Source organism: Nocardioides sambongensis (assembly GCF_006494815.1).
Classification (GTDB): domain Bacteria; phylum Actinomycetota; class Actinomycetes; order Propionibacteriales; family Nocardioidaceae; genus Nocardioides; species Nocardioides sambongensis.
Genome location: NZ_CP041091.1, coordinates 2,233,063 through 2,288,723, shown reverse-complemented (window position 1 = coordinate 2,288,723; position 55,661 = coordinate 2,233,063). Strand labels below are relative to the sequence as shown.

Here is a 55,661-nt window from a genome sequence, read left to right as displayed (position 1 = left end):
GGGAGGCCAGGTCGACCAGGTACTCCCGGACGCCGGCCACGTGGACCGGCGCGGCCTCGCGCAGCCGCTGCCATCCCTGGTCGGTCAGGCGGGCCACCACGCCGCGGCGGTCCACGGTGGACTCGCAGCGCTCGACCAGCCCGTCCCGCTCCATCCGGGCCACGGTGTGGGTGAGGCGACTCCGGCTGTGCGCCAGGGAGTCGGCGAGCTTCGCCATCCGCATCTGGCCGTCGGACTCCGAGAGCCGGACCAGTACCTCGTACTCCACCAGGCCCATGCCGAAGTGGCGGCGCAGGTCGTCGTCGAGCCGGTCGCCGAGCAGGGTGTTGGCCAGGAGGAAGGCGCGCCAGGCGCGCTGCTGCTCCGCGTCGAGCCACGGCGGCTCCGCGGACCCGGCCGGTGCGTCACCCACGTCGGTCGTCACCGCGTCAGTCTAGGGAAGCCGGTTCACGGCGCATCAGCACCCGGCGATGACCGGCCAGGACGGAGTCGGTGTCGGCGACGTAGCGGAAGCCGGCCGCCTCGAAGTTCGCCCGCAGCCCGGGGTAGGCCATGGTCAGGTCGACCCTGGCGCCCCCGTTGTCGAGCGGGTAGGCCTCGACCGCCGGGGCGCCCTGGACACGGGCGAAGTCGACCGCGCCGGCGATCAGATGGTGGGAGATGCCCTTCTTGCGGTGACCGGGACGGACCCGGATGCACCACAGGGACCACACGGGGAGGTCGTCGACCTGCGGGATCGTCCGGCTGCGGGCGAAGGACGTCGCCGCGCGCGGTGCCACCGCTGCCCAGCCGACGGGCTCCTCCGCGTCGTAGGCGAGGACGCCGAGTGGGCCCTGCTCGAGCAGTTGTGCGACGTACTCACCCCGCTCGGGCCCGCGCAGGCTGTTGTTGAGCTTGGTGTCGATGCGATAGCTCAGGCACCAGCAGACGTTGGCGTCCGGACGCCGGGGACCGACCAGGGCGCGGACGTCGTCGAAGACGTCGGCGGGCCGCACCTCGATGCTCATGGGAACTCAAGGTACGGCCCGCCGCCGACACGTTCGGCCGGGATCAGCCGGACCGGGCCGGCCGGTCCCGGATCAGCTCAGGCGCTCCAGGATCAGGGCCATGCCCTGACCGCCACCCACGCACATGGTGATCAGGCCGGTGGTCTTGTCGTGCCACTCCAGGCTGTTCAGCATGGTGTTCTGCAGCCGGGCGCCGGTCATGCCGAACGGGTGACCGACGGCGATCGCGCCGCCGTTCACGTTGAGCTTCTCCATCGGGATGCCGAGGTCCTCGGCCGAGGGCAGCACCTGCGCGGCGAAGGCCTCGTTGATCTCGGCGAGGTCGATGTCGTCGATGGTCATCCCGGCGTAGCGCAGCGCGTTGCGGGTGGCCTCGACCGGCCCCAGACCCATGATCTCGGGGGAGAGGCCCGAGACGCCGGTGGAGACGATCCGGGCCAGCGGGGTCAGGCCCAGCTCGGCGGCCTTCGTGTCGGACATGATCACCACGGCCGCGGCGCCGTCGTTGAGCGGGCAGCAGTTCGCGGCGGTGACCACGCCGTCGGGCCGGAAGACCGGCTTCAGGTCCTTGACGGCGTCGTAGGTGACCCCGGCGCGCGGGCCGTCGTCGGCGGAGACGACGGTGCCGTCGGCGGTGGTGACCGGGGTGATCTCGCGGGCCCAGAAGCCGTCCGCGATCGCCTTCTCGGCCAGGTTCTGCGAGCGGACGCCGAACCGGTCGAGATCCTCACGCTTCAGGCCGCGCATCCGCGCCACGTTCTCCGCGGTCTGGCCCATCGCGATGTAGATGTCGGGGAGCAGGCCGTCCTCACGCGGGTCGTGCCAGTCCTGGCCGCCCTTCGCATACTCCTCGGTGCGCCCCTGGGCGTCGGCGAAGAGCGGGTTCCTGGTGTTCGGGATGTGGTCGGAGGTGCCGAACTGGAACCGCGAGACGGTCTCCACGCCGGCGGCGATGAACGCGTCGCCCTCGCCCGCCTTGATCGCGTGGAACGCCATCCGGGTCGACTGCACCGAGGAGGCGCAGTAGCGGGTGACGGTGGTGCCGGGGATCTCGTGGCCCATCAGCGTGGTGACCACGCGGGCCATGTTGTTGCCCATCTCTCCGCCGGGGAGGCCGCAACCGAGGATGAAGTCGTTGATGTCCGCAGGGTCCAGGCCGGGGACCTTCTCCAGCGCGGCGTTCGCGATGAACGCGGCGAGGTCGTCGGGGCGGAAGTCCTTGAGCGAGCCCTTGTTGGCGCGCCCGATCGGGGTGCGGGCGGCGGAAACGATGACTGCTTCGGGCATGCGGGCTACTCCGTTGCTGCTCGGGATGTGTCGATCCGGACCGTGCTGGTCGACACCTGGGTCGGCGCCCAGTGTCGCACTTGTGGAACGTGTTGCGGTGTGAGGTCTCGCTCACGGTTCGCGCCGACCGCGGGGCGCCCGCGTCTGACACCATGCTGACGTGCGCCATCGCTACGCCTGCCCACTCCGCTGGGGCGACATGGACCTCCTCGGACACGTCAACAACGTCCGCTACGTCGACTACCTGCAGGAGGCGCGCGGCTCCCTGCTCCAGGAGCTGCAGGCCGACCGCCGGGTCGGCCCCGGCGAGGACCTGGTCGAGGGCATCGTCGTGGTCCGGCACGAGGTCACCTACCTGCGACCGCTGCACTACGGGCGGGCGCCGGTGATGATCGAGGTCTGGGTGACCGGGATCCGCTCGGCGAGCTTCACGCTCGGCTACGAGGTCTACCAGGAGGACGCCGACGGCAACCGGACCATCTACCTGCGCGCGAGCACGGTGCTCGCGCCGTACCGGTTCGACACCGAGCGGCCGCGCCGCCTCGCCGACGAGGAGCGCGCCGGGCTGGAGAGGTTCCTGGAGGCGCCGGCGGCGGTGTCCCCGCGCCCCGTGCGGGTGAAGGTGCGACCCTCCCCGGAGCGGCACAGCCCGATGCACGTCCGGTTCTCCGACGTCGACGCCTACCGCCACGTCAACAACGTCGTCTACTTCGAGTACTTCCAGGAGGCGCGGATCCGGCTGATCTCCGATCTCGCGGCGTCGCTGGACGGTGCTCCGCCGATGCGCGTGGTGGTCGCCCAGACGGACGTCGACTACCACGAGGCGTTGACGCTGCGGCCCGAGCCGTACGACTGCTGGACCCGGATCGCCGCGGTGGGATCGACCTCGCTGACCCTGGAGTCGACCATCACCGCTCCCGGGGAGCCCGGCCGGGTGATGGCCCGCGCCCGGGTGGTGCTGGTCTTCTTCGACCCCGAGACCGAACGCTCCGCCGTGCCGCCCGACTCCTACCGCGCCGAGCTGATGGCGCAGGTCAGCGACGACTGAGCGAGCGCGCTCAGGCTCGGGTGAAGTCCGGCTCGCGGCCCTCGGCGAACGCGGCGAGCGCCTCCAGGTTGGCCGGACCGCCCATCAGCTCGGCGAAGGCGGCGTTCTCCCGCTCCCGGGCTGCGGCCACGGCCTCGCGGTGCGGCGCGGTGAGGGCCTGCTTCACCGCGATCAGTGAGACCACCGGGCGGGCGGCGAGCACCTCGGCGTGCCGGCGGGCCTCGGCGACCAGCTCGTCGTCCGGACAGACCCGCCAGACCAGTCCCATCGCGTGTGCCTCCTCCGCCGAGATCCACTCCGAGGACAGCAGCGCCCAGGCGGCGTTCTGGCGCCCCGCCAGCTGCGGGAAGAGGTACGACGACGCGGCCTCCGGCGCCACGCCCAGCGAGGTGAACGGGCACTTCAGCCGCGCCGACTCGGCCATGAAGGCGAGGTCGGCGTAGCCCAGGACGGTGGCTCCGATGCCCAGGCCGATCCCGTTCACGGCGATCACCAGCGGCTTCGGGAAGTCGACCAGCGCGTCGACCAACCCGACGAACCCGTGCTCGCCCCGCTGGAAGTCCGGGTCGGTCGCGAGCCGGTGCATCTCCAGCAGGTCCGTCCCGGCGGAGAAGGCGCGGCCGTTGCCGGTGAGCAGGACGACGGCGACAGCGTCGTCGGCCGCGGCCGCCAGCAGTGCCTCGGCGGTGGCGTCGTAGAGCGCCTCGTTGAAGGCGTTGAGGGCCTCCGGGCGGTCCAGGGTGAGGGTGCGGACCCGGTTGCTGTCGCTGACGGTGAGGACCATGGCGGCAGCCTAGCCAGCATCTAGAACGTGTTCTAGGCGCTGGGGCGAGGTGAGTGTGTGCCGGTCACCCCGGGGTGTTGATCATGAAGTTCGCGGCGTGCGTGACGTACGCCCAGAACTGTGCGTCCTGCTCGGGGTGAGGTCGGCCGCGTCGAGGCCGGCGCGGAAGTGGGTGAGCCAGCGGTCCCGGGCGTCGCTGTCGACGGCGAACGGTGCGTGACGCATCCGCAGCCGCGGGTGTCCGCGCTGCTCGGAGTAGGTGGTCGGGCCACCCCAGTACTGCACCAGGAAGAGCAGGAACCGCTCCTCGGCCGGCCCGAGGTCGGCCTCGGGGTACATCGGTCGGAGCACCTCGTCGCCGGCCACCCCCTGGTAGAACCGCGCCACGATGGTGCGGAAGGTCTCGAACCCACCGATCTCCTCGTAGAAGGTCGTCGGCTGCTCCTGCTCGGTCACCACGCCATCATCCCTCGCGGTCCTCGGAGCCCGCGCCCGAGGTCTGTGCGGCCGCCTCGTCCACCTCGTCCTGGTCGGCCTGGGCCTGCCTCTCGTCGCGGTGCCAGACCACGCGCTGGGCGAAGGGGATCTCGATGCCCTCGTAGTCGAAACGGGCCTTGATCCGCTGGCGCAGCGAGCGGGCGACGGCCCACTGCTGCAGCGGGGCGGTCTTCACCAGGACCCGGAGCGTCACGGCGTCGGCGGCGAGGTTCTCCACCCCGGTGACCTCCGGCTCCTCGATCACGATGCCGTTGAAGTCCTCGTCGGCCCAGACCTCGTGGGCGATCTCGCGCAGCACCTGCTGCACCCGGGCGAGGTCCTCGCCGTACCCGACGCCGACGTCGACGACGGCACGCGCCCAGTTCTGGGACTGGTTGCCCACGCGCATGATCTCGCCGTTGGGCACGTACCAGACGGTGCCGTCGAGCGCGCGCAGTCGCGTCATCCGGAGGGTGACCGCCTCGACCGTGCCGATCGCCTCCCCGAGGTCGACCACGTCGCCCACGCCGTACTGGTCCTCGATGAAGATGAACGTGCCGGAGACGAAGTCCTTGACCAGCGACTGTGCACCGAAGGAGAGCGCGAGGCCGATGATGCCGGCGCTGGCGATGATCGGTGCGATGTTCACGCCGATCTCGCTGAGGATCATGGTGGCGATGATGACGACGATCAGTCCGGTGATGATCGACTTGAAGACACCGGCCATGGTCGCCGCACGCTGCTTGCGCCGGGTGGCGTTGGCGACGTCGATCCGGTCGGGGAGCACCCCGCGCTCGGCGCGCTTGGCGAGCCGGTCGACCACCCGGTGCAGCGCCCAGCGCAGCACGAAGCCGAGCAGCAGCAGGCCGAGGATCGCGAGCGGCCTGCCGATCATCGCCCCGGACCACTTCGCCAGCTGCTCGTTGTCGGTCGCGCGCAGCATCAGGCTGCAGATCCAGTCGCCGTCCTCGCAGACGGAGGCGAGCGGGACGATGTCCAGGGTCTGCGGCACCAACGACATCTCGCCAGTGAAGCAGACGGGGGTCGCAGACTCACAAGTCGGGCGAGGTGGGGGCTCGGGGTCCGGTGCCGATAAGGTGGGCCCCGTGATCAGCACTGCCGTACGCCGCTGCGCGACCACCGCGCTCTCGTTCGCGACCCTGGTCGGGGTCAGCCTGCTGCTGGCCGGGCCGGCCTCTGCCGACACCCCGATGCCGAAGCCGGGTGGCTGGGAGGAGAAGCCCCCGGTGGACACCGTCGAGTGGCTGCTGCTCTTCGTCGGCATCCCGCTGCTGATGATGCTGGTGATCACCGCCCTGATCGTCGGTCCCGCGCTCGCGCGCGGCGAGACCCTCAACCCCGCCAAGCGGGAGCCGGACACGCAGTGGATCGGTGGGCCGCGCAAGTCCGCGGGGGAGCTGGCCGGCCCCGACGGTGAGGGCTCGAAGGCCGGCGGCGCCGGCGGCTCCTGGTAGTCGGGCGCGGAAGCGATCGGGGGACCACACCATGACGTTCCTGACTCCGACGGAGCAGACCGAGCTGGACATCGCGATCCGGGCCGCCGAGCAGGCGTGCCGTGCCGAGATCTCGATCTACATCGGCGACGTGGAGGGCGAGCCGCGGGACTTCGCGACCAGCCTGCACAACACGCTGGTGCTGCCCACGCGCAGCATCCTGGTCATGGTCGACCCGAAGCGACGGATCGTGGAGATCGTCACCGGCGGTCACGTCCGCCAGACGCTGACCGACGAGGAGTCCGCGGACGCGGTGGAGAAGATGACCGCGGAGTTCGCGGCCGGAGACCTCGCCGGCGGACTCACCCGGGGCGTGCGGCTCCTCGGAGAGCACGCCCTCGACTGAGCCCGCCGGAGCGGGGTCGGGGGCCGGGGCCGCGGGTCGGTCCCGCGATCGACCCCGACCGGGTACGACGTCAGGCGGCGTCGCGGAGCATCATCACGTTGGTCTTGCCACCGTGCACGAGCTCGCCGACGGGCTGGAAGCCCTGGTCGGCGTGGAAGGCCAGCGAGGTCTCGTTGCTGGAGTAGACCTCCAGGCCGACCGGCACGTCGAGCGGGAGCTCGTCGTACAGCTGGGTGCCCACGCCCTTGCGGCGGTGGTCGGGCGAGACGATGACGCGGTCGAGGTAGACGAACTCGTCGTACCTGTCCTGGAACCAGCGGAAGCGGCTGGAGTCGTAGGTGGCGCTCTGCGGGAGCGTCACCACGAAGCCCGCCACGTCTCCGGCGTCCTCGACGACGAGGGCCTGGTCCGACATCTTCAGCAGGAGGGCGAGCGCCTCGTGGTCGAGTGAGCCGACCGCGTGCAGCGCGCCCTGGTTGAGTTCGATCAGTTGGTCGTGGTCGTGCTGAGTGATTTCACGGATCATCGCTAGCGATATTACGTCAGCCCGCCCGGAGCCGGCCAACCGCATCTCGGCGATCGGGCACCCGGGCGGGCCGACGTCATCGTGCTCGCGACGTGCTCCGGGCGTCAGCCCTGGGCATCGCGGGCCTGGGCGGCCAGAGCCCGGACGAGGTCGGCGTGTCCCTCCCGGATGAACCGCTGCGCGCCGGTGTTGGTGCCCTCGGACTCGTTCTCCAGCCAGGCGGCGACCCGGTCCGCGACGGCCGGGGTGGCCAGGATCCGGGGGAAGATGTGCTCGGTCGCGAGCGCCGCCCGGTGGGCACCGATCCGCTCCCAGGTGAGCGGAGCGTCGGTCAGGTAGCGCTCGACGTACGGCTCGAGCACCGCCTCCTGGCCGCCCCGCATGAAGGAGAGCACGATCTCGCGGGCGGTCTCGTTGGCGGTGCCGGAGTCGATCATCGCCGCCTGCCAGGCGGCCTCCTTGGCCGCCGGGTCGGGCAGCGCCGCGCGTGCGGCGGCCGCCTTCTCCTTCGCGGTGTTGGTGTTGTCGCCGGCCAGCTCCGCCTCGATGCGCGACTCGTCGGCGCGACCCAGGCGCGCCAGGTTGTTGAGCAGGGCCCAGCGCAGGTCCTGGTCGACCACCAGGCCGTCGAAGGTCAGCGAGCCGTCCAGCAACCCCTCCAGGTCGGCCACGGCGGACTCGGACCGGGCGGCTGCCGCGTAGGCGCGCACGAAGGTCAGCTGGTGGTCGCTGGCCGGCGCCGCGTCGGCCAGCAGCGTCCGCAGCCCCTCCTCCCAGCGCGCCGTGACCGCCGGACGGTTCTCCGGGGCGGTGTACATCGCGGCCGCCTGGGCGGCGAACCCGGGGAAGGCGGTGACGCCCCAGGAGTCGGTCTCCGCGCCGACGTTGCCGAGCACCAGCTCGACGAAGGCGGTCGCGGTCATCTCCGCGTCGCGGGTCATGTCCCAGGCCGCGCTCCACACCAACGCGCGGGCGAGCGAGTCGTCGAGGGCGGAGAGGTGGTCGACCGCGGTGGCCAGCGAGCGCTCGTCGAGCCGCACCTTGGCGAACGTCAGGTCCCCGTCGTTGAGCAGCAACAGGTCGGGTTGCGCCTCGCCGACGAGCTGCGGCACCTCGGTCAGGTCGCCGTCGATGTCGATCTCGACCCGGTCCTCCCGGACCAGGCGGCCCTCCCGCAGGCGATAGCTGCCGATGCCGATCCGGTGCCGGCGCAGCGTCGGGTGGTCCTGGTGTGCGGACTGCCGCACCGCGAAGGAGGTGTAGCGGCCCTCGGCGTCGAGCTCGAAGACCGGGCGGATGGTGTTGACGCCGGCGGTCTGCAGCCACTCCGTGGCCCAGCCGGAGAGCTCCCGGCCCGAGGCCTTCTCCAGCGCCGCCAGGAGGTCGGTGAACTCGGTGTTGCTGTAGGCGTGGTCCTTGAAGTACTGCCCGAGCCCGGCCAGGAACGGCTCGATCCCGACCCAGGCGACCAGCTGCTTGAGAACCGCCGCGCCCTTGGCGTAGGTGATCATGTCGAAGTTCACCTCGACCGCGTGCAGGTCGACCATGTCGGCGGCGATCGGGTGGGTGCTCGGCAGCTGGTCGGCACGGTAGCCGCGCTGCTTGCGCATGTTGGCGAAGCCGGTCCACGCGTCGGTGTAGTCGGTGGCCTCGGCCTCGGCGTGGTAGCAGGCCCACTCGGCGAAGGACTCGTTGAGCCAGAGGTCGTCCCACCACTTCATGGTGACCAGGTCGCCGAACCACATGTGCGCCATCTCGTGCAGGATCACCGAGGCGCGGAACTCGTAGAACGAGCGGGGCTGGCGGGAGCGGGGGAGGTACTCGTCGCGCAGGGTGACGCAGCCGGCGTTCTCCATCGCTCCGGCGTTGTACTCGGGGACGTAGAGCTGGTCGTACTTCTCGAACGGGTAGGGGCCGCCGAAGGCGTCCTCGAAGAAGGCGAAGCCCTGCTGGGTGAGGGTGACGATCTCCTCGCGGTCGCGCTCGAGCTCGGCGGCCAGCGACTGCCGGGCGTAGTGGCCGAGCGGGATCACGCCGTACTTGCCCCGGTACTCGTCGCGCAGCTCGACGTACTCACCCGCCACGATCGCGGTGATGTACGTCGACATCGGCTTGGTGGGCCCGAAGAGCCAGCGGGCCGCGGCGTCGGAGCCGGGGACCGGCGTCGGGTCGGGGGTCGGTGCGTTCGAGACGACCGTCCAGTGCGCGGGAGCGGTGACGTCGAAGGTGAAGGTGCCCTTGAGGTCGGGCTGCTCGAAGCAGGCGTAGACCCGGCGGGCGTCGGGGACCTCGAACTGCGAGTAGAGGTAGATCCGGCCGTCGGCGGGGTCGACGAAGTGGTGCAGCCCCTCGCCGGTGTGGGAGTAGGTGCAGTCGGCGCGGACCACGACGGTGTTCTCCGCGGCCAGGCCGGTGAGCCGGATCCGGCTGTCGGCGTAGGCCTCGGCCGGGTCCACGGACGTCCCGTTCACGGTGATCTCGTGGATCTCGGCGTCGACCAGGTCGAGCCACGTCTCCGCGCCGGGCTCGGCGCAGGTGAACTCGATGGTGCTGGTCGAGCCGAACGTGGTGACGCCGTCCTCGGTGGCCTGGCTGAGGTCGAGCTCGACGGTGTAGGTGGACACGTCGATGAGCGCGGAGCGGGCGGTGGCCTCGTCGCGCGTGAGGTTCATTCCGGGCATGTCGGCCATCCTCGCACCGGCGGGAAGGGCGCGGGGCAGCGGGCGGCGCCGTTCCCGAGGGGCGCGAACTACACACATGTAATTCAGAGATGTCAAGCACAACACGCGTGGGGTGGGTGAGTTTTTTGTGGTTTTTGTTGCCAATGGCACGTCCTGTGTCAGAAGGTGATCCCCATGCGCCCCGGAGGAAAGACCGTGCGCTGGTGGTCGAAGTTGGCCGTCGGTGCCCTGATGGCCAGCGCCCTGGTCGCCCTCGGCGCCCCAGAGGCGCCGGTGACCACGACGCCCGTCGCCGGCTCGACGTACCTGTGCTCGGGCTACTCCGGCTGTCGCAGTGCCGGCTACTCCGACGGTGGCTACGGAGCCAACAACGGGCGGATGTACTGGCGGATGTACTCCGGTCACAACTGCACCAACTACGCCGCCTACCGGATGATCCAGGCCGGGATGTCCAGCGAGCGCCCGTGGAGCGGCAGCGGGATGGCCTACAACTGGGGCCACGCGAACTCCCGGATCACCGACCGCACCCCGGCCGTCGGCGCCATCGCCTGGTGGGACCGCTACCACAACGGGATCGGCTCCAGCGGCCACGTCGCCTACGTGGAGAAGGTGGTCTCCTCGACCGAGATCGTGATCTCGGAGGACTCCTGGGGCGGCACCTTCGACTGGCGCCGGATCACCAAGGACAGCGGTCGGTGGCCCAGCGGCTTCATCCACTTCAAGGACGCCGGGCCGACCCCGTTGAGCAACACCGCCGCGCCCACCGTCTCCGGAACGCCGCTGGTGGACAGCAGGCTGACCGCGGCGCCCGGGACCTGGAGCCCGACACCGCGTCGCTTCAGCTACCAGTGGTCGGCCGGCGGTACGGCGATCGCCGGCGCCACCCGGAAGACCTTCGTCCCCGGCGCGGACCAGGTCGGCAAGGCGATCACGGTCACCGTGACCGCCCACAAGCCCAACCGCGACGCGGTGGCCGCCACCACCGCGGCCACGACCCGGGTGGGCCGGGCGCTGCTCGACAACTCGGCGCGACCCTCCATCGAAGGGGTCGCGATGCTGGACGAGACGCTCAGCGCGGTCGCCGGCAGCTGGGCTCCCTCGCCCGGCCGGTCGGAGTACTTCTGGCGGGCCGACGGTGCGCGGATCGACGGCGCCGGCGGTGCCACCCTGCGGCTGACCGACGACCTGGCGGGCAAGCAGATCAGCTTCGTCGAGATCGTCAACCGGGACGGCTACAAGCAGGCGAAGAAGTACTCCCGCGCCACCGATCCGGTGGTGGTCGACCAGGTCGAGGTGACCGAGCCCTTCACGGTCTCCGGCCGGACCGAGCCGGGGCAGGTCCTCACCGTGCACCCGGGCAGCTATGCCCCGGCCGACGCGCAGGTGCGCTACGCCTGGCTGCGCGACGGTGTGCCGATCCCCGGCGCCACCGCCACCACCTACGCCGTCACGGCGGCGGACCTCGGCGCGGTGCTCTCGGTGCGGGCCACGCTGTCCCGGCGCAACTACCTGGGCGTCGCGCAGGTCGCCTCCACCCCGCCGCCGTGCGGTCGGCCGCGCAGGTCCGGGTGACGCCGGTCGGCAAGTCCCGTGCCGTGGTGGTGCGGGTGCGGGCCACCGCACCGGGTGTGTCACCGGTGACCGGCACGGTCCTGGTGAAGGTCGGCCAGCGGTCGCAGCGGGTCAGCCTGGTCGACGGTCGGGCCCGGGTGCGCATCGCGCCGGTGGCGCCCGGCATGCGTCGGGTCCGGGTGAGCTACTCCGGCTCGGAGGTGGTGCGGTCGGCGTTCTCCCGGACGCCGGTCCGGGTGCTGCGCTGACAGGGTGTTGCGCTGACGGAGTGTTGCGCTGAGGGAGTGCTGCGCTGACGGGTCACCGGCCTGCAGCGGCCGGGAATCAACCGGGTCCGGCACGGGTTGCCCCGGTATGGCTGAGACCACCGGTACCGACACCTCCACCGCGACCCGCGACGGCTCCGCGACCGATCGCGCCGACTTCTGGTTCGACCCGCTGTGTCCGTTCGCCTGGATCACCTCCCGGTGGATCCTCGAGGTCACGAAGGTGCGCGACATCGAGGTCGACTGGCACGTGATGAGCCTGGCCTACCTCAACCAGGACCGGGACATCCCGCAGGACTACCGCGACCTGCTCGCTCCGGCATGGGGCCCGGTCCGGGTGCTGATCGCGGCTCAGCAGCGCTACGGCGACCAGGTCCTGCTGCCGCTCTACAACGCGTTCGGCGAGCGGATCCACCACCAGGGGCGGGCGCTGCACGAGGAGGGTGACGGCGCCCGGTCGCTGATCGCCGAGGTGCTGGCCGAGGTCGACCTCGACCCCACCCTGGTCGACGCGATGGACGACACCTCGCTCGACAAGGCGGTGGCCGCCTCCCACCACGAGGGGATGGACCAGGTCGGGGACGACGTCGGCACGCCGACCATCGCCGTGAACGGCTCGGCCTTCTTCGGGCCGGTGCTGAGCAAGATCCCGCGCGGCGAGGACGCCGGCAGGCTCTGGGACGGCGCCGTCGCGATGGCCTCCTTCCCCTACTTCTACGAGCTGAAGCGGACGCGCACCGGCGACCTCGACTTCAGCTGACTCCCGGGCGAGCGCGGGGCCCGCCCGAGGACGCCTCGGCGAGGTCCCCTGGCCGTGACGGAAGTGACGGGTGAGACACACCCGGCGGCCCCGGGAACCGACCGGGACGGGTCCGATGACGCATCATGGATGCCCATGAGCGACTCGGATCCGTGCTTCCCCGACTCCACCGACCGAACGCCCGGCGGCACCGGCGCGCTCGCACGCGGTCTCGGCCGTCGTGAGCTCGCCGGGCTGGCCGCCGCGGCGGCAGCAGCGCCGGTGATCGCGATGGTCCCCACCTCCGCGCCGGCCTCACCGGGTGTCGCGGCGCAGCGGCTGCGTCTGCAGCGCGACGCCGGCTCGCCGGTCTCCGCGCTCGACGTGCCCCTGGACGACCGCGCGGCCGAGGCCCGGACGGTGGCCGGCGGCGCGCTGCGGACACCGGTGATGCAGACGACCTCCTCGTTCGCCATGCTCGGAGTCACCTGGCGGTCCGGGTCGGGCACGATCCGGGCCCGGGCCCGCCGCGTGGACGGCGGCTGGACCGGGTGGCGCCGGCTCCCGGCGATGCACGACGGCCCGGACCCCGGCTCGGCGGAGGGACGGCGCACGCCGAACGCGACCCACCCGGTGTGGTTCGGGGCCTGCGACGCCGTGCAGATCGAGATCACCGGCACCGCGCGCAAGCCGGTGCTCGCGCTGATCGACCCCGGTGAGCGCAGCGCCGACCGCAACCCGGTCGCCCGCCGTGCGGTGGTGGCGGGACGAGCCGTGGAGTCCGCGGACTCGGGGGAGTCCGACCAGGCGGCCCAGGGCAAGGTCGCCGCCCCAAGGTCTACCTCCGCCGGGCCTGGGGGCCCGACGACAAGCTCCTCAACGGCAAGCCCGACCGCATCGCCACGATCAAGCAGGTGCACGTGCACCACACCGTGAACTCCAACGCCTACTCCCGCGGCGACGTGCCCGGGATGATCCGCGGGATGTACCGCTACCACACCAACAACCTGGGCTGGGCCGACATCGGCTACAACTTCCTGGTCGACCGGTTCGGTCGCATCTGGGTGGGCCGCAAGCACAGCACGTGGACCGGCAAGTCGATGATCCAGGGCGCGCACACCCTCGGCTTCAACCACGCCTCGGTCGGGGTCTCGGTGATCGGCAACTTCGAGTCCGGCCGGCCGAACAAGAAGATCCTCAACGCGGTGGCGCGGCTCGCGGCGTGGAAGCTCGACGCCTTCGGCCGGCACCCGCTGGAGAAGATCTCCATCCGGTCCACGGGCAGCGACCGGTACCGGGCCGGGAAGAAGGTGAAGCTGCCGGTCATCGACGGGCACCGGGACACCAACGACACCGCCTGCCCGGGCAGCTACCTCTACCAGAAGCTGCCGGTGATCCGGCGCCGTACGGCGCGGCGCATCAACCGGGCCGCCTGACGCCGCGCAGCCGGACCTGCTCACCGAAGCCGGTTCGGTTCGGTCGAGAGGACGGACGACCCTAGGATTCCCCCATGAGTCACGTCCTCTCGGCCGTCGCCTGGCCGTATGCGAACGGCCCCCGCCACATCGGTCACGTCGCCGGTTTCGGCGTTCCCTCCGACGTGTTCAGTCGCTACATGCGGATGGCCGGCCACGACGTGCTGATGGTCTCCGGCTCGGACGAGCACGGCACCCCGATCCTGATCGCGGCCGACGAGGCGGGTGTCACCCCGCAGGAGCTCGCCGACCGGAACCACCGGCTGATCGCCGAGGACCTGGTCAGCCTGGGCCTCACCTACGACCTCTACACCCGCACCACCACCCGCAACCACCACGCGGTGGTGCAGGAGCTGTTCCTCGGCGTGTACGAGAACGGGTACTTCGTGGAGAAGACCACCTTCGGCGCGATCAGCCCGTCGACCGGCCGCACCCTGCCGGACCGCTACATCGAGGGCACCTGCCCGATCTGCGGCGCCGAGGGCGCGCGCGGCGACCAGTGCGACAACTGCGGCAACCAGCTCGACCCGCAGGACCTGAAGGACCCGGTCAGCCGGATCAACGGCGAGACCCCGCAGTTCGTGGAGACCCAGCACTTCTTCCTGGACCTGCCCGCGCTCGCCGACGCGCTGGGGGAGTGGCTGGACGGCCGGGAGGCCACCGGCCTCTGGCGGCCGAACGTGATCCGCTTCTCCAAGAACATCCTCGACGAGATCCGGCCCGCGCGATGACCCGCGACATCGACTGGGGCATCGCGGTGCCGCTGGAGGGCTGGCGCGACAACCCGACCAAGAAGCTCTACGTCTGGTTCGACGCCGTCATCGGCTATCTCTCCGCCTCCATCGAGTGGGCGCGCCGCACCGGTGACCCCGAGCGCTGGCGCGAGTGGTGGAACCCGACCGACGGGGGCGCCGCGGACGAGCGGCTGTCCTACTACTTCATGGGCAAGGACAACATCACCTTCCACTCCCAGATCTGGCCGGCCGAGCTGCTCGCCTACTCGGGGAAGGGCAGCAAGGGTGGCACCGCGCGCAGCTACGGCGAGCTCAACCTGCCCACGGAGGTGGTGAGCTCGGAGTTCCTGACCATGGAGGGCCGGAAGTTCTCCTCCTCGAAGAAGGTCGTCATCTACGTGCGCGACCTGGTCTCCCGCTACCAGCCCGATGCGTTCCGCTACTTCGTCGCCGCCGCCGGACCCGAGACCCAGGACAGCGACTTCACCTGGTCGGAGTTCGTCCGCCGGACCAACGACGAGCTGGTCGCCGGCTGGGGCAACCTGGTCAACCGCACGGCGAGCCTGATCGCGAAGAACTTCGGCGAGATCCCGGCGGCCGGGCCGCTGACCGCCGAGGACGAGGCCCTGCTGGCCGGCACCGAGGCGGCGTTCGGCGTGGTCGGCGACCTGATCGCGCGGCACCGGCAGAAGGCCGCCATCGGGGAGGCGATGCGCGCCGTCGGCGAGGTCAACAAGTACGTCTCCGACCACGAGCCGTGGAAGCTCAAGGCCGAGGAGGAGCGCGAGCGGCTGGGCACGATCCTGCACGTGGCCGCCCAGTGCGTCACCGACCTCAACCTGGTGCTGGCGCCGTTCCTGCCGTTCTCGGCCAACGCCGTCGACCGCGCGCTCGGCGGCGCGGGCGAGGTGGCGCCGATGCCCCGGCTGGAGGAGGTCGAGGACCTGGACGGCGGGGCGCCGTACCCGATCATCACCGGCGACTACACGACCGCACCCGCCTGGCGTCGGCACCCGATCGAGGCCGGGCGCCCGGTGGGCAGGCCGAGTCCGGTCTTCGTGAAGCTCGACCCGAGCCTCGTCGACGACGAGCTCGCCCGCCTCGGCGGCTGAGGCTCACCCGGCCGGCGGCACCATCACCTTGATCTGCTGCCCGTTCGGGTCGGCGATCGTGGTGAGCAGGCCGTACGGCGTGTCGTCGGGCCCCTCCACGATCGCGCCGCCGAGTGCGACCACCTGCGTGACACAGGCCTCCATGTCGGCGACCTTCACGTAGACCGTCCACGACGGGACGAAGTCGGGGCCCCAGGTCGCGGCGTCCATCAGCCCCGCGGTGGCCGACTCCTCGGGCCCGTTGACCGCGTAGCGGAACTCGTCGGTGTCGCCGGTCAGGGTGGTCCGCCAGCCGAAGACGGACTCCAGGAACGCCCGGCTCGCCGCGAAGTCGGTGGTGTACGCCTCGTGCCAGATCGGGTCGCCGACGGTGTCGATCGCCTCGGTGCCCGCGAACGGGCCCGCCTGCCAGGCGCAGTGGCCCATGCCGGAGGGGTCGGCCACGACCACCGAGCTGCCCAGGCCGGGCAGGTCCATCGGCGCGACGGCCACGCTGCCTCCGTGGGCGACCGCCGACTCGGCGACCTTCCGGACGTCGTCGGTGGCGAGGTAGACCGCCCAGCCGGGCGCGCCGGTCAGCTCCGGGATCGACGGCATCAGACCCCCGATCGGGCGTTCGCCGGCCATCCACTGCGAGTAGCCGGCGAACTCCTCGACAGGGTCGGTGGCGGTCCAACCGAACAGCGCGCCGTAGAAGGCGACCGCCCGGTCCCGGTCGGGGGTGACGAGCTCGATCCAGCAGGGGGTTCCGTCGGGCTGGGACATGGTTGCTCCTCGGAGGGGTCGGAGGTGGCGGAGTGCTCGGTGCGGACGTTGGGACCGCCCTGGGGCACCGGACTCATCGCCGGCGCCGGTCGCGCCACGTCCACCTCACGGCGGTGTTCGCGGTCACCATCCACTAATCTCCCTCGGCGGGAGGGAACATGGAAGAGCAGACGACAAGTCGAAGAGTCGGGTCGCACCGCGCCACCCGGGAGCCCGGGCGCGCCCGGTGGGGCGTGATCGCGGTCGCGCTGGTGCTGGTCGCCGCCGTCGCCGGCTACCTCGCGCTGCGCGGCGAGGACAGCGCGGTCGCCGGTGACGAGACCGTCCCCGGCTGCACCGGCAACCTGACCATCGCGCTCGCCCCCGAGCTCGAGGAGCCCGTCGGGCAGATCCTCGACGAGGCAGGGTGCGGCAACGTGATGCTCTTCTCCGCCGAGCCGCAGCAGGTGATCAACCGGATCCAGACCGGGAAGCAGCTCCCCGAGCTGTGGATCCCGGACTCGTCGGTGTGGACCACCCAGGTCGACAAGGCCGCGACCATCGCCGAGAAGTCGGTCGCGACCAGCCCCGCCGTGATCGTCTCCGGCGACGGCAGGCCACCGGCGACCTGGGCGGACGCGGCGACCGCCGACGACTTCCTCCTCGGCAACCCGCTCAGCTCCGCGTCCTCCGCGGCGGCGCTGTACGCCGGAGCCGCCACGTCGGAGGACGCCATCGTCAACCTCGCCCAGCGATCGGCAGGCGACCTCGCCGCCGCTCCGGACCCGGCCGCCCGGCTCGGGCGCATCGAGAAGCGTGGCGGGACCACGGTCGTCACCGAGCAGCAGTGGCTCAGCGACGCCCCCGACCTGCAGGCGGCCGCGCCGTCCGGTGGCACCGCGATGATGGAGTATCCGTTGGTGATCACCGCCCCGAGGAGGAGCGTGCCGACGCGACCGAGGCGGCGGCCGGCATCGGGCAGCTGTTGACGGAGGAGAGTGGTCAGGCGGTGCTCGCCGCCGCCCACTTCCGCGGTCCCGACGGGGCGCCGGGAGAGCAGGGGGTCGGCAAGGTCCAGCCGATCCAGGTCGGCGCCAAGGACGCGGCGGAGCTGCTCCAGCGGTGGGTCACCCTGGCGCTGCCGATGCGCAGCCTCGCCGTCGTGGACGTCTCCGGGTCGATGGACTTCCCGGCCGGCCAGACCACCCGGATGGGACTGACCACCCAGGCGGCGACCGCAGGCCTCTCCCTGTTCCAGGACAACGCCGCGATCGGCCTCTGGGCCTTCTCGCAGGCCGACGACGGGCTGCTCGGCGCCGACTACCGCCAGCTCCAGCCGACCCGGCGGCTGGACGAGGACGCCGGCGGTGCCACGCAGCGCGAGTTGCTCGCCGCGGAGTTCGACACGATGGACGAGCTGGTCGGTGGCGGCACCTCGCTCTACGACACCACCCTCGCCGCCTACGAGTCGGCCGTCGAGAGCTATGACCCGACCGCGGTGAACAGCGTGCTGCTGCTCACCGACGGCGCCAACGACGACCCCGACTCGCTGACCCAGCAGGAGCTGATCGCCGGGCTGCGCAAGGCGGTCGACCCGGAGCGACCGGTCCGGATCATCACGCTGGGCATCACCAACGACGCGGACGCGGACGCGCTCGAGGCGATCTCCGAGGCGACCGGCGGACAGTCCTACCTGGCGCGGTCGCCGAACGACATCGGCAAGGTGTTCGCCGACGCGATCGCCGCCCGCATCTGATGGCGCTCTACCCGGAGGCGAGGCGTGCGGTCGCCGAGTCCGCGGGCCAGCCTGCCGTCCACGACCCGGGCTACGACATCGGGGCCGCCCGGGCGCAGGCGCGTGCGGCCGCCGCCGCGGCTCCGCGGGTGGAGGTCGCGCAGGTCCGTGACGTCGACGCCGGCGGCGTACCGGCCCGGCTCTATCTGCCGAGCGGGTACGACGGCGTCGTCGTGCACGCGCACGGTGGCGGGTTCGTGTTCAACGACGTCGAGGTCCACGACGCCGCCGCACGACGCCTCGCCGACCGGTCGGGGATGGCGGTGCTGAGCGTGGACTACCGGCGCCCGCCCGAGCACCGTTTCCCGGCGGCGCCGGACGACGTGACGGCGGCACTGGACTGGGCGGCCCAGGCGCCCGGGCTGGCCGGCCTCCCGCTGTTCGCGCACGGCGACAGCGCCGGCGGCAACCTCGCCCTGGTCGCCGCGCTGCGCCGACCGGGTGTGCTCGCGGGGCTGGCCCTGATCTACCCGTTCCTCGACCCCACCGCCTCCTTCGACTCCTACCGCACCGCCGCCGACGGCTTCGAGCCCGCGGAGGCGGCCTGGTACTGGGAGCAGTACGCCGCCGGCCCGGACGACCTGGTCGACCCGGACCTGGCGCCGCTGCTCTCGGACCGGCTGGGCACCCTTCCGCCGACCCTGGTGGTCACCGCCGAGCACGACCCGCTCCGTGACGAGGGCGAGCACCTGGCGTGGCGACTCGCGGAGGCCGGGGTGGAGGTGGTCGCGAGCCGCGCCCTCGGTCAGGTCCACGGGTTCTGGCGGCACGCCGAGGTCTTCCCGGCCGCCGAGCCGCTGACCCGCCAGGTCGCCGGCTGGCTGCGCCAGCACCGCTCCTAGCGACCACCCGGGGTCACCGGTCGGTCGGCCCCCGGCTGCGCTCCCGGTCTGCCGCTGGCTAGGCTTGTTGCAAATGGCTCGCAACAACAAGCGAGCCGCTTCGGCAGGCGAGGAGGTGTCCGGGTGGTCGCGCTCGACCCGACGGCATCGCACGAGCACACCGGCAGCGACGCCGCCGATTCCCCGGACCACGCCCGCCGGCGGGCGCGCCGGTGGACGCTCGGCCTGCTGGTCGGCCTCGGGCTCTCCATGATCGCCGGGACCGCCCTCGGTGCGGTCTACGTGCCGTTCAGCAGCGTCCTGGAGGTGATCGGCCACCACCTCTTCCTGGTCCCGGCCGAACAGACGTGGAGCGGCCCCCGCGACTCGATCATCTGGGACGTGCGGCTGCCGCGGGTGCTGCTGGCGACGCTGGTCGGCGCGGGCCTGGCGGTGACCGGCACGGCACTGCAGGCGATGGTCCGCAACCTGCTCGCCGACCCCTACCTGCTCGGCGTCAACTCCGGCGCCTCGACGGGCGCCGCCGCCGCGATCCTGTTCGGCGTCACCCTCGGCCTCGGCGAGCACGCGCTCTCGGCCAGCGCGTTCGTCGGGGCCCTGGCCGCGTCGGTGCTGGTCTACGCGGTCGCCCGATCGGCGGGCCGGGTCACCTCCACGCGGCTGCTGCTGGCCGGCGTCGCGGTCGGCTACGCGCTGCAGGCGGTGACCAGCTTCCTGATCTTCGCCTCCGACTCGGCCGAGGGCGCACGCTCGGTGATGTTCTGGCTGCTCGGGTCGCTCGCGCTGGCCGCGTGGGGTCAGCCGCTCACCCTCGCCGCCGTCGTGGTGCTGGTCACCGTCGCCGTGCTCACCGTGCTCGGGCGGCGATTGGACGCCCTGGCGGTCGGGGACGAGACGGCGCTGGCCCTCGGCGTCTCCCCGGAGCGGCTGCGCACCGCCCTGCTGGTGCTGGTCGCGCTCTGCGTCGCCGTGGTGGTCTCCGCTGCGGGCAGCATCGGGTTCGTCGGCCTGGTGGTGCCCCACCTGGCCCGCCGCGCGGTCGGAGCAGCCCACGTGCGGGCCGTCCCGGTGGCGGCCCTGATGGGCGCCATCCTGCTGATCTGGGCCGACATCGGCGCCCGGGTGCTGCTCGCGCCCCAGGAGATCCCGATCGGCATCATCACCGCCGTCGTCGGCGCCCCGTTCCTGCTCATCCTGGTCCGCCGCCTGCAGGCGACGGCCGCCTGATCGCCCACCGACCTCCGAGGAGAGTCCATGCTTCGTCGTACCACCGCCCTGCTGCCGGTCGCCGCGGCCGCCGTCGCCCTCTCCTCGTGCGGACTGGTCGCCGAGGAGGACGACGCCCCCGGCGCGAGCACCTCGGGCGGGGCCTACCCGGTCACGGTGCAGAACTGCGGCGCGGAGGTCACCTTCGAGGAGTCCCCGGACGACCTGGTGCTGCTGAAGAGCTCCTCGGTGCCGTTCCTGGCCGCGCTCGACGTGCTCGACCGGGTCGGGGCGCGCGCTGGCGAGTACCCGCGCGACTACTACGACGACCGGACCTGGGCGCAGCTGGAGCAGATCCCGGCGCTGACCGGGAAGACCGACGCCTCCGGCCACCTCCTGATCTCCAAGGAGGTGGTGATCGACCAGGAGCCCGACCTGGTCCTCGGCGAGGTGGAGAACCTCAGCCGCGACACCCTCACCGCGGTGCAGATCCCGCTGCTCGAGGAGCCCGCGCTGTGCGCCGAGGGCGTCGACGACCCCGGCTTCGACGACGTCTACGCCCAGCTGGAGATGTACGGCGAGGTGTTCGACCGCGCCGACGCCGCCGACGCCGCGGTGGCCGGTCTCGAGCAGCGGGTCGCGGAGCTGACCAGCGGCAACGACGACGAGCGGCGCACCGCCGCCGTCCTCTATCCCACCGTCGGCGGCGGCGTGACCTATGCCTACGGCACCCGGTCGATGGCCCACCCGATCCTCGAGGCGGCCGGCTTCGAGAACGTCTTCGCCGACACCGACGAGCGCGTCTTCGAGGTGACCGCCGAGGAGCTGCTCGGGCGCGACCCCGACGTGCTGATCCTGCTCCACAGCACCGGTGACCCGGCCGAGATCACCGACGCGGTGACCTCGCTGCCCGGCGCCGACCAGATCACCGCCGTGGCCGAGGGCGACGTGATGCCGCTGCTCTTCAACTACGTGGAGCCGCCGACGCCGCTGGCGGTGGACGGCCTCGCCCGGATCGAGGAGCGGTTCGGGGACGACCGATGATCGTCGCCGAGGGCATCCGCTTCGCCTACGACCGCCGGCCGGTGCTGGACGGCATCTCCTTCGAGGCCCGCGAGGGCCGGGTGCTGGGGCTGCTCGGGCCCAACGGCAGCGGCAAGACCACCGCGCTGCGCACCCTCTACGGCTCGCTGCGGCCGCAGGGCGGGCGGGTCACCCTGGGCGGCCGCCCGATCGCCGCGCTCGGACCGCGGGCGATCTCCCAGCGCCTCGCCGTGGTGGTGCAGGAGAACGACGCGGACTCGATGCTGACCGTCCGGGAGATGGTCACCCTCGGGCGGTTGCCGCGACTGTCCACCTTCCAGCGCACCGGCGCCGAGGACCACGCCGCGGTCGACGCCGCACTCGAGCGGGTGGGTGCCCGGCACCTCGCCCGGCGCCGCTTCGCCGAGCTCTCCGGCGGTGAGCGGCAACGGGTGCTGGTCGCCCGGGCGCTCGCCCAGCAGGCGGAGTTCCTGCTGCTCGACGAGCCGACCAACCACCTCGACATCCGCTACCAGCACGAGGTGCTCGGCCTGGTCCGCCACGTGGCGACCAGCGCCGTGGTGGTGCTCCACGACCTCAACCTCGCCGCCCGCTACTGCGACGACCTGGTGCTGCTCGAGGCCGGCCGGGTCGCCGCCAGCGGCACGCCCGCGGAGGTGCTCGACCCGGCGCTGCTCGAACGCGTCTACGGCATCGGCGTCACCCGGACCGACGCCGGCGACCACCCCCAGCTGCTCTTCCACCCGCTCGACCAGCTCGAAAGGCTCCGCTCATGACCGCCCGACCCGTCACCGACGTCCAGGACAACATCAACGAGTACTGGACCGGTCGTGCCCCCGCCTACGACGACTTCCAGCAGGCCGACGAGCGGCTGCTCGCCGACCAGCGTGCCTGGTCCGCGGTGTTCGCCGAGGCCCTGCCGCCGGCGCCGGCGAGGGTGCTCGACGTCGGCACCGGCAGCGGCTACGTCGCGTTCCTGCTGGCCGCGCTCGGCCACGACGTGCTGGCCACCGACCTGTCCGAGGGCATGCTGCGCCGCGCGGAGGAGCGGGCGGCGTCGTACCGTGCCGCCGGGCGGGGGTGCCGGAGTTCCGCCACGGCGACGCCGTCGCCCCGGAGCTGCCCGCGGAGTCGCTCGACGCGCTGACCAACCGGTACCTGATGTGGACCCTGCGCGACCCCGGGGCCGCGCTGGAGAACTGGCGGCGCCTGCTCCGCCCTGGGGGAGTGCTGGCGCTGGTCGACTCCACCTGGTTCCCCGACGGGCTGGAGGCGGCGAGCGCGACGGACGTGGCCGACGACTTCCTCCGCCTCTACGACGACGAGGTGCGCGAGGCGCTGCCGCTCGCGGCGGCACGCACCATCGAGGACACCCGGGTGCTGGTGGAGCGGGCCGGCTTCGTCGACGTCGAGGTGCGCCCGCTGACCACCATCCTCGACCTCGACCGCCGGTACGGCGTCGCGCCGGGCCACCACGTGCAGACGAAGTACCTGGTGCGGGCCCGCCGTGGCTGAGGTCGCCGGTTGATTCGGGCGCAGGCCCGGCACTCCGTAGACTCACCAGCGCCATGAACGATGCTGCTGCACGTCCCGCCGAGACCTTCGCCGAGGCCGAGGACGCGTTGCTGTCCCGCTGGCCCGAGACCCGCCTCGAGCCGTCGCTGGACAGGATCGAGGCGTTCGTCGAGCTGCTCGGCGACCCGCACCGCGCGTTCGGCTCGATCCACCTGACCGGCACCAACGGCAAGACCTCCACGTCCCGGATGATCGACGGCCTGCTGCGCTCGCTGGACCTGCGCACGGGGCGGTTCACCAGCCCGCACGTGCAGCGGATGAGCGAGCGGATCAGCATCGACGGCGAGCAACTGAGCGACGAGGCGTTCGTGCAGGCGTTCAACGACGTGGCGCCGTACACGCACCTGGTCGACGCTGACCAGCCGCACCCGCTCTCCTTCTTCGAGACCGTGGTCGGGATGGCCTACGCGGCGTTCGCCGACGCACCGGTCGAGGTGGCGGTGGTCGAGGTCGGGATGGGCGGCTCCTGGGACGCCACGAACGTGATCGACGCCGGCGTCGCGGTGATCACCCCGATCGCCGTCGACCACGTGCAGTACCTGGGGCCGACGCCCGAGGCGATCGCCCGGGAGAAGGCAGGGATCATCAAGGCCGGCGCCACCGCGGTGATCGCCCAGCAGAGCCCCGAGGTCACCGCCGTGCTCCTGGAGCGCGCCGCGGAGGTGGGGGCGACGGTGGCGCGGGAGGGCCTGGAGTTCGGCGTCGTCGACCGCGTCCCCGCGGTCGGTGGCCAGGCGGTCACCCTGCAGGGCCTGCGCGGTCGCTACGACGAGCTGTTCCTGCCGCTCTACGGCGCCCACCAGGCCCAGAACGCCGTCCTCGCCCTCGCCGCCGTCGAGGCGTTCGTCGGTGGCACCGAGCCGCTCGGCGACGACGTGGTCCGCGGCGCCTTCGCCGAGTTCACCTCGCCCGGGCGGCTGGAGGTGGTGCGCCGGAGCCCGACGATCGTGCTGGACGCCGCGCACAACCCGGCCGGCGCCGAGGCGACGGCCGCGGCGCTGGAGGACTCCTTCCGGTTCGACCCGCTGGTGGGGGTGATCGGCGTGATGGGCGACAAGGACGCCGACGGTCTGCTGGCCGTCTTCGAGCCGCACCTGAGCCACGTCGTGGTCACCCAGAACTCCACCGCCCGGGCGATGCCGGTGGACCGGCTCGCCGCCGCGGCGGAGGAGATCTTCGGCGAGGACCGGGTGACCGTGGTGCCGCGCCTGGCCGACGCGATCGACGTCGCCGCCGGACTGGCCGAGGAGCCGGGCAACGACTCGTTGAGCTCCGGCGCGGTGCTGGTGACCGGCTCGGTGGTCACCGTCGGCGAGGCGCGGGTGCTGCTGGGAGGCGTGAAGTGAGCGAGCGCGACAAGTCGCCGCGACGCGGCATGTGTGCCGCCGTGCTCACCCTGGAGGCGATCGCCCTGGGGCTGACCACACCGGTCCTGATCACGCTCGGCGGCCTGGCCACCGGCGCGGCGCTGGCCATCGGTCTCGGGTTGGCCGTCGCCTGCATCCTGGTGGCCGGCCTGCTCCGCGCCCCCTGGGCCTACCACGCCGGGTGGGCGATCCAGGTCGCGGCGATCGGGCTCGGCTTCTTCACCCCGGTGATGTGGGTGCTCGGCCCGGTCTTCGCGCTGCTCTGGGGCTGCGCCGACCTGCTCGGGCGCAAGATCGAGCGGGAGCGCGCCGCCGCCTTCGCCGCCTACGACCGCCGTGAGGGTGGCCAAGCGCCGGACCCGTCACAACCGGCTGGGTAGAGTGGCTGCGCGCGCTCTGCGCGCCGGCAAGCCCACCGGACGCATCTCCACGTCCCGCAAACCTCCAAGGCCAGGAGTTCCACCCCGTGCCCGTGTTCATCGACAAGCTGCTCCGCATCGGCGAGGGCAAGATCCTTCGCCAGCTCGAGACCCTCGCCAAGGCGATCAACGCCATCGAGGACGAATTCGTCGCGATGAGCGACGACGAGCTGCGGGGGATGACCGACGAGTTCCGCAGTCGGATCGAGGGTGGTGAGAGCCTGGACGACCTGCTGCCGGAGGCGTACGCCACGGTGCGCGAGGCGGCCAAGCGGGTCATCGGCCAACGTCACTTCGACGTCCAGCTGATGGGCGGCGCCGCCCTGCACATGGGCAACATCGCCGAGATGAAGACCGGTGAGGGCAAGACCCTGGTCTCCACGCTGCCGGCCTACCTCAACGCCCTGGAGGGCAAGGGCGTCCACATCGTCACGGTCAACGACTACCTGGCCAAGTACCAGTCGGAGATGATGGGCCGGATCCACCACTTCCTGGGGCTGAGCGTCGGGGTGATCCTGCCGAGCATGCGCCCGGCCGAGCGTCGCCAGGCCTACGCCTGCGACATCACCTACGGCACCAACAACGAGCTCGGCTTCGACTACCTGCGCGACAACATGGCCTCCTCGCTGGAGGAGTGCGTGCAGCGCGGCCACAACTACGCGATCGTGGACGAGGTCGACTCGATCCTGATCGACGAGGCGCGCACGCCGCTGATCATCTCCGGCCCCACCCAGGACGAGGTGAAGTGGTACGGCGAGTTCGCGAAGATCGCAGCCAAGCTCACCAAGGACACCGACTACGAGGTCGACGAGAAGAAGCGGACCATCTCGGTCCTCGAGGCCGGCATCACCAAGGTCGAGGACCACCTCGGCATCGAGAACCTCTACGAGTCCGCGAACACGCCGCTGATCTCCTTCCTGCACAACTCCATCAAGGCCAAGGAGCTGTTCCGCAACGACAAGGAGTACGTCGTCATGGAGGGCGAGGTGCTCATCGTCGACGAGCACACCGGCCGCATGCTGGCCGGGCGCCGCTACAACGACGGTCTGCACCAGGCGATCGAGGCCAAGGAGGGCGTGAAGGTCCGCGAGGAGTACCAGACGCTCGCGACGGTCACCCTGCAGAACTACTTCCGCCTCTACGAGAAGCTCTCCGGGATGACCGGTACGGCGATGACCGAGGCCAGCGAGTTCGACAAGATCTACAAGCTGGGCGTCGTCCCGATCCCGACGAACAAGCCGATGGCCCGCGCCGACCAGGCCGACCTGGTCTACCGGACCGAGGAGGCCAAGTACGACGCCGTCGTCGACGACATCGTCGAGCGCCACGAGAAGGGCCAGCCGGTCCTGATCGGCACCGTCTCGGTGGAGAAGTCGGAGTACCTGCACCAGCAGCTCACCAAGCGCGGCGTCGCGCACTCGGTGCTGAACGCGAAGGTGCACGCCGACGAGGCCAAGATCGTCGCCCTGGCCGGTCACAAGGGTGCCGTCACCGTCGCCACGAACATGGCCGGTCGCGGCACCGACATCATGCTCGGCGGATCGGTGGAGTTCCTCGCCGACGAGGCGCTGCGCCGCAAGGGCCTGGAGCCGGCCGGCGACACCGCCGAGGAGTACGACGCCGCCTGGCCCGCCATGGTCGAGGAGATCAAGAAGCAGGTCGCCACCGAGCACGACGAGGTCAAGGAGCTCGGCGGTCTCTACGTGATCGGCACCGAGCGGCACGAGTCGCGCCGGATCGACAACCAGTTGCGCGGTCGTTCCGGCCGTCAGGGCGACCCGGGGGAGAGCCGCTTCTACCTCTCCCTCCAGGACGAGCTGATGCGCCTGTTCAAGTCCGACTGGGTCGACCGGGTGCTGGTCATGCTGAAGATCCCCGACGACGTCCCGATCGAGAACAAGCGGGTCACCAACGCGATCGCCAACGCCCAGGGCCAGGTCGAGTCGCAGAACTTCGAGTCCCGCAAGAACGTCCTCAAGTACGACGACGTGATGGACCGGCAGCGCAAGGTCATCTACGGCGAGCGTCGCGAGGTGCTCGAGGGCGTCGACCTCGAGGAGCAGATCCGCACCTTCATCGACGACGTCGTCGCCGGAACCGTCCGCGGTGCGCTGGACGAGTTCGCCGAGGAGTGGGACCTCGAGCAGCTGTGGACCGACCTCGGTCAGTTCTGGCCGATCTCGCTGTCCTGGAAGGACCTCGTCGAGGAGGCCGGCTCCCAGGCCGCGCTGGAGAAGGACGACCTGATCGCCAAGCTCCAGGCCGACGCGCACGGCGCCTACGACCGGCGCGAGGAGGAGATCGGCGAGGAGGTCGCCCGCGAGCTCGAGCGCCGCGTGCTGCTGTCGGTCCTGGACCGCAAGTGGCGCGAGCACCTCTACGAGATGGACTACCTGCGCGAGGGCATCTACCTGCGCGCCTACTCCCAGCGCGACCCGCTGGTGGAGTACCAGCGCGAGGGCTTCGACATGTTCGCCGCGATGATGGACGGCATCAAGGAGGAGACCGTCGGCTTCCTCTTCAACCTCGAGGTCGAGGTCGAGGAGGAGGAAGAGGAGTTCCACTACCACGCCGACGGGAGCCGCCACGCCGGTCCGATGCACGCCGGCGCGTTCGCCGAGCCGCCGGTCGGTGTCGGCGAGGGTGAGGTCGACCTGGCCGGGATCTCCTCGGCGCTGAAGGCCGCGGCACCGAAGGTGAGTGCCAAGGGCCTGGACCGCCCGTCCGCCCCGCAGAACCTCTCCTACTCGGCCCCGACGAGACCGGGGAGGAGTCGGTGGTCACCGGCGCCCCGGCCGGCGGCGACGACGAGTTCGCGGGCACCAACCGCAACGCCCTGTGCCCGTGCGGCTCCGGCAAGAAGTACAAGCGCTGCCACGGCGCGCCGGGTGGTCCGACCGGGATGACCACGCGCGTCAGCGGCTGAGCGACAGACCGACGCAACGGCGCCCGGACGGGAGTTCCCGTCCGGGCGCCGTCGTCGGTGCGGACGGGCGCCCTCGGTGTCAGGCGAAGTCGAGCGCGGTGCAGATCCAGCGCTCACCGAGCCGTTCGAAGCGCGCGGCGACGGCACGGCCGCGGTCGCCGTACCGGAGGTGGACGCTGCACTCGGCGATCACGGGGGTGACGAAGCAGGTGTGCACGCTGCGGATCCGCGGCCGGACCTGCTGGACCCGCCGCACCCCGGGCTGGTGGCCGCCGGCGCGGGCCACCAGGTGGGCCCGGCGCTGGAGGTCGGCGTAGACCTCCGGCTCGGTCCAGCGGACCAGCTGGGTCGCCGGTCGGTCGCCGGCGACGATCTCGACCGCGGCCTGCACGTAGCGGCGGGTCCAGTCCTCGATGGTGCGGCGCAGCCGCACGTCGATCGGGACCACGGTGGCGCCGGGGCGGGCGCGGTCGGCGTCGCGGTCGACGGTGGGTGGCGCCTGCCGGGGGAGCAGGGAGAGCGCCAGGGCGCCCTGGGTCTCGGTCACCGGCACCTCGGCCCGCAGGCCGGTGGTGCTCGCTGCGCCACGCCGGATCGGTGTCGGCGGGGTGGGGTGGTGGTCTGACATCTGGGCCTCCCGAGGGTCCGTCGTGTCGGTGCTGGGTCGGTGCTGGGTCGGTGCTGGTCGTCTGGGTCGGTGGATCAGGGCCGGTGGGGCAGGTCGAGCACCTGGCCGGGGCGGATCAGATCGGGGTCGGACCCGATCACGTCGTGGTTGGCGGCATGGAGCTCGACGACGTACGACGCCACCTCGGTGTCGTCGGCGGACGCTCCGAGCAGCGCCCGAGCCAGCGCCCACAGCGAGTCCCCGGGGCGCACGGTGACCCGGTCCGGTGCGTCGGGTCGGTGGTCCTCGCGCCCGTCCCTGGCAGCGGGGTCGGTGCTGGTGCCGGCGCCGGGGGCGGCGACGCCGGAGGAGGTGCTGCGGTCCGGCAGTGGGAGACCGTCGAGGTCCGGGGCGGCGTGGGCGGTGGCGGTCCCGGAGAGGACCGCCACCCCGCACACGGTGAGCAGCGTGCGTCGCAGCCACCCGTCCGGCCGGGGAGCACGGCCGCGGAGCAGACCGGCTACCACGCCGGTCGTCACCCACCACAGGCGCAGCGCTGCGCCGATCGCGCCGAGTGTGCAGGCCAGGACGATCAGGTCCGCCGTGGCATCGGCGCCGTCGACCGCCGGCGCCTCGAGGGCGTCGACCGCGAGCGTCAGCGTTCCGCAGGTGGCGATGCTCACCACCACCCAGACGATGGCCGCTCGGCCACGGGAGGTGATGTCCATCGCTCAATACCTTCGTTTGCGTGTGTTTGCGTCAGCCTGCTTCCGTTAAAAGAAGTTGTCAATCGTTTCTCCACAGTTCGGGTCGGTGGAGAGGTGGGCTGGCGCGACGGCCGCCGGCCGTGACGCACCGCGGGTGACGACGACCAGGCCGGCGGCGACGGCGGCGCCGATCGCCAGGACGAGGAACGCGCTGCGGTAGCCCCCGCTGGCATCGGCGAGCACCGCCCCTGCCCACGGGGCGAGGGCCGAGGCGGTCATCACGCCGCCGGAGAGCAACGAGTTGCGGGCCCCGTAGGCGACCGTCCCCAGCGGTCGGTGACGGCGGTGGCCTGGATCAGGGTGAAGATGCCACGTGCGATGCCGGCGGCGAACGAGGCGACGCCGACCACGACGAGCCAGTCGGCGCTGAGGGCGATCGCCGCCGTGGTCGCGCCCGCGGCCAGGAGGACCACGACGGTGCGGGGCTCGACGGGCATCTTGGCGATGACGGGTGCATACAGCAGTCGCCCGCCGACCTGCCCGACTCCTCCGATGCCGAGGGCGACAGCGGCCTCGGTCGTTGTGAGCCCGTGCTCGGTCAGCAGCGGGACGAGGTTGATGACGACCGCGTAGACGCAGAACCCGCCGAGCGTGAACGCCGCGACGAGTCCGACGTACCGCGGCTGTCGTACCACCTCCCAGGTGCCGCCGGCGCGGGCCGGTGCGCGACCGGCCGGGGAGGTGGCGGCCCGAGGGTCGTCGCGGCGGGTGCGCCACGGAGCGTCGAGGGCGCGCCAGTGCAGCGGGACGGTGCCGGCGAGCACACCGGCGAGGACCAGGTACGTCGTACGCCAGTCGGTGTGGCCGTCGAGGACGGCGGCGAGCGGGGCGAAGACGGTGGAGGCGAATCCGGCGACGAGGGTGAGCGCGGTGAGGGCGCGGACCCGGTGCTCGGCGGGTGCCCAGTGGGTGATCGTGGCGAACGCGGGTGGGTAGAGGGTCGCGGACATGGCGACCCCGGCGCACACCCAGCCGAGCAGGAAGATCGGCAGCGAGGGAGCGGTCGCGATGACCACGAGGGCGACGACGGCGACGGCGGAGCCGACGGTCATCAGCCGCCGGGGCCCGTTCCGGTCGAGGAGGTGGCCGACGGCGATCCCGGCCACAGCGGCGACGAGCTGGGACACGGTGAAGACGGCGACCACGGTGGTCAGCGGCCAGTCCTGGCTTTCGCTGATGGACGTCGCCATCACCGGGAACGCGTAGAACAGCACGCCCCAGGAGACGATCTGGGTGACGCAGAGCGCCGCCACCACGCGGCGCAGCGGCCGTGCGCCGAGCGGCTCGACGCTCAGCGAGGGCATCCGCGCGGCAGCGTGGTGGCGGCGCGGGCGCTCATCCGCAGGAGGTGCCGCGGCCGCCGGCGTCGCGTGCGGTGGGGGCCGCGGCGAGGGTGATCAGCTCCGGGGCGGGCGCGCAGCAGGCGCCACCGCTCTCCTCGGTGGGCTCGCCGTCGAACACCCCGGAGCCGCCGCAGACGCCGGACTCGGGGAGCACCAGGTCGACACGGGCCGCCGCCTCGTGGTCGCCGGCGATGGCGGCCACGACGCTGCGGGTCTGCTCGTAGCCGGTGAGCGCCAGGAACGAGGGCGCCCGGCCGTAGGACTTCATGCCGGCCAGGTACAGGCCGGTCTCGGGCTGGGCGAGCTCGGCGGCGCCGTGCGGGTAGACGGTGCCGCAGGAGTGGACGTTGGGGTCGATCAGGGGAGCCAGCCGGCTCGGGGCGGAGAGCACCGGGTCGAGGTCGAGACGGACCTCGGCGAGCCAGCTCAGGTCGGGACGGAACCCGGTCACCACGATGATCTCGTCGACGTCGCCGAGCGTGGCGCCGTCGAGGCTGGTGAGGGTCAGCGTGCCGGCCCCGCCGGCGGCGACCTCGCCGGTGCGGAACGCGGTCACCACGGAGACCGCGTCGGACTCGACGGCTGCCTGCGCACGCCGACCCAGGGCGCCACGGGCCTCGAGCTGGTCGTTGTCGCCGCCCCGAACGCGTCGTCGGTGGCGGTGCGGCGGACCAGCCAGGAGACCCGGGTGCCGGCGTGCTCGCGCGCCAGCGCGGTGAGACCGACCAGGGTGTTCTGTGCCGAGGCGCCGGTGCCGGCGACGGCGACGTGCTTCCCGGCGTAGCGGGCCGCGGTCTCCGGGTCGGCCAGGTCGGGGATGCCGTAGCGGATCCGGTCGGCGTGAGCATCCTCGCCGATGGCGGGCAGGCCGTCGCCGCCCAGGGGGCTGGGGACGCCCCAGGTGCCGGAGGCGTCGATGACGGCGGCGGCCTCGAGTCGCGTCCGTCCGTCCGGACCCTGGAGGTGGACGGTGAACGGCGCCTCGTCCCGGCCGGAGTCGACCATCCGGTCGCGGCCGTGCTTGGCGAGGCCGACGACGCGCTGCCCGAGCCGGACGTCGACCTCCGCCGTCGCGTCCAGCGCCGCGGCGAGCGGTGCGAGGTACAGCTCGGCCCACTGTGCGCCGGTCGGGTAGGTCTGCGGGTCCGGCGCTGTCCAGCCGGTTCCAGCGAGCAGATCCTCGGCCGCGGGGTCGACGAGCTCGCCCCAGGACGAGAACAGCCGCACGTGGCCCCACGCCTGCACGGCCGCCCCGGCCCTCTCGCCGGCCTCGAGGACGACGGTGGGCAGCCCGCGGGACCAGGCGTGGGCGGCGGCAGCGAGACCGATCGGTCCGGCGCCGACGATCACCAGTGGGCGGGTCGGGCCGGGGCTCAGGGGCGACGCGGTGGCGGTCGGTGCCGGCGTGGTGGTCATCTTCTGCTCCTGGGGTGTCGACGGCCTATATCGACGAGAGTCGATGAATGCGACTGTATCGATCCGCTTCGATTATTGCAACCATCGATCAGCGTCGATATTGTCAGCGGCATGCATCCGCACCCGACGCTGACGCAGGACGCAGCGGCGACGTACGCCGAGTGGTTCGCCAGCCTCTCCGACCCGACCCGGGTGCGGTTGCTGCACGCGGTCTCGACCGCGTCCGGCGGGCGGATCCGGGTCGGCGACCTGGCCGCGGCGCTGGGGATCAGCCAGTCCACCTGTTCCCACCACGTCCGCAAGCTGGCCGAGGTCGGTTTCGTCAGGATCGACAAGGTCGGCACCTCGTCGGTGGTCACCGTGAATCCGGCGTGCTGCACCGGTCTGCCGCACGCCGCGGATGTCGTGATGGGCACGCTCGCCTCGGTTCCCTGCTGCCCCGAGGACCTGCCGGCGGACGTGGCCACCCGCGCCCTGACCGAGGACGACCTGCCGGTGGTGCGCGACATCTACGCCGAGGGCATCGCGACCCGCAACGCGACCTTCGAGACCCGGGTGCCGCCGATCGCCGACCTGGCGAGGAAGTGGCTGCCCGGGCACGCCTGGGTCGCCGAGCTCGACGTCGACGGCCGGTGTCAGGTGGTCGGCTGGACCGGCACATCGCCGGTCTCCACCCGTGACTGCTACGCAGGGGTGGGGGAGACCAGCGTCTACGTCACCGAGGGTGCCCGCGGCCGCGGTGTCGGGAAGGCGCTGCTCCACCGCCAGGTCACCGAAGCCGACGCGGGTGGCCTGTGGACGCTGCAGACCTCGATCTTCCCCGAGAACCGCGCCTCCCTGGCGCTGCACCACGCGGCCGGCTACCGGACCTTGGCGGTCCGGTCCCGGATCGCCCGGCTCGACGGGGTCTGGCGCGACACCGTGCTGCTCGAGCGTCGGCGCGACGCCGACTGAGCGACGTCCGGAGTCGCGGTGGAACTGTTCACCGCGTGTTCGCCTCGCGGGCTGGACCCAACGCATAGATGTGCGTGAGTATTGACGCATGTCGATGTCTGGAGCCCGTGAGGCTGCCCCCGAGGACGCACTGGCGTGCTGTACGCCGCTGGCGCGTGAGCCGATGACGGCCGACCAGGCGGCCCACGTGGCGCCGTTGCTGAAGGCGCTCGCCGACCCGGTGCGTCTGCGGCTGATGTCCATGGTGCTCTCGCGCGAGAACGGCGAGGCCTGCGCGTGCGATCTGCTGCCGGCCTTCGACCTGTCCCAACCCACGATCAGCCATCACCTCAAGGTGCTGCACGAGTCGGGCCTGCTGAACCGCGAGAAGCGAGGCGTCTGGGTCTACTACCAGGTCCGGCCCGCTGCGATGGAGGCGATGGTCACCCTCTTCACCACCGCCGGGCTGGCGCCGGCCGAGGTCGCGGTGGGGATCGGAGCGCCGGCATGAGCGACGTTTCGCAGGACGCGGGCAGCACCCCGCGCGGCGGTGCCGCGCCGGAGGACGCCGCGGTCATCCAGCGCCTCTCGCTGCTCGACCGGTATCTACCGGTCTGGATCATCGCGGCGATGATCGTCGGCCTCGTCCTCGGCCGGTCCTTCGACGGCCTGGACGACGCTCTCGCGCAGGTCGAGGTCGGCTCGGTGTCGCTGCCGATCGCGATCGGCCTGCTGGTGATGATGTATCCGGTCCTGGCCAAGGTCCGGTACGACGAGCTCGGCCACGTCACCGGCGATCGCAGGCTGCTGGTCTCCTCGATCTTCCTGAACTGGGTCGTCGGCCCCGCGCTGATGTTCACCCTCGCGTGGCTGCTGCTGCCCGATCTCCCCGAGTACCGCACCGGGTTGATCATCGTCGGGCTCGCCCGCTGCATCGCGATGGTGCTGATCTGGAACGACCTCGCCTGCGGAGACGGCGAGGCCGCGGCGATCCTCGTCGCCCTCAACGCGGTCTTCCAGATCGTCGCGTTCGCCGGCCTGGGCTACTTCTACCTCGAGCTGCTGCCGGGCTGGCTCGGTCTCGACCAGACAGGACTCGACGTCTCGGTCTGGGACATCGCGAAGTCCGTGCTGATCTTCCTCGGCATCCCCCTCCTCGCCGGGTTCCTGACCCGCACGCTGGGGGAGCGGGCCAAGGGCCGGGTGTGGTACGAGCAGAGGTTCCTGCCGAAGATCGGCCCCACCGCCCTCTACGGCCTGCTCTTCACGATCGTCATCCTGTTCGCGCTGCAGGGCGAGACCATCACCAGCCAGCCCCTCGACGTGGCCCGGATCGCCGTGCCGCTCCTCGCCTACTTCGCGCTGATGTGGACCGGGTCGTTCTTCCTCGGCTACCGGCTGAGGATGACCTACGAGCGCACCACGGCCCTGGCGTTCACCGCGGCCGGCAACAACTTCGAGCTCGCCATCGCCGTCGCGATCGGGGTCTTCGGGGTCACCTCCGGAGAGGCCCTGGCCGGGGTCGTCGGGCCGCTGATCGAGGTCCCGGTGCTGGTCGCCCTGGTCTACGTCGCCCTCTGGGCCCGGCGACGCTACTACCCGTCCGACCAGCCGTCCGAGGGCGCCGAGAGGTCCGCGCGATGACCGCCCGGACCGACCCGCCCTCGCGCCGGTCCGTGCGGACCGACTTCACCGGCTGGCACGTCCTCGAGCCGGCCAGCGGTTGCACCGCATCGCCGACGCCTTGGAGCCCGAGTTCGCCGGCATCTTCGGCACCGAGACCATCCACGCCTACGTCGCCGACACCTACCAGCGGATCGCCCATGAGGCCCGCATCAAGACCTACCTGCCCACCCTGACCGCCCAGATCGCGCACGCCGCGCTGGTCGAACAAGCCCGCATCCAGAAGGACATCCACATGACCACCACCCCCGAGGTCCTCTTCGTCTGCGTCCACAACCAGGGCCGCTCCCAGATGGCCGCCGCGCTCCTCGACCACCACGCCGCGGGACGCGTTCACGTTCGGTCGGCGGGGTCGGCGCCGGCCGACTCGGTCAACCCCGCCGTCGTCGCGGTGATGGCCGAGGTCGGGCTCGACATCTCCCAGGAGTTCCCCAAGAAGCTGCTCACCGAGGACGTCGCGGCCTCCGACGTGGTGATCACCATGGGCTGCGGCGACGCGTGCCCGATCTTCCCGGGCAAGCGCTACGAGGACTGGGCGCTGACCGACCCCTCCGGCAAGGGGCCCGACGCGGTGCGGGCGATCCGCGACGAGATCGACCAGCGCGTCCAGAAGCTCCTGGCCGAGCTGCTGCCGGACACCCCCTGACGACTCCGGCCGACCGGGCCGCCGAGCGCTGGCCGAGGGGCGGCTGAGCGCCGGGGAGTCGTGGTGGCGGCGAGCCGTCTGGGATGGTGGCGGCATGGGTTGGGAAGACGAGCTCTTCGCGCTGTTCGACGAGCTGGAGCAGCAGGCCGGTGCGCTGTATGCGGCCGAGCGGGACGCCGAGGTCGCCGACCGTAGCCGCGCGGAGTACCAGGAGGTCTCGCTGGCCGGGCGGCTGATGGCGAGCGTGGACTCCGAGGTCACCCTCGGCATCGAGGGTGTCGGGGCGGTGACCGGCACCCTGGAGCGGGTGGCTGGTGGCTGGACGCTGCTCGCGGCGCGCGACCAGGACTGGGTCGTCCGGCTGGATGCCGTGGCCACGGTCGAGGGCGCCTCCGTCCGCGCGATCCCGGCGGTGGCCTGGTCCCCGGTCGCCCGGCTCGGCATCGGCTCGGCGCTGCGCCGGCTCTCCGAGGCCGGGGAGCGGTGCGTGGTGCACCTGCGGGACGGGAGCCGCCACGACGGCACCCTGCGCCGCGTCGGTCAGGACTTCTGCGAGCTGGTCACGGGGGAGGAGCGACGCACGCTGCTGCTCCCGTTCCACGCCGTCGCGGCGGTGCAGAGCCGCCGCTGATCAGCCGGTCAGCCGCTCAGGTGGCCTCGAGGTCGAACGGGGGGCGTTCGCCGGCCGGCAGCGCGGAGCGCTTCTCCTTGGCCTGCCGCCGCTCCTCGGCCTCCTCCTCGGCCAGCGCCTCGGTGATGTGCTTGCGCACGATCTGCCGGGGGTCGAGGTCGCGCAGCTCGAGGTCGGAGTACTCCGGGCCGAGCTCGGTGCGCAGCTCGTCGCGGGCGTTGTTGGCGAAGCGGCGGATCTGCTTGACCACCTGCGCGACCTGACGCGCGATCCCGGGGATCTTGTCCGGGCCGAAGACGACCACGGCGACGAACGCGATCACCACCAGCTCGGCGAAGCCGATCCCGAACACGCCGCTACCCCCGTCCGACCTGGATCAGTGCCCGGATCAGAACCGGTTGCTGGGGGTGAGGCCGAGCTGCATCCCGGCCAGACCGCGACCGCGTCCACCGAGCCGCTCCGCGATCTCGTTGAGCGCGACGGCGCCGGGCGCGGTCGGGTCGGCGTCGACGATCGGCTTCCCGGCGTCCCCGCCCTCGCGCAGCGACAGGTCCAGCGGGATCCGGCCGAGCAGCGGTACGTCGTACCCGAAGCGGCCCGAGAGGGTCTCCGCGACCCGGTCGCCACCGCCGCTGCCGAAGACCTCGAGCCGGTGGTCCTTGCCCTCCTCGGCGCAGTGCGGGCAGGGCAGATAGCTCATGTTCTCGACCACGCCGACCACGCGCTGGTGCATCATCGACGCCATCGTCCCGGCCCGCTCGGCGACCTCGGCGGCCGCCTCCTGCGGCGTGGTCACCACCACGACCTCGGCACCCGGCAGGTGCTGGCCCAGCGAGATGGCGATGTCGCCGGTGCCCGGCGGAAGGTCCAGCAGCAGCACGTCCAGGTCGCCCCAGTAGACGTCGGCGAGCATCTGGACCAGCGCCCGGTCGAGCATCGGTCCGCGCCACGCGACGACCTGGTCGCGGCGGGGCTTGAGCATCCCGATCGAGATCACCGAGACGCCCGAGGAGGTGGGGACCGGCATGATCAGATCGTCGACCTGGGTCGGGCGGGCGTCCGCCACGCCCAGCATCGCGGGCACGGAGTGTCCGTAGATGTCGGCGTCGACGATGCCGACCTTGCGGCCGGCCTTCGCCAGCGACAGGGCCAGGTTGACCGTCACCGAGGACTTGCCGACTCCTCCCTTGCCGGAGGCGATCGCGAAGACCTTGGTCAGGGACCCCGGCTGGGCGAACGGGATCTCCCGCTGCGCCTGACCGCCGCGGAGTTGCTCGTGCAGGCCGGAGCGCTGCTCGGCGGTCATCACGCCGAGGTCGATCCGGACGTCACTGACGCCGGCCAGGGCGCTGACGGCGGCGGTCACGTCACGGTTGATGGTGTCCTTGAGCGGACAACCGGCCACGGTCAGCAGGACCCGGACGTCGACGACGCCGTCCTCGCGGACCTCCACGGTGTCCACCATCCCCAGCTCGGTGATGGGGCGCTTGATCTCGGGGTCGTTCACCGTGGCGAGGGCCTCGGTCACCTGATCGACGGTCGGGACTGCGCTGGACGTACTCACACCGACGAGTCTAGGCACCTGCTGGCGAGCGGCCCGCGTCGCCGTCACCGTGAGACGGCGCACCCGGCTCCTCCGCGGCGTCGGCCGCCCCCGCGTCCCGCTGCTCGGCCCGGTCGTCGAGCTCGGCGAGCAGGGACCGCAGCTCCGAACGCACGTAGTCGCGGGTGGCGACCTCGCCGACCGCCATCCGCAGCGACGCCACCTCGCGAGCGAGGAACTCCATGTCGGCGTGGGCCAGGGCGTCGGCCTGCCTGTCCTGCTCGGCGATCACCCGGTCCCGGGCCTCCTGCCGGTTCTGGGCGAGCAGGATCAGCGGCGCCGCGTAGGAGGCCTGCAGGCTGAGCATCAGCGTCAGGAAGATGAACGGGTAGTCGTCCCAGCGGGCCGGTCCGGGGGCGACCAGGTTCCACCCGATCCAGATCGCCACGAAGAGCGTCATGTAGATCAGGAAGGTCGCGGTCCCCATGAACCGTGCGAACTGCTCGGCGAAGACGCCGAACGTGTCCGCGTTGTAGGTCGGCCGGCGGACCAGCTGCCGCCGGCCGGCGGTCGGTGTGTCCAGGCGGTCCGACCCGGCGCTCGGCGACCCGCCCGAGCCGGTACGACGAGGCTCAGCCACGGCGTACCCCCGTCCGTTGGCTCGCGCCGCCCCGCCGCTCCGGGCGGTCGCGCCAGCCCGCGGGCAGCATGTGGTCGAGCAGGTCGTCGACGGTCACCGTGCCGAGCAACCGGCCGTTCTCGTCGACCACCGGCGCCGCGACCAGGTTGTAGGTCGCCAGGTAGCCGGCGACCTCGTCGATGGTCGCCTCGGCGCGCAGCGGCTCCAGCGCGTCGTCCATCGCCCCCGCCACCAGGGTGGAGGGGGGCTCGCGGAGCAGCCGCTGGATGTGCGCCACGCCGAGGAACTTCCCAGTGGGCGGCTCCAGCGGCTGGCGGCACACGTAGACCATCGCCGCCAGCGACGGGGTGTGGTCGGGGTTGCGGACGTGGGCCAGCGCGTCGGCGATGGTGGCGTCGGGGCCCAGGATCACCGGCTCCGGCGTCATCATCGCACCGGCGGTGTCCTCGACATAGCTCATCAGCCGTCGGACGTCCTCGGCCTCGTCCGGCTCCATCAGCCGCAGCAGGATCTCCTGGGTCTCCGGCGGCAGGTCGGCGACCAGGTCGGCGGCGTCGTCGGCGGACATCTCCTCCAGCACGTCCGCGGCCCGCTCGGAGTCCAGGCCCTCCAGGATCTCGACCTGGTCCTCCTCGGGCAGCTCCTCGAGCACGTCGGCGAGCCGCTCGTCGTCCAGCGCGAGCGCGACCGCCGTCCGCCGCTCGGTCGGCAGGTCGTGGAGGATGTTGGCCGCGTCGGCCGGCTTCATGTCGTTGAGCGCGGCCACCAGGTGCGTCGCGCCCTGGCCGTCCTCGGGCCGGGTCAGGCCGTCCACCTCGTCCCACTCGACGACGTGGCTCTGCCCGCGCCGGCGCAGCCCCTTGCCCGGCTCGCGCACGGCGACCCGGCACAGCTCCCAGTCGCCGCGGACCCTGGCCCGCTCCATCGCGACGTCGTAGACGGTGCCGGTCACCCCGGACGGCTTGATCGTCACGGTGCGGTCGAGCATCTCCCCGATCACCAGCGTCTCGGTCGAGCGCTGCTCGAAACGACGCATGTTGAGCAGACCGGTGGTGTAGACCTGCCCGGAGTCGACGTTGGTCACCCGGGTCATCGGCACGAAGATCCGGCGTCGCCCGAAGACCTCCGCGACGATGCCGAGGACCCGCGGGCGGACCGCCTCGCTGCGCACGGTGACGACGAGGTCGCGGACCTTGCCGACCTGGTCGCCCTGGGGGTCGAAGATCGGCAGGCCCACCAGCCGGGCGGCGTAGACACGCGACGGGGTGGCACTCACACCCCGCACGCTATCGGGTCCGCCGCGCCGATCCCGACAACCGCGACGGGGGCGCGGGTCATCTAGCATCCGGTGCCCATGGACAACGTGGCACGCAGCGGCCCCCGCCGTCGCCCCGTCGTCCCGCGGCGGCTCGCGCGGCACCTCGGCGCGCGTATTCACGTCCACGCGGTGGGTCCCGACGGGCTCACGCTCGCGGTGCGCGGTCCGGACCGGGTGGTCGACGTGCTCTTCGACGGCCGCAGGATCTGGTCGTTCTGGGTGGTCCGCGACACGCGCGGCCAGGTCGGTCTGCGCCGCCACGTGGCGTGGCCGGACCGGATGCAGCGGTTCCTGGACGGCCGCAGCCGGGTCGAGGTGGTCGAGCACGTCACCGGGACCCGGCTGCACGACCAGGAGGTGGCCTTCACCGACACCGACCGACGGATCGCTTTCGTCAACAACCGTGGGCTGGAGATCAGCCTGGACAAGTCCGGGCGGTTCAGCCCCACCTTCTCCGGCCGCGGGGACCAGGTGGCCCCGCTGCTGGACGCGATGGAGGAGGTGGTCGCCGCGCTCGCCGCGCTGGACGTGACCGCCTTCCCGGCCTGGGGGACGCTGCTGGGGGCCGTGCGCGAGCAGAACCTGCTCGGGCACGACTCGGACGCGGACCTGGCCTACCTGTCGTCGTACACGGCGCCGGTGGACGTCGCTCGCGAGTCCTTCCGGCTGCAGCGGGCGCTGAACGCGAAGGGCTTCGTCACCTACCGCTACAGCGGGGCCGCCTTCCGGATCCAGGTCACCGAGAGCGACGGGGCCACCCGCGGGCTCGACCTGTTCGCCGCCTTCTTCGACCACGACCGGCTCTACGTGATGGGGGAGGTCGGTGCCGACTACCGGCGCGAGTGGCTGTGGCCGTTGACCACCTGCCGGATCGGCGACCGCGAGTTCGCGGCCCCGGCCCGGCCGGAGAAGCTGCTCGAGGCGAGCTATGGCCTCGGCTGGCGGGTGCCGGACCCGGCGTTCCGGTTCAGGACCCCGCCGGACGTCACCCGGCGCCTGGACGCCTGGTTCCGCGGGACTGCTCCGCACCGGGCGGACTGGGAGCGGGCGCTGGCCGGCCCGGCACACCTGGGCACCGGACCGTCCGCGCTGGCACGGCTGGTCCACGCCGAGGCGCCGCCGGGGGCCACCGTGGTGGACGTCGGGACCGGGCACGGACGCGACGCCTGGTGGTGGGCGCGGCAGGGCCGGACCGTGATCGGCTACGACTTCGTCCCGCGGGCGGGCGCCGCCGCCCTGCGCCGGGCCGAGGCCGCGGGGCTGCCGCTGACCCTGCGCCCCCTGAACCTGACCGAGCTGCGCTCGGTGTACGGCGAGGGCGCGTGGATCAGCCGCCGGCAGGGTCCACGGGTGCTGGTCGCCCGTCACCTGCTGGACGCGACCAGCGCGGCCGGTCGGGCCAACGTCGCGCGGTTCGCCGCGATGGCGTTGCGCCGCGGCGGGCGCCTCTATGCTGAGTTCCTCCTCGCACCGACCGAGCAGGTCGACCGGACCGACGCGCCAGGCCCCCTTGCCGGGGTGGACGTCGCCGAGGTCGTCGCGCTCCTCGAGGCGCAGGGTGGCAGGGTGCTGTCGACGACGGTCGCCGCGGACGGCACCACGGGCCCGGTGGCCCGACTGAGCGCAGAGTGGAGATGACGCACACGATGAACCCGATGCCGCCGAGCAGAAGGGTGCGCGAGCTGGAGGAGCGGGTGGCCCAGCTGGAGAGCGAGATCGCCGAGCTGCGCCGCCACCACCTGCGGGTCGCGGAGCTGGCGGACCTGGTCACCGAGCTCGTCGTACCGCTGGCGGACCGGGACCCCGAGCGGGTCGAGCGCGCCATCGCCGCCTTCAACCAGAGTCTCTGATGGCCGAGCGCGTCTACCTGCACATCGGGCTGCCGAAGACGGCCACCACCTACCTGCAGACCATCGTCTGGGCGGCGCGGGACCAGCTGCGCTCGGACGGGGTGCTGCTCCCGGGGCGCGAGCGGCGCGACCACCTGTGGTCCAGCCGGGTGGTCCGGGAGGAGGGCGGCGCTCGCAACACCGACCGCGAGTTCGCGGCCTGGGAGCGGGTGCGCACCGAGCTGGCCGCCTGGTCCGGCGTCGGGCTGGTCTCCCACGAGTTCTTCGCCGCCGCCGCGGTCGAGCAGGCACAGCGCATGGTCGAGGCGCTGGCGCCGGCCGAGGTGCACCTGGTGGTGACCGCCCGCGAGCCGCTCGGCCTCTTCACCGCGAGCTGGCAGGAGAGCCTCAAGAACCGCAGCACGACCCCGATGGCCGACTACGGCCGCGAGGTCTCGGCGCGCCCCACCGACATCTGGAACTGGCGCACCCTCGACCTCCGGCTGGTGCTGGAGCGCTGGTCCCGGGCGGTGCCGCACGAGCGGATCCACGTGCTCCCGCTGGACCCCACGGCCCCTCGCGAGGACATCTGGCACCGGTTCGCCGGACTGCTGGGCATCGACGCCGCCGCCTACGACACCTCGATGTCGTTCCCGAACGAGTCGATGGGTGTCGTCGAGGCCGAGCTGCTGCGCCGGGTCAACGGCAACCTCGACGGCTTCACCAAGGCCTTCGACAAGGGTGTCTACATCCGGACCTTCCTGGCCGACGAGCGCCTGGTCACCCGGCAGGGCGAGAAGTTCTGGCCGGCCGAGGACCAGGTCGCGGACTGCCGGGCCCGCGCGCAGGCGCAGATCGACTACCTCGCCGCGCATCCGGTGGACGTCGTCGGCGATGTCGAGCGGCTGCGCGTCCCGGACGACCTGCCGCCCCGACGCACCCCCGGGAGCGTCACCGACGCGGAGGTCGCCGCCGCCGGCGCCGAGCTGGTCGCGGTCCTGCTCGACGACGTGCGGACGCTGCGCAACGAGAACCGGGCCGCGGCGCCGGCCACCCGTCCCGGCGGCGGCCGCCGGGGATGGCGGTTGCGCCGGCGGTGACGCGCCCGGGCCGCGGCGCGCCGCGGCGGGGGAGGGCCATCGGCTCGGGACCGCGACGTATCATCGGGCGCATGCAACATGGGGCGCGGATCAGCTGGGCGGGGCTTGCCCTCGCCGGTGCGGTGGCGCTGACCGGCTGCGGCGACGAGGGGTCGTCGGAGGCGGACCGGGCGGCGGACCCGTCGAGCGCGACGAGTCCGACCAGCGACGCTCCGGCGAACGCTCCGGCGTGCTCCGACATCTGGTACGACGGCGGCGAGCTGCCCCGGGTGTACCGCGGATGTGTCGACGACGAGGGCGCCTACCTGGAGCGCGACTTCATCGGGTGCTCCTCGGGGCAGCGCCTGGTCCTCTTCGACGACCGTTTCTACGCCTTCGAGGGCGGCCCGGTGTTCGACGTGGGTTCGCCGCTGGAGGACAGTGACGACTATCGTTCGGTGACCAGGCGTTGCACGGCGTGATCTCGGGCTGACGCCGGGGCGTCGAACGCCCCGTGCGCCTCAGCGATCGCAGTGGTGCCACCAAGTATCGAGGGGACCTTCACCTATGTACGTCAACCGGTTGCTCGGGGCCGTGCTCGCGGCTGCGGCGCTGGTGATCAGCCTGCTGATCCCGGTGTCGGCCACTGCCGCACCCACGCCGTCGGCGACTCCCACCGACTCCAGCGCCTCCACCGCACCGGCCGCGCAGCCGGTCGCGGCCCGGAAGGCCGCCCGATTCACCCCCAAGGCGGGGATCACGGTGAACAGCCCGGTCGGCAACGCGGGCGCGCGCAACGCCATCTTCAGCAAGATCATGAAGAGCATCAACGCCACCCCGCGTGGCGAGGAGATCATGATCTTCTCCTGGAACTTCCTCACCTCCGCCGGCCGCAAGGCCCTGCTGCGCGCGCAGAAGCGGAACGTCCGGGTGCGTCTGCTGATGGACTCCAACAACGTCAACCGCAACGTCAACAACATCCAGTTCAAGGCGCTGCGCAACCAGCTGCGGAGCAACAACAAGGGTCGCCCGAAGCACCGGCGCAGCTGGGCCCGCGTCTGCCAGGGCACCTGCCGCGGCACCAAGGGCGGCGCGCACTCCAAGTTCTTCATGTTCTCCCGGGCCGGCAAGGCCCGGCAGGTCGTGATCCAGGGCTCGGCCAACTTCACCGTCGCCTCGACCAACAACCAGTGGAACGACGTGCTCACCCACGTCGGTCACGACGGGGTGTGGAAGGTCTACCGCAAGGTGTTCCTGGAGGCCGCCAAGGACAAGCAGGCCAAGCGCATGTACGTGCGCAAGAACTTCCGGAACTTCTCGGTCATCCACTTCCCCAACCGCGGCAAGAACGTGCCCGACCCCGTCATGCAGGTGATGAACAACATCAAGTGCAAGGGCGCGAAGAACACCGGCAACGGCCGCACCGTGGTGCGGATCTCGCCCGACGTGCTGCGCACCAGCCGCGGGATGAAGCTGGCCCGCAAGATCCGCTCGCTGTGGAACGCCGGCTGCAACCTGATGGTCGGCTACACGGTGATCGGGATCGACGTCGGGCGCTACCTGCGGGCGCCGGGCGGCCGCGGGCCGGTCCCGCTGCGCCACATGGTGCAGGACAAGAACGGTGACGGCGAGTTCGACCTCTACTTCCACATGAAGGTGATCACCGTCCGCGGTCACTACGGCAAGGACCGGACCGGCTACGCGGTGCTCAACGGTTCGGCCAACTGGACCGGGGTGTCGAAGGTCAGCGACGAGAACGTCGGGGTCTACCGCAACCCTCGCTACGTGAAGCGCTACGAGGAGCACCTCAGCTACTGGTTCAACCGGCCGATGTTCACCGCCGCGCCGCTGATGTACGGCCGGGACGCGAACGCGGTCTACGAGAACGGTCGTCGCGTGGTCACCCGCGGCAACGTGAATCCGTTCGCGAACGTCGAGATGGACTGAGTCACCAGTTCACGAAGCGGCGCCGACCCCGGCCGGGGTCGGCGCCGCTTCGTCGTAGGGTGCTCCGCTCGCCGGCCGATGCCGTTTGCGCAGGTCAGAACTACATCCTTGTAGTTCAGCGGTTGTGTTGCGAGGGGCTGGTGAGCATGGTGTGATTCCTGTGATTTGACGCGCGTCGCGCGAGACATCACGACGAGGAGCTCCCCCAATGTCGCCCACCACCCACCCCACCCCTCCCCGCGGGAAGGGCGGCCGGCGCCGCGCCCGCATCGTCGTGGCGGGTGCCGTCGCCCTGGCCGCGCTCGGCCTCGGGCTGCTCGCGCTGCCCGACGCCCAGGACGAGCCGGAGGGGTCGCTCGACCTCAGTGGCAAGCAGCCGGCCCGCAGCGACGTCACGCTGGTCCAGGCGAACATCCCGATGCGTCTCTCGGTCACCAAGTTCCGTGCCGACCGCGACAAGGTGATCGCCCAGGTGCCCGACGTGATCACCTACAACGAGGTGACCGGACGCGACGACGAGCAGTTGGCGCCGGCCGGCTACGACCTGTTCCGCTCCGAGAAGAACTGGTACACCAAGGCGGTCGCTGTGGCCTGGCGCTCGGACGTGTGGACCAAGATCGACTCCGGGACGAAGCGGATCTCCAACTTCCGCAAGATCCCGCCCGGCAAGCGGACCCGCCTCGGCCTCCGCTTCGTCAACTGGGTGACGCTGGAGTCCGCGGACGGCCGCCGGATCTCCGTGGTCGCCGCGCACCTCGCGCCGCCGCTGCGGATGGGCAAGGGGCGGGTCGTCGACCTCTCCCGCCCCTCGGTGGAGAAGCTCGGCGCGCTCGTCGCGCAGCTGACCCCGGCGGGCCCGGTGCTGGTCGGCGGCGACTTCAACTTCGCGGTCGGGGGCGGCCGCTACCCGGCCGACCTGCTGAGCAAGGCCCGCCTGCGGTCGACGTACCAGGCACTGGGCGGGGCGTTCCGCACCAAGGGCCGCTACACGATCGACTTCGCGTTCCTGCGCAGCAAGAAGATGATCGCTGCCCAGCAGCACCGGTCGATCAAGCTCAACTCCGACCACAACGGCGTGGTGGCCGGCTACCGCTGGACCAGCGACGCGCCGAGCACCTCGACCACGGTCCGCAACGACCCCGCGGGCACGCCGGCCGAGCGGGACGCGGTGGCCCGGACCGTGATCGACGCGGTGCGGGCGACCCCCGCCGGGGGCACCCTCGAGGTGGTGACCGCGGCGTTGAACCACCGCCGTACGGCGAAGTGGCTGCGCCGCGCGGTCGATCGCGGGGTCCACGTCCGGGTGCTCACCCGGAGCCGCTCGTTCACCATCCGGGAGAACGGCCTGGCGTCCCGGATCGCCTCGGTCGGCGACAGCGCGAGCGCGGTACGACGCTGCGAGCGCGCCTGCCGCGCCGCGTACCGCTCCAGCGGCGCCCCGCGCACCCTGCTGATGGCCACCGACGCCGAGGGGTCACCACCCAGCGCATCGACGTCAGCCGTAACCTGTCCGACGTGATGGTCACCGCCCAGTCCCAGGCCACGCTGCACGTCGGTGCCTTCGCCCTCACCAGGGGAGCAGCGATCGTCGACGATCTCTGGGCCCGCTGAGCATGGCAGGACGCCGCCGTCTCCACGTGCACGTCGGACTGCAGAAGACGGGGACGTCCTACCTCCAGGCGGCGATGCTCGCCAGCCGGGACGCACTGCGGGAACAGGGGCTGGACCTGGTGCCGGCGACGAAACGCGAGGCGTTCGAGCTGATGCTCCTGGTCCGCGAGCGCTACCACGCGGGGCGTGACCCGGACAGCGTGCCGGAGGCGCTGGACCGGTTCACCGCGGCCCTGCGGGCGGCGTCCGGACCGGCCGCGCTGCTGAGCCAGGAGTCGCTGGCAGCCGCCCGGCCGCGACAGGTGGAGCGGTTCCTGGCCGCCTGCGCCGACCGCGAGGTCCACGTGGTGCTGACCGCGCGTGACCTCGGTCGCCAGGTGCCCTCCTCCTGGCAGCAGGAGGTGAAGGCCGGCCGCACCGTCGACTACGGCGACTACCTGCACGGCCTGCAGGAGTCGCAGCGAGAGGGCCGCGGCACCCATCCGTGGATCCACCTGGACCCGCCGGCGGTGCTGGCCCGGTGGGCGCGGCACCTCCCGCCGGAGCGGATCCACGTGGTCACGGTGCCTCCGCGGGGCAGCTCGCCGACGCTGCTGCTGGAGCGGTTCTGCGGCGTGCTGGACCTGGATCCGTCCACCGTCCGGCCCGAGGAGGACCCGGCCAACACCAGCATCGGCCGGGTGCAGGCCGAGGTGCTGCGCCGCGTCAACCTGGAGCTGCCCGACGACGTCCGTCGCCGCCAGGTCTACGGCAACGTCGGCAAGCGCTGGTTCGCCGCGCAGGTGCTCTCCGCCCAGGACGGGGCCGCGATCCGGCTGCCGCAGGCGCTGCGGCCGTGGGCGGAGGAGGTGGCCGACGCGCAGATCTCGGCGCTGGCCGCCGCGGGCTACGACATCGTCGGGGACCTGGCGGACCTGCGCTGCGCGCCGGAGGCCTTCGAGGAGGTGGACGGCACGCCGGACGGCGACGCCGTCGCCGCGGCCGCGGTCACCGCGCTCGCCGCGATCCTGACCGAGCAGGGGCGAACGGAACGGTCCCGGCCGGCCGAGCGAACCGAGGACCGGGCACGCTGGGCCTTCTGGCGTCGCTGATCCGGTGTCCGGGCCGAGGAGCCTCAGCGCAGCCAGCGACCCCGCCGTCGGCTCGCGCCGTCGTCCTCGGCGGCGCCGTCCCTGACCCGGTCCTTGCTCCCGTCCCGCAGCAGGTACGCCGACTTCGGCGCCTCCCGCAGCTCGGCGACCCGCTGGGTCAGGGCGCGTGCCTGGGCCTCGGTGAGCCGCTGCGGGGTGTGGTCCCCGGCCGTCGGGTCGCAGGTCACCAGCAGGCCGAGCTCGTCGAGCGTGGTGACGTCGTCGGCGATCGTCCGCTCGTAGATCCGGCGCAGGTAGCGCTCGCGGACGTCGGCGGGCAGGTCGCGACCGATCAGCGTCCTCAGCGCCTTGGCCATCGGCTGCCGGGAGGCCCGGTAGCGTGCGGGGCCCGCGGCCGCCAGCGCGGTCCACTTGCGCACGAACTCCCGCTCGGTGGGGGCGTCGTAGTGGAGCACGGTGAACGCGGGGTCCTCGGTCGAGGTGACCCGGGACCCGTCGGCGGCGACCGCGTCGTGCAGGGTCAGGCCCGCCGAGCCGCCGACGCGGATCGCGGACTTGCCCATCACGTGGCCGTGGAAGTAGCCCTGGTTGCTGGCCTCGTCGAGGACGCCGAGCACCTGGAGCAAGGTGAGGTCGGCGTCGTCGAGGAGCTCCTTGAACAGGGTGGACCGCTCCTCGGCGCCGGCACGGGCCACGGCCTCCAGCGGCCGCATCCGCACCGCCGTGACGGAGTCCGGCAGGGCGGTGAGCGCGGCGCGGTCCAGCCGGGCGACCTCGTCGCCGTCCACGTGGGCCAACCAGGTGGCCCAGCCGAGGGGCGCGAGCAGCTCGTGCGCCCAGTTGGCGTTGATCCGCTGGCGGTGGTTGAGGTTGGCCGGGCGCTCGCCGTGCCACCAGCTGCCGCCGCCGGCACGTACGCAGGTGACGTGGGGGTGCGCGGTGAGGAGTGCCTCGACCTCGCCCTGACCCTCCTCGGCGGGCGCGTCGAGGAAGACGATCAGGTGGTCGACGCCCGAGGCGAGGTTGGCCTCGACGAAGAACCTGACGTTGGCCGCGGAGTCCTTGATCGTGGAGGCCGTGACCAGCATGGGGCCACGGTAGCGGTCCGCGGACGTGCGAACAGTCACAGGCTCATCCCGAGACCGCTATGTGACCGGCCGGTAGAGTCAGCGCGGTTCGCCAGCAGAAGGAGACGCCCATGGCACGCCTGTGTGAGACCGACGGACTGACCGAGGACCAGCGAGAGATCCTCAAGGCAGTCCGCGTGTTCGTGAACGAGCAGATCATCCCGGTAGCCCAGGAGCTCGAGCACGCCGATGAGTACCCGACCGACATCGTCGAGGGCCTCAAGGAGCTCGGTGTCTTCGGCCTGATGATCCCCGAGGAGTACGGCGGCCTGGGGGAGTCCCTGCTGACCTACGCGCTGTGCGTGGAGGAGATCGCCCGCGGCTGGATGAGCGTGTCGGGGGTGATCAACACCCACTTCATCGTGGCCTACATGCTGATGCAGCACGGCACCGAAGAGCAGAAGCAGAAGTACCTGCCCCGGATGGCGACCGGCGAGGTGCGCGGCGCCTTCTCGATGTCCGAGCCGGGCTTGGGCTCGGACGTCTCGGCGGTCTCGACCAAGGCGACGAAGCTCGACGACGGGTCGTACTCGATCACCGGGCAGAAGATGTGGCTGACCAACGGTGGCTCCTCCACCCTGGTCGCGCTGCTGTGCAAGTCCGACGAGGGTGCGGACTCGGTCTACCGGAACATGACCACGTTCCTGGTCGAGAAGGAGGCCGGCTTCGGGGAGACCGCTCAGGGCGTCACCGTGCCGGGCAAGATCGAGAAGATGGGCTACAAGGGCGTCGAGACGACCGAGCTCATCCTCGAGGACCACCGGATCGCGGCGGACCAGATCCTGGGTGGGGAGCCGGGCAAGGGCTTCTTCCAGATGATGGACGGTGTCGAGGTCGGCCGGGTCAACGTGGCGGCCCGTGCCTGCGGGCTGGCCTGGCGCGGCTTCGAGCTGGGCATCGCCTACTCCCAGCAGCGCAAGACCTTCGGCAAGCAGATCGCCGACCACCAGGCGGTGCTGTTCCGGCTGGCCGACATGGCCACCAAGGTGGAGACCGCGCACACGATGATGGTGCGTGCGGCGCGGATGAAGGACACCGGCAAGCGCCTCGACGTCGAGGCCGGGATGGCGAAGATGGTGGCCTCGGAGTACGCCAACGAGGTCGTCGAGGACTCCTTCCGGATCCACGGTGGCTACGGCTACTCCAAGGAGTACGAGATCGAGCGGCTGATGCGCGAGGTCAAGTTCATGCTCATCGGCGAGGGCACCAGCGACATCCAGAAGATGATCATCGGCCGCCAGCTCCTCAAGGAGTACAAGGCCTGACCCGAGGGGGCCGCTGCGGCGGTCAGCCGCGCTGCCACCAGCGGCGTCGCGGTGCGACCGCCTCGAAGAGCTCCTCCCAGCGGTCCACCACCGGACCGACCGCATAGCCCGACGCCGTGCCCTGCGCTTCCGCCCCCAGGCGGAGCCGCAGGGCGCGGTCGTCCATCAGGTCGGCCAGCGCGGCGCCCAGGGCGGCGGTGTCGGCCAACGGCACCAGCCGACCGTTGCGATCGTCGTCGATCAGCTGGCGCGGGCCCTCCGGGCAGTCGAAGCTGACCGGCGGCACGCCCTTCGACATCGCCTCGAGCAGGATCATCGGCAGCCCCTCGAACCGCGAGGACATCGCGTAGATCGAGGACTCCGAGAGCACCCGCTCCATCTCGGTGGTCAGGCCGCGCAGGCGCACCTGCTCGCCGATGCCCAGCTCGTCGATGCGGCGTCGCAGGTCGGACTCGAGGCGGCCCTCGCCGTAGATGTCCAGGCGCCAGTCGGGGTGGCTGGCGGCGAGCGGGCGCCAGGCGTCGACCAGCATGTCGAAGCCCTTCTGGTGCTCCAGGCGACCGGCGGCCACGACGACGGGCTCGGTCAGCGGCGCCGGTGCCCCGACCTCGAACGGGGTGGGGTTCGGCACCACGTCCAGGATCGTGTCGGTGGGCGCCAGCACCTCGCGCCACTTGTCCATCTCGGCGTCGGTCAGGGTGAGGAACGCGCCCAGCCGCCGCTCCGCGTCCGGGGCGGTCAGCGCCCGCATCTCGGCGCGCATCGCGCCACCGCGCGCGGTGATCGAGAGGTGCTCCTGGTGGATGACGCCGACCTTCGGGCCGGTCCACCGGGTCGCCGCGACGGCGAGCTCCGGTCGGGTGGTGACCACCACGCCGGACGTCTTTCGGCCGAGGATCTCGGCGAGCCGCTGGTCGACGAGCGCGCTGAAGGCGGGGTGGGCGTCGGCGCTGAGCGAGGACCTGGTGCGGTCCGCCTTGCGCAGGGCCGGGTCCGACTTGGGGTCACGGCGGGGCCGCTTCACGCTGCGCTCGGGGTCCTCGGCGTCGAAGAGGTCGAAGACCGCGGTGGCGCGGATCGAGGGGTGCAGATCGAAGTACGGCGTGGGGCGGCTGCGCGAGATCGTCACGAGGTCGACCTCGTGCCCACGGGCCGCGCACTCGTTCGCCACCGTGAAGACGGTGCGGGGGATGCCACCGACTCCGTAGGCGAAGGGAACCATGAAGGTGAGCCGCTGACGCACGGCGGCGGACTCTACCGGATGGGTCGCTGGGCGACGTGGTCGCGGCGGCCGACCGGCCGACCGCGCGCGGCGACCAAACCGCGCGCGTCGATCTGTGCGGCACGCCCTAGGGTGTGGGCATGGCCGAGCGGGTAGTTCTCCACATCGGCGCACCCAAGTCGGGGACCACCTACCTGCAGTCGCTGCTCTGGCACAACCGCTCCGAGCTGCGCGAGCGTGGGCTGTTCTTCCCGGGCAAGCGTCTCTTCGACCAGAACCGCGCCTCGATCGAGGTGCGTGCCGGTCGCCACCTGCGCGGCGAGGCCGAGGTGTGGGCCCGGTTCGTGCGCCGCGCCGACGACGTCGTGGCCGACCTCGTGCTGAGCAACGAGTGGTACGTCGAGGCGACCGCGGAACAGATCGCCGGCATCGTCGACGACCTGGGCGCGGACCGCCTGCACGTGGTCTTCACCGCGCGCGACTTCGTCGCCCAGGTGCCGGCCGGTTGGCAGGAGGAGCTCAAGCTCGGCTCCGGCGGCTCGCTGGACGACTTCGTCGCCGGCCTGGACCGTCCGGAGCGCAAGTGGAGCTGGAAGGTGTTCGACCCGGTCGAGGCGCTGCGGCCCTGGGCCGACCACCTGCCGGCCGACCGGATCCACGTGGTCACCGTGCCGCCCCGCGGCAGCGAGCCCGGGCTGTTGCTGCACCGGTTCCTCGGACTCCTCGGAGTGCGGGCCGAGGGCCTGGACACCGAGGTCGCCACGCACAACGAGTCGCTCGGAGTCGAGTCGGCGCGGCTGCTGCAGGAGATCGGCCCGGCGCTGCTGGAGGCGACGGACCCGGCCTCGACCCCGTGGAACGAGCGGTACGTGTGGCTGCGCAACCGGATCGCCCACCAGGTGCTGGTGCCGCTCGGCGGCAGGCCGATCGGCCTGCACCCCGACACCGTCGAGCGCCTGCGCGACCGCGCCCGGGCCAGCGTCGCGGCGCTGGAGGCCGGCGGCTACGACCTGGTCGGCGACACCGCCGACCTGCTGGACGGCGCCCCGAGGCCCGGAAGCGTGCCGCCCGAGGACGTCGATCCGGCCGACCTGGTCGAACGCGCCGGCGCGGTGAGCGCGGCGTTGCTGCGGTTCGCCCGCGAAGCGAGCGCCTGAGAGTGCCCCCGTCGACGGGGGTGAGAGGATGACGCGCGTGGCGCGAACCAAGGTCTTCCTGCACATCGGAACCCGCAAGAGCGGGACGTCCTACCTGCAACTGGCCCTGCGTAACTCGGTCGAGGCGCTGGATGAGCAGGGCGTCGCCCTGATGTTCCGCACCCGTGAGCGCAACGTACGGCGGCAGCTGACGCCGTTGCGCGAGCTGGCCGCGACCGGGGACGCGACCTCGGCCACGGCGGCGATGGCGTGGACCGCGGAGCGGATCCGGGCGAAGCCGGACCACCGGCACCTGATCACCCTGGAGGACCTCGCCGAGCTGCCGAGGCCGGCGATCGAGGCGATGGTCGGCGGACTCTCCGACTTCGACGTCGAGGTCGTCGTCACCGCGCGGCACTGGGGGCTGACCCTGCCCTCGGAGTGGCAGCAGTGCGTCAAGGAGCGCCACACCGGCACCTACCGCGACTTCATCGAGGACGTGCGGGCCCGCTCGGGCGAGACGGCCCAGCGCTTCGTGGCCCGTCAGCACCTGCCGCAGATGGTGGAGCGCTGGGGGGCGCACGCCCCGGTGAGGGTGATCGCGGTCCCGCCGTCCAGCCGGACCGAGGGCACGCTGGTCGACCTGTTCTCCGACCTCGTCGGCATCGACCCCGCCAGCCTGGTCACCCCGAAGGGGACCATCAACCAGTCGCTCACCCTGGCGCAGGCCGAGATGCTGCGCCGGGTCAACATCGCGCTGGGCGACCGCCTGCCCGAGCCGGCGCACAGCTATCGCGTGGGGATGCGGGAGTGGCTGACCCGGCGCAGCCTGATGAAGCACCGCGGGTCCTCGATCCGCCTCCCCGCCGAATACCTGGGATGGGCGCAGCAGGAGAGCGCGATGCAGCTCGAGGCGCTCCGCACGGGCCCGGCCCGGATCATCGGCCGGCCGGAGGACCTGGTCGCGACCGAGGAGCTGGCGACCGGTCCGGACAACGTCTCCGACGCCGAGCTGGCCGAGGTCGCGATGACCACGCTGGCCGACCTCGCTGCGGACCGGTGGCGCGAGGTGGAGGAGCAGAAGGCGCAACAGCAGGGCGGCAGGCGGCGTACCAAGCCGCAGGCGCCGCCGCCGGCTGCCCCGGCGACGCGGCTGCGCACCCGACTCGGCCGCACCGGTCCCGGCCGGGCCGTCCGGCGGTGGCTGGGCCGGTGAGCAGCGCCGACGCAGCGCCGCGGGCCGCGGACCAGAGCGGCGCGGCCGAGGGCCGTGCGGTCGTCTACCTGCACATCGGGGCCCGCAAGAGCGGTACCACCACCCTCCAGTCGGTGCTCCGCGCCTCCCGGCGCGAGCTGCGGTCGCAGGGCGTCAACCTGGCGCTGAACACCCAGGACGACCACCAGTCCTTCGCCCAGCCGCTCAAGCGGCTCGGTGGACCCCAGCCGCCCCGGCCGGGCGCGGTCGAGGAGTCGCTGCGGCTGCTGCGGGAGCGACTCGGCAGGCCGGCCCGCCGCCACCTGGTCACCATCGAGGGCATCGCCGAGTTCCGCCCCGAGGGCATCGCCGCCCTGGCCGGCGCGCTGGCCGACCACGAGGTCCACGTCGTACTGACGGTGCGCCCGTGGGACCGGGTCCTGCCCTCGGAGTGGCAGCAGGTGGTCAAGGAGCACGGCACGCAGTCCTACCCGGACTTCCTCGCCGCGGTCAGCGGCGACCACGCGCCGCTCTTCCGTCGTCGCCACGAGACGCCCCAGATCGTCCGGGACTGGATGGTCCACGTCCCGGCCGAGCGGATCCACGTGATCGCCGTCCCCGTCTCCGGGGAGGGGCTCGAAGAGCTCTTCTGCCGGACCGTCGGCGTCGACCCGGCGAGCCTCCAGGCGGCGCCGGCGAGCCTCAACCAGTCCCTCTCCTACCCCCAGGCCGAGCTGCTGCGCCGGGTCAACGCCGCCCTGCCCGAGGAGCTGCACGGTCGCGACGAGTACCGACTGGCCGTCCGCGGCTGGCTGGTACGACGCTGCCTGGCGCTGCTGCCCCGCGCCGGTGCGCTGCGGCTGCCGACGGAGCTGGCGACCTGGTGCGAGGCTCAGATGAAGCGGCACCGGGCCGAGCTGGAGGAGCTCGGCATCGACCTGGTCGGCGACCCGGACGACCTGACCCCGCCGGTGCGCTCCGGCGAGGTGTCGGTGAGCGAGGCGGAGGTCTCCGCGGCGGCGGTGGCGCTGGTGGCGAGCATGACCGCCCTGCGCTGGGAGGAATGGCAGCGGTCGCGGCACGCCCTCGAGGAGGCGACCCGGGCCGCCTCCGGCGCGGGGGGACCGGGCGCGTCGGAGGGCCGGCGGCGCCGCACCCCGGCCACGATCGCGAGGGGGATCGGGCGCCGCCTCCGCCGGGTCGTTCGCTGAGCGTCGATCCGTCTCGGCGCGGGTCGGACCTGTAGGATCAGCGATTCGATGGGGAACGAGAACGGTGTGCCGGCCGGTGGCCGGGCGAGTGTGGGACGTGGGGGTGCTGCGGTGACCCCGCCCGAGATCCTGGAGCACGGCGTACGGGTGACCGCCGAGCCGGACCGGGTCGTCGACGTCGCCGTCGACGGACGGCGCATCTGGTCCTTCCGCACCGGCAACCGGGCCGCCGCCGCGGGCCCTGACGGCCGGGTGACCGTGGAGTGGGCGCCACCGTTGCGCCGGCGCCTGCGCGGGTTCGCCGAGATCAGCGTGCTCGAGGCCGGGGCCGAGCTGGCCCGCCGCGAGTTCCACTTCCCGGGCTCGCAGGAGCGGGCGAGCTTCACCGATCGCGCCGGGCGCCCCCTGGTGATCGGTCCGAACGGCCGCTTGATGCTCTCCTTCGGCGACCACGCCGAGTCGGTCCAGCCACTGCTGGAGGCCGCGCACCGCGTGCTCGCGGTGATGGCCGACGCCGGCGTACGGGGCTTCCTCGCCTACGGCACGCTGCTCGGCGCGGTGCGCGAGGGCGACTTCATCGGCCACGACAACGACGTCGACCTCGGCTACGTCAGCGCGGCGCCGCACCCGGTCGACGTGGTGCTCGAGTCGCTCCGGCTCCAGCACGCGTTCACCCGCGCCGGGATGCGGGTCGAGCGCTACAGCGGCGCCGGACTGAAGATCTGGGTGCAGGACAGCAGCGGCATCGACCGCGGCCTCGACGTCTTCGGTGGCTTCTGGGACGGCGACCGACTGGCTTTCCTCGGCGAGCTGCACACCCCGTTCGAGCGGTCCTGGATCGAGCCGCTGGGTGAGGTGACGCTGGCGGGGGAGACCTTCCCCGCTCCGGCCCGCCCCGAGAAGCTGCTCGAGGCGATGTACGGCCCCGCTTGGAAGGTGCCCGACCCGACCTTCGTCTTCGAGCCCGGCACCGACGCCCGGGCCCGGCTCAACCGCTGGTTCCGCGGGATCCGGGTCGGCCGCAACAGCTGGGACAGCCGCTACGCCCCCGCCGTCGCCGAGGCGCCCCCGAAGAAGCCCCACCACCTGGCCCGTGTGGTGCACGACCACGAGCCGGGGGCCCTGGTGGTCGACATCGGCTGCGGCCGCGGTCGCGATGCGGTCTGGCTGGCCGAGCAGGGGCACCGGGTGATCGGACTCGACTTCTCCGCTATCGGCCCCCGCCACCTGGCCACCGAGGTCGCGGACAGCGACCTGGACGTCGAGTTCCGCTCGGTCAACCTGCTGGAGCTGCAGCACGTGCTCGCCTGGGGCGCCCGTCTCGCCCGGATGCCGGGTCCCCGCACCGTGATGGCTCGCCACCTGGTCAACGCGACCACCGCCCGAGGACGCCAGGGGATGTGGCGGATGGCCGCGATGGCGCTGGCCGACGGTGGACGTCTCTACCTGGAGTTCCTCGGGGCCGACGAGCCGCGGGCGGGCGACGGCACCGAGCTGGTCTGGGAGGTCCGCCCCGCGGTGATCGCCGCGGAGGCCGAGCGCTACGGCGGCACGGTCAAGCGCCTCTGGCCGTATGAGATGAACTTCTACGAGGTACCGCCCCGCGGTCCCGCGGGCGACCCGGCCCCCAGGGATACCGGATGGTGGTCGAATGGCCCGGAAAGGGGACAGCATGAACGAGCAGGACGACTCCGCCGAGGTCTACGAGCCCACCCGCATGCGGAAGATGATGTGGCCGCTCGAGCGGGCCGCCGGGACGCACACGCTGATGACCCGGATGGGGGAGCTCGAGGCGCGCGTCGCCGACATGGAGGCCAACCACGTCCGCTTCGCCGAGCTGGTGGACCTGGTCCAGGAGCTGTTGCTCCCGGTCGCGCTCCAGGACGAGACCAAGGTGGCCGCGCTGGTGGAGCGGTTCAGCGACGAGCTGGACAC

The 55,661-nt window shown here is 72.1% G+C and carries 57 protein-coding genes and 3 pseudogenes (2 of these 60 only partly in view); 39 read left to right on the top strand and 21 right to left on the bottom strand.

Going from position 1 to position 55,661, the window contains the following annotated elements; genetic code table 11:
• The 3 genes from FIV43_RS10725 to FIV43_RS10715 all read right to left on the bottom strand — a co-directional run.
• On the bottom strand, positions 1–424 hold the 5' portion of the coding sequence (locus FIV43_RS10725) for a MarR family winged helix-turn-helix transcriptional regulator (RefSeq protein WP_231122981.1). It extends 86 nt beyond the left edge of the window; 424 of the gene's 510 nt are visible here — the first part of the coding sequence; its start codon is at positions 422–424; its stop codon lies beyond the left edge, outside the window.
• A gap of 4 nt (positions 425–428) precedes the next feature.
• Positions 429–1,007, bottom strand: coding sequence for a GNAT family N-acetyltransferase (locus tag FIV43_RS10720; RefSeq protein WP_141014123.1), 579 nt, complete (start codon positions 1,005–1,007; stop codon positions 429–431).
• Positions 1,008–1,079: 72 nt separating this feature from the next.
• The gene (locus FIV43_RS10715) at positions 1,080–2,294 is read right to left on the bottom strand and encodes an acetyl-CoA C-acetyltransferase (protein WP_141014122.1); all 1,215 of its coding nucleotides are present in this window, start codon (positions 2,292–2,294) and stop codon (positions 1,080–1,082) included.
• A 160-nt stretch (positions 2,295–2,454) separates the two neighbouring features.
• On the opposite strand from FIV43_RS10715, the gene FIV43_RS10710 reads away from it, so the two are divergent.
• Positions 2,455–3,342 (top strand): acyl-CoA thioesterase, encoded by an 888-nt coding sequence (locus FIV43_RS10710; RefSeq protein WP_141014121.1) that lies wholly within the window; start codon positions 2,455–2,457, stop codon positions 3,340–3,342.
• Positions 3,343–3,352: 10 nt separating this feature from the next.
• On the opposite strand, the gene FIV43_RS10705 is transcribed toward FIV43_RS10710, so the two are convergent.
• From FIV43_RS10705 to FIV43_RS10695, 3 genes are all read right to left on the bottom strand, one after another.
• Positions 3,353–4,126, bottom strand: a complete 774-nt coding sequence (locus FIV43_RS10705) for an enoyl-CoA hydratase/isomerase family protein (RefSeq protein WP_141014120.1) — start codon at positions 4,124–4,126, stop codon at positions 3,353–3,355.
• An 81-nt stretch (positions 4,127–4,207) separates the two neighbouring features.
• The gene (locus FIV43_RS10700) at positions 4,208–4,582 is read right to left on the bottom strand and encodes a globin domain-containing protein (protein WP_181407447.1); all 375 of its coding nucleotides are present in this window, start codon (positions 4,580–4,582) and stop codon (positions 4,208–4,210) included.
• Positions 4,583–4,589: 7 nt separating this feature from the next.
• Entirely contained in the window at positions 4,590–5,624 is a 1,035-nt protein-coding gene (locus FIV43_RS10695) for a mechanosensitive ion channel family protein (RefSeq protein WP_231122973.1), read from the bottom strand.
• 85 nt (positions 5,625–5,709) lie between these two features.
• On the opposite strand from FIV43_RS10695, the gene FIV43_RS10690 reads away from it, so the two are divergent.
• Both FIV43_RS10690 and FIV43_RS10685 read left to right on the top strand, forming a co-directional pair.
• The gene (locus FIV43_RS10690) at positions 5,710–6,078 is read left to right on the top strand and encodes a hypothetical protein (RefSeq protein WP_141014119.1); all 369 of its coding nucleotides are present in this window, start codon (positions 5,710–5,712) and stop codon (positions 6,076–6,078) included.
• Between the two features lie 31 nt (positions 6,079–6,109).
• A complete protein-coding gene (locus FIV43_RS10685; RefSeq protein ID WP_141014118.1) occupies positions 6,110–6,463 on the top strand; it encodes a DUF5130 family protein in 354 nt (117 codons plus the stop codon).
• A gap of 70 nt (positions 6,464–6,533) precedes the next feature.
• On the opposite strand, the gene FIV43_RS10680 is transcribed toward FIV43_RS10685, so the two are convergent.
• Positions 6,534–6,989 carry a GNAT family N-acetyltransferase gene (locus FIV43_RS10680; protein ID WP_181407446.1) on the bottom strand — a complete coding sequence of 152 codons (456 nt, stop codon included), beginning with the start codon at positions 6,987–6,989 and terminating at the stop codon, positions 6,534–6,536.
• A gap of 104 nt (positions 6,990–7,093) precedes the next feature.
• Positions 7,094–9,670 carry an aminopeptidase N gene (pepN, locus tag FIV43_RS10675; protein ID WP_141014116.1) on the bottom strand — a complete coding sequence of 859 codons (2,577 nt, stop codon included), beginning with the start codon at positions 9,668–9,670 and terminating at the stop codon, positions 7,094–7,096.
• 174 nt (positions 9,671–9,844) lie between these two features.
• Here pepN and FIV43_RS10670 point away from each other — a divergent pair, with 174 nt between their 5' ends.
• From FIV43_RS10670 to metG, 6 genes and pseudogenes are all read left to right on the top strand, one after another.
• Complete coding sequence (locus FIV43_RS10670) at positions 9,845–11,242, top strand: CHAP domain-containing protein (RefSeq protein WP_141014115.1); 1,398 nt, start codon at positions 9,845–9,847, stop codon at positions 11,240–11,242.
• Positions 11,215–11,490 (top strand): hypothetical protein, encoded by a 276-nt coding sequence (locus FIV43_RS10665; protein ID WP_141014114.1) that lies wholly within the window; start codon positions 11,215–11,217, stop codon positions 11,488–11,490. The genes FIV43_RS10670 and FIV43_RS10665 overlap by 28 nt, the downstream gene beginning before the upstream one ends.
• Before the next feature lie 106 nt (positions 11,491–11,596).
• Positions 11,597–12,268, top strand: a complete 672-nt coding sequence (locus FIV43_RS10660) for a mycothiol-dependent nitroreductase Rv2466c family protein (RefSeq protein ID WP_141014113.1) — start codon at positions 11,597–11,599, stop codon at positions 12,266–12,268.
• 135 nt (positions 12,269–12,403) lie between these two features.
• Positions 12,404–13,183 carry a hypothetical protein gene (locus FIV43_RS10655; protein ID WP_141014112.1) on the top strand — a complete coding sequence of 260 codons (780 nt, stop codon included), beginning with the start codon at positions 12,404–12,406 and terminating at the stop codon, positions 13,181–13,183.
• Positions 13,162–13,683, top strand: coding sequence for an N-acetylmuramoyl-L-alanine amidase (locus FIV43_RS10650; RefSeq protein WP_181407445.1), 522 nt, complete (start codon positions 13,162–13,164; stop codon positions 13,681–13,683). The genes FIV43_RS10655 and FIV43_RS10650 overlap by 22 nt, the downstream gene beginning before the upstream one ends.
• Before the next feature lie 74 nt (positions 13,684–13,757).
• Positions 13,758–15,568 (top strand): annotated as a pseudogene (gene metG, locus FIV43_RS10645) (methionine--tRNA ligase).
• Positions 15,569–15,571: 3 nt separating this feature from the next.
• Here metG and FIV43_RS10640 read toward each other — a convergent pair.
• Complete coding sequence (locus FIV43_RS10640) at positions 15,572–16,333, bottom strand: VOC family protein (RefSeq protein WP_141014110.1); 762 nt, start codon at positions 16,331–16,333, stop codon at positions 15,572–15,574.
• A 158-nt stretch (positions 16,334–16,491) separates the two neighbouring features.
• Here FIV43_RS10640 and FIV43_RS10635 point away from each other — a divergent pair, with 158 nt between their 5' ends.
• The 12 genes and pseudogenes from FIV43_RS10635 to FIV43_RS22330 all read left to right on the top strand — a co-directional run bounded on the left by FIV43_RS10635 (position 16,492) and on the right by FIV43_RS22330 (position 27,486).
• Positions 16,492–17,301, top strand: a complete 810-nt coding sequence (locus FIV43_RS10635; protein WP_141014109.1) for a hypothetical protein — start codon at positions 16,492–16,494, stop codon at positions 17,299–17,301.
• The gene (locus tag FIV43_RS10630) at positions 17,298–18,068 is read left to right on the top strand and encodes a VWA domain-containing protein (protein WP_141014108.1); all 771 of its coding nucleotides are present in this window, start codon (positions 17,298–17,300) and stop codon (positions 18,066–18,068) included. Before FIV43_RS10635 ends, FIV43_RS10630 begins: the two co-directional genes overlap by 4 nt.
• Positions 18,068–18,949, top strand: a complete 882-nt coding sequence (locus FIV43_RS10625) for an alpha/beta hydrolase (protein WP_141014107.1) — start codon at positions 18,068–18,070, stop codon at positions 18,947–18,949. The genes FIV43_RS10630 and FIV43_RS10625 overlap by 1 nt, the downstream gene beginning before the upstream one ends.
• 123 nt (positions 18,950–19,072) lie before the next feature.
• Positions 19,073–20,176, top strand: a complete 1,104-nt coding sequence (locus FIV43_RS10620; protein WP_196780762.1) for a FecCD family ABC transporter permease — start codon at positions 19,073–19,075, stop codon at positions 20,174–20,176.
• A gap of 27 nt (positions 20,177–20,203) precedes the next feature.
• Positions 20,204–21,199 carry an ABC transporter substrate-binding protein gene (locus tag FIV43_RS10615; RefSeq protein ID WP_141014106.1) on the top strand — a complete coding sequence of 332 codons (996 nt, stop codon included), beginning with the start codon at positions 20,204–20,206 and terminating at the stop codon, positions 21,197–21,199.
• The gene (locus FIV43_RS10610; RefSeq protein ID WP_141014105.1) at positions 21,196–21,975 is read left to right on the top strand and encodes an ABC transporter ATP-binding protein; all 780 of its coding nucleotides are present in this window, start codon (positions 21,196–21,198) and stop codon (positions 21,973–21,975) included. Before FIV43_RS10615 ends, FIV43_RS10610 begins: the two co-directional genes overlap by 4 nt.
• Positions 21,972–22,346: a class I SAM-dependent methyltransferase gene (locus FIV43_RS23150; protein WP_181407444.1), complete on the top strand. Its 375-nt coding sequence runs from the start codon at positions 21,972–21,974 to the stop codon at positions 22,344–22,346. Before FIV43_RS10610 ends, FIV43_RS23150 begins: the two co-directional genes overlap by 4 nt.
• Entirely contained in the window at positions 22,280–22,714 is a 435-nt protein-coding gene (locus tag FIV43_RS23145) for a class I SAM-dependent methyltransferase (RefSeq protein WP_181407443.1), read from the top strand. Before FIV43_RS23150 ends, FIV43_RS23145 begins: the two co-directional genes overlap by 67 nt.
• A gap of 53 nt (positions 22,715–22,767) precedes the next feature.
• Entirely contained in the window at positions 22,768–24,120 is a 1,353-nt protein-coding gene (folC, locus tag FIV43_RS10600; protein WP_141014104.1) for a bifunctional tetrahydrofolate synthase/dihydrofolate synthase, read from the top strand.
• Positions 24,117–24,521 carry a DUF4233 domain-containing protein gene (locus FIV43_RS10595; RefSeq protein WP_231122971.1) on the top strand — a complete coding sequence of 135 codons (405 nt, stop codon included), beginning with the start codon at positions 24,117–24,119 and terminating at the stop codon, positions 24,519–24,521. Before folC ends, FIV43_RS10595 begins: the two co-directional genes overlap by 4 nt.
• Before the next feature lie 86 nt (positions 24,522–24,607).
• A pseudogene (gene secA, locus FIV43_RS10590) lies at positions 24,608–27,109 on the top strand (preprotein translocase subunit SecA); the annotation flags it as partial.
• Positions 27,110–27,336: 227 nt separating this feature from the next.
• Entirely contained in the window at positions 27,337–27,486 is a 150-nt protein-coding gene (locus FIV43_RS22330; protein ID WP_231122969.1) for an SEC-C metal-binding domain-containing protein, read from the top strand.
• 79 nt (positions 27,487–27,565) lie between these two features.
• Here FIV43_RS22330 and FIV43_RS21440 read toward each other — a convergent pair whose 3' ends face one another.
• From FIV43_RS21440 to FIV43_RS22320, 6 genes are all read right to left on the bottom strand, one after another.
• On the bottom strand, positions 27,566–28,114 hold the full coding sequence (locus FIV43_RS21440; protein WP_196780761.1) for an Rv3235 family protein: 549 nt from the start codon (positions 28,112–28,114) through the stop codon (positions 27,566–27,568).
• 74 nt (positions 28,115–28,188) lie between these two features.
• Positions 28,189–28,821 carry a LysM peptidoglycan-binding domain-containing protein gene (locus FIV43_RS10580; RefSeq protein WP_141014103.1) on the bottom strand — a complete coding sequence of 211 codons (633 nt, stop codon included), beginning with the start codon at positions 28,819–28,821 and terminating at the stop codon, positions 28,189–28,191.
• Positions 28,822–28,866: 45 nt separating this feature from the next.
• Complete coding sequence (locus tag FIV43_RS21435; RefSeq protein WP_196780760.1) at positions 28,867–29,079, bottom strand: hypothetical protein; 213 nt, start codon at positions 29,077–29,079, stop codon at positions 28,867–28,869.
• Complete coding sequence (locus FIV43_RS10575; RefSeq protein ID WP_196780759.1) at positions 29,079–30,164, bottom strand: MFS transporter; 1,086 nt, start codon at positions 30,162–30,164, stop codon at positions 29,079–29,081. Before FIV43_RS10575 ends, FIV43_RS21435 begins: the two co-directional genes overlap by 1 nt.
• Before the next feature lie 31 nt (positions 30,165–30,195).
• Complete coding sequence (locus FIV43_RS22325) at positions 30,196–30,762, bottom strand: hypothetical protein (RefSeq protein ID WP_231122967.1); 567 nt, start codon at positions 30,760–30,762, stop codon at positions 30,196–30,198.
• Positions 30,756–31,619 (bottom strand): NAD(P)-binding domain-containing protein, encoded by an 864-nt coding sequence (locus tag FIV43_RS22320; RefSeq protein WP_231122960.1) that lies wholly within the window; start codon positions 31,617–31,619, stop codon positions 30,756–30,758. Before FIV43_RS22320 ends, FIV43_RS22325 begins: the two co-directional genes overlap by 7 nt.
• A gap of 111 nt (positions 31,620–31,730) precedes the next feature.
• Between FIV43_RS22320 and FIV43_RS10565 the strand changes: the two genes are divergently transcribed.
• The 5 genes from FIV43_RS10565 (at position 31,731) to FIV43_RS10545 (ending at position 35,512) form a co-directional block, all read left to right on the top strand.
• Positions 31,731–32,573 carry a helix-turn-helix domain-containing GNAT family N-acetyltransferase gene (locus FIV43_RS10565; protein ID WP_141014102.1) on the top strand — a complete coding sequence of 281 codons (843 nt, stop codon included), beginning with the start codon at positions 31,731–31,733 and terminating at the stop codon, positions 32,571–32,573.
• Between the two features lie 88 nt (positions 32,574–32,661).
• A complete protein-coding gene (locus FIV43_RS10560; protein ID WP_231122958.1) occupies positions 32,662–33,063 on the top strand; it encodes an ArsR/SmtB family transcription factor in 402 nt (133 codons plus the stop codon).
• Positions 33,060–34,196, top strand: a complete 1,137-nt coding sequence (gene arsB / locus FIV43_RS10555; RefSeq protein ID WP_141014101.1) for an ACR3 family arsenite efflux transporter — start codon at positions 33,060–33,062, stop codon at positions 34,194–34,196. Before FIV43_RS10560 ends, arsB begins: the two co-directional genes overlap by 4 nt.
• Positions 34,197–34,275: 79 nt before the next feature.
• The gene (locus tag FIV43_RS21430; RefSeq protein ID WP_331251019.1) at positions 34,276–34,881 is read left to right on the top strand and encodes an arsenate reductase ArsC; all 606 of its coding nucleotides are present in this window, start codon (positions 34,276–34,278) and stop codon (positions 34,879–34,881) included.
• A gap of 94 nt (positions 34,882–34,975) precedes the next feature.
• Positions 34,976–35,512, top strand: coding sequence for a hypothetical protein (locus tag FIV43_RS10545; RefSeq protein WP_141014099.1), 537 nt, complete (start codon positions 34,976–34,978; stop codon positions 35,510–35,512).
• 16 nt (positions 35,513–35,528) lie between these two features.
• Here the strand turns inward: FIV43_RS10545 and FIV43_RS10540 are convergent, their stop codons facing one another.
• From FIV43_RS10540 to FIV43_RS10525, 4 genes are read right to left on the bottom strand one after another with little or no spacing between them, the layout of a single operon-like run.
• Positions 35,529–35,864, bottom strand: coding sequence for a sec-independent translocase (locus tag FIV43_RS10540; protein WP_141014098.1), 336 nt, complete (start codon positions 35,862–35,864; stop codon positions 35,529–35,531).
• 36 nt (positions 35,865–35,900) lie between these two features.
• Positions 35,901–37,076, bottom strand: a complete 1,176-nt coding sequence (locus tag FIV43_RS10535; RefSeq protein WP_141014097.1) for an Mrp/NBP35 family ATP-binding protein — start codon at positions 37,074–37,076, stop codon at positions 35,901–35,903.
• Positions 37,077–37,086: 10 nt separating this feature from the next.
• A complete protein-coding gene (locus FIV43_RS10530; protein WP_141014096.1) occupies positions 37,087–37,695 on the bottom strand; it encodes a DUF1003 domain-containing protein in 609 nt (202 codons plus the stop codon).
• A complete protein-coding gene (locus FIV43_RS10525; protein ID WP_141014095.1) occupies positions 37,688–38,971 on the bottom strand; it encodes a magnesium transporter MgtE N-terminal domain-containing protein in 1,284 nt (427 codons plus the stop codon). Before FIV43_RS10525 ends, FIV43_RS10530 begins: the two co-directional genes overlap by 8 nt.
• A 78-nt stretch (positions 38,972–39,049) precedes the next feature.
• Between FIV43_RS10525 and FIV43_RS10520 the strand changes: the two genes are divergently transcribed.
• The 7 genes from FIV43_RS10520 to FIV43_RS20985 all read left to right on the top strand — a co-directional run bounded on the left by FIV43_RS10520 (position 39,050) and on the right by FIV43_RS20985 (position 46,570).
• Complete coding sequence (locus tag FIV43_RS10520; RefSeq protein WP_141014094.1) at positions 39,050–40,651, top strand: class I SAM-dependent methyltransferase; 1,602 nt, start codon at positions 39,050–39,052, stop codon at positions 40,649–40,651.
• A complete protein-coding gene (locus tag FIV43_RS10515) occupies positions 40,648–40,863 on the top strand; it encodes a DUF6752 domain-containing protein (RefSeq protein ID WP_141014093.1) in 216 nt (71 codons plus the stop codon). Before FIV43_RS10520 ends, FIV43_RS10515 begins: the two co-directional genes overlap by 4 nt.
• Positions 40,863–41,942, top strand: coding sequence for a hypothetical protein (locus FIV43_RS10510; protein ID WP_141014092.1), 1,080 nt, complete (start codon positions 40,863–40,865; stop codon positions 41,940–41,942). The genes FIV43_RS10515 and FIV43_RS10510 overlap by 1 nt, the downstream gene beginning before the upstream one ends.
• Positions 41,943–42,013: 71 nt before the next feature.
• Entirely contained in the window at positions 42,014–42,403 is a 390-nt protein-coding gene (locus FIV43_RS10505; protein WP_141014091.1) for a hypothetical protein, read from the top strand.
• Positions 42,404–42,488: 85 nt separating this feature from the next.
• A complete protein-coding gene (locus tag FIV43_RS10500; RefSeq protein ID WP_141014090.1) occupies positions 42,489–43,868 on the top strand; it encodes a phospholipase D-like domain-containing protein in 1,380 nt (459 codons plus the stop codon).
• A gap of 208 nt (positions 43,869–44,076) precedes the next feature.
• Positions 44,077–45,387 carry an endonuclease/exonuclease/phosphatase family protein gene (locus FIV43_RS10495; protein WP_141014089.1) on the top strand — a complete coding sequence of 437 codons (1,311 nt, stop codon included), beginning with the start codon at positions 44,077–44,079 and terminating at the stop codon, positions 45,385–45,387.
• A gap of 118 nt (positions 45,388–45,505) precedes the next feature.
• Positions 45,506–46,570, top strand: a complete 1,065-nt coding sequence (locus tag FIV43_RS20985; protein WP_181407442.1) for a hypothetical protein — start codon at positions 45,506–45,508, stop codon at positions 46,568–46,570.
• A 23-nt stretch (positions 46,571–46,593) separates the two neighbouring features.
• Here the strand turns inward: FIV43_RS20985 and FIV43_RS10485 are convergent, their stop codons facing one another.
• Positions 46,594–47,658 (bottom strand): glycosyltransferase family 2 protein, encoded by a 1,065-nt coding sequence (locus FIV43_RS10485; RefSeq protein WP_141014088.1) that lies wholly within the window; start codon positions 47,656–47,658, stop codon positions 46,594–46,596.
• A 110-nt stretch (positions 47,659–47,768) separates the two neighbouring features.
• Between FIV43_RS10485 and FIV43_RS10480 the strand changes: the two genes are divergently transcribed.
• Positions 47,769–48,962 (top strand): acyl-CoA dehydrogenase family protein, encoded by a 1,194-nt coding sequence (locus FIV43_RS10480; protein ID WP_141014087.1) that lies wholly within the window; start codon positions 47,769–47,771, stop codon positions 48,960–48,962.
• A gap of 22 nt (positions 48,963–48,984) precedes the next feature.
• Here FIV43_RS10480 and FIV43_RS10475 read toward each other — a convergent pair whose 3' ends face one another.
• Positions 48,985–50,205 (bottom strand): glycosyltransferase, encoded by a 1,221-nt coding sequence (locus FIV43_RS10475; protein WP_141014086.1) that lies wholly within the window; start codon positions 50,203–50,205, stop codon positions 48,985–48,987.
• A 119-nt stretch (positions 50,206–50,324) separates the two neighbouring features.
• Between FIV43_RS10475 and FIV43_RS10470 the strand changes: the two genes are divergently transcribed.
• From FIV43_RS10470 to FIV43_RS23790, 5 genes and pseudogenes are all read left to right on the top strand, one after another.
• A complete protein-coding gene (locus tag FIV43_RS10470) occupies positions 50,325–51,341 on the top strand; it encodes a hypothetical protein (RefSeq protein ID WP_141014085.1) in 1,017 nt (338 codons plus the stop codon).
• Positions 51,342–51,378: 37 nt separating this feature from the next.
• Entirely contained in the window at positions 51,379–52,536 is a 1,158-nt protein-coding gene (locus tag FIV43_RS10465; RefSeq protein ID WP_141014084.1) for a hypothetical protein, read from the top strand.
• Positions 52,533–53,726 (top strand): hypothetical protein, encoded by a 1,194-nt coding sequence (locus tag FIV43_RS10460; protein ID WP_141014083.1) that lies wholly within the window; start codon positions 52,533–52,535, stop codon positions 53,724–53,726. Before FIV43_RS10465 ends, FIV43_RS10460 begins: the two co-directional genes overlap by 4 nt.
• 48 nt (positions 53,727–53,774) lie before the next feature.
• Positions 53,775–55,010 (top strand): annotated as a pseudogene (locus FIV43_RS23795) (LicD family protein); the annotation flags it as partial.
• A gap of 367 nt (positions 55,011–55,377) precedes the next feature.
• On the top strand, positions 55,378–55,661 hold the 5' portion of the coding sequence (locus tag FIV43_RS23790; RefSeq protein ID WP_407938893.1) for a DUF6752 domain-containing protein. It continues 34 nt past the right edge of the window; only the first 284 of its 318 coding nucleotides appear in the window; it begins with the start codon at positions 55,378–55,380; the stop codon falls past the right edge of the window.

Bases quoted from the DNA above. Each gene is read 5' to 3' on its own strand.
- FIV43_RS10670 (WP_141014115.1), top strand. From the start codon at position 9,845: ATGCGCCCCGGAGGAAAGACCGTGCGCTGGTGGTCGAAGTTGGCCGTC.
- FIV43_RS10655 (WP_141014112.1), top strand. From the start codon at position 12,404: ATGAGCGACTCGGATCCGTGCTTCCCCGACTCCACCGACCGAACGCCC.
- FIV43_RS21440 (WP_196780761.1), bottom strand. From the start codon at position 28,114: ATGTCAGACCACCACCCCACCCCGCCGACACCGATCCGGCGTGGCGCA.
- FIV43_RS10505 (WP_141014091.1), top strand. From the start codon at position 42,014: ATGCAACATGGGGCGCGGATCAGCTGGGCGGGGCTTGCCCTCGCCGGT.
- FIV43_RS10485 (WP_141014088.1), bottom strand. From the start codon at position 47,658: ATGCTGGTCACGGCCTCCACGATCAAGGACTCCGCGGCCAACGTCAGG.
- FIV43_RS23150 (WP_181407444.1), top strand. From the start codon at position 21,972: ATGACCGCCCGACCCGTCACCGACGTCCAGGACAACATCAACGAGTAC.
- FIV43_RS10705 (WP_141014120.1), bottom strand. From the start codon at position 4,126: ATGGTCCTCACCGTCAGCGACAGCAACCGGGTCCGCACCCTCACCCTG.
- FIV43_RS10625 (WP_141014107.1), top strand. From the start codon at position 18,068: ATGGCGCTCTACCCGGAGGCGAGGCGTGCGGTCGCCGAGTCCGCGGGC.
- FIV43_RS10560 (WP_231122958.1), top strand. From the start codon at position 32,662: ATGTCGATGTCTGGAGCCCGTGAGGCTGCCCCCGAGGACGCACTGGCG.
- FIV43_RS22320 (WP_231122960.1), bottom strand. From the start codon at position 31,619: ATGACCACCACGCCGGCACCGACCGCCACCGCGTCGCCCCTGAGCCCC.
- FIV43_RS21435 (WP_196780760.1), bottom strand. From the start codon at position 29,079: ATGACCGCCTCGGCCCTCGCCCCGTGGGCAGGGGCGGTGCTCGCCGAT.
- FIV43_RS10680 (WP_181407446.1), bottom strand. From the start codon at position 6,989: ATGATCCGTGAAATCACTCAGCACGACCACGACCAACTGATCGAACTC.
- FIV43_RS10715 (WP_141014122.1), bottom strand. From the start codon at position 2,294: ATGCCCGAAGCAGTCATCGTTTCCGCCGCCCGCACCCCGATCGGGCGC.
- folC (WP_141014104.1), top strand. From the start codon at position 22,768: ATGAACGATGCTGCTGCACGTCCCGCCGAGACCTTCGCCGAGGCCGAG.
- FIV43_RS10500 (WP_141014090.1), top strand. From the start codon at position 42,489: ATGTACGTCAACCGGTTGCTCGGGGCCGTGCTCGCGGCTGCGGCGCTG.
- FIV43_RS10685 (WP_141014118.1), top strand. From the start codon at position 6,110: ATGACGTTCCTGACTCCGACGGAGCAGACCGAGCTGGACATCGCGATC.
- pepN (WP_141014116.1), bottom strand. From the start codon at position 9,670: ATGCCCGGAATGAACCTCACGCGCGACGAGGCCACCGCCCGCTCCGCG.
- FIV43_RS10635 (WP_141014109.1), top strand. From the start codon at position 16,492: ATGGAAGAGCAGACGACAAGTCGAAGAGTCGGGTCGCACCGCGCCACC.
- FIV43_RS10470 (WP_141014085.1), top strand. From the start codon at position 50,325: ATGGCCGAGCGGGTAGTTCTCCACATCGGCGCACCCAAGTCGGGGACC.
- FIV43_RS10480 (WP_141014087.1), top strand. From the start codon at position 47,769: ATGGCACGCCTGTGTGAGACCGACGGACTGACCGAGGACCAGCGAGAG.
- arsB (WP_141014101.1), top strand. From the start codon at position 33,060: ATGAGCGACGTTTCGCAGGACGCGGGCAGCACCCCGCGCGGCGGTGCC.
- FIV43_RS10610 (WP_141014105.1), top strand. From the start codon at position 21,196: ATGATCGTCGCCGAGGGCATCCGCTTCGCCTACGACCGCCGGCCGGTG.
- FIV43_RS10660 (WP_141014113.1), top strand. From the start codon at position 11,597: ATGGCTGAGACCACCGGTACCGACACCTCCACCGCGACCCGCGACGGC.
- FIV43_RS10545 (WP_141014099.1), top strand. From the start codon at position 34,976: ATGGGTTGGGAAGACGAGCTCTTCGCGCTGTTCGACGAGCTGGAGCAG.
- FIV43_RS10640 (WP_141014110.1), bottom strand. From the start codon at position 16,333: ATGTCCCAGCCCGACGGAACCCCCTGCTGGATCGAGCTCGTCACCCCC.
- FIV43_RS10515 (WP_141014093.1), top strand. From the start codon at position 40,648: ATGACGCACACGATGAACCCGATGCCGCCGAGCAGAAGGGTGCGCGAG.
- FIV43_RS10565 (WP_141014102.1), top strand. From the start codon at position 31,731: ATGCATCCGCACCCGACGCTGACGCAGGACGCAGCGGCGACGTACGCC.
- FIV43_RS10520 (WP_141014094.1), top strand. From the start codon at position 39,050: ATGGACAACGTGGCACGCAGCGGCCCCCGCCGTCGCCCCGTCGTCCCG.
- FIV43_RS10575 (WP_196780759.1), bottom strand. From the start codon at position 30,164: ATGCCCTCGCTGAGCGTCGAGCCGCTCGGCGCACGGCCGCTGCGCCGC.
- FIV43_RS10615 (WP_141014106.1), top strand. From the start codon at position 20,204: ATGCTTCGTCGTACCACCGCCCTGCTGCCGGTCGCCGCGGCCGCCGTC.
- FIV43_RS10720 (WP_141014123.1), bottom strand. From the start codon at position 1,007: ATGAGCATCGAGGTGCGGCCCGCCGACGTCTTCGACGACGTCCGCGCC.
- FIV43_RS10695 (WP_231122973.1), bottom strand. From the start codon at position 5,624: ATGTCGTTGGTGCCGCAGACCCTGGACATCGTCCCGCTCGCCTCCGTC.
- FIV43_RS10510 (WP_141014092.1), top strand. From the start codon at position 40,863: ATGGCCGAGCGCGTCTACCTGCACATCGGGCTGCCGAAGACGGCCACC.
- FIV43_RS10495 (WP_141014089.1), top strand. From the start codon at position 44,077: ATGTCGCCCACCACCCACCCCACCCCTCCCCGCGGGAAGGGCGGCCGG.
- FIV43_RS10580 (WP_141014103.1), bottom strand. From the start codon at position 28,821: ATGGACATCACCTCCCGTGGCCGAGCGGCCATCGTCTGGGTGGTGGTG.